The sequence below is a fragment of the Microbulbifer epialgicus genome (genome assembly GCF_041447265.1).
Classification (GTDB): Bacteria; Pseudomonadota; Gammaproteobacteria; order Pseudomonadales; family Cellvibrionaceae; genus Microbulbifer; species Microbulbifer epialgicus.
The window spans coordinates 1-55706 of sequence record NZ_JBGMEK010000030.1; the positions used below are offsets into that span (position 1 = coordinate 1).

Consider the following 55706-nt stretch of genomic DNA (forward strand, 5'->3'; position numbering starts at 1 on the left):
AGGCATCCACAAACCAACGGCATCTGTGAGCGCTTCCATAAAACCATTCTACAAGAGTTCTACCAGCCTTCATTACGCCGGAAGATCTATGGATCAATAGAAGAGTTACAAAAGGATCTGGACGAATGGCTCACATATTACAATAATGACCGTACCCATCAGGGTAAAAAGTGTTGTGGCCGCACTCCGATGGCAACACTTGAAGATGGAAAAAGCACCTGGAAGGAAAAACTCGTAAACTGAATTTGACCTGACAAAGCACCTTCTGAAAAACCGGTAACTGTCAGATCAAGTCTGAACTACTACATCTAATCTAATCCAGTGAATAGCACTTTCTAGTTTCGCCCCTTCTTACGAAAATAAATTCGGTAAAGCCTCATTATTGGGCTGCTCGTCATTTTGATTAACTTGCTTGAATAGTTTTTCTATCAAAGCTTTTACTTTCTCAATTTGCAGTGGGCTTTTAGGTCTTTGATAAAGGGCCGAGCCTAACATTTTCTGTAACTCAAAGAGCTCTTCGATATCGAGCTTTTGAGCCGTTTCGCTCAAATTGTTGCCTTCGGCTTGGGGGTAGCGAGATCGAAGCCAGCTCATCAGCGCCTGCTGAATAAGTAGCGGATCCTCACTTTCAACAGCCCTTCTTAGCTGGCTTTCCTGATTGCCTGGAGGTTCTTGGCTTTTGTTAGGGATCAGCTGTCTTTGACTGACGTCAGTGCGTCTTCTTTGAAAAAAGTACAGCAACCATAGAATGTGGGAGGCTAGGGCAGCTACCGCCAGGTTCCGCCAGAAGTGGTCCTGCTCCTGCAGGGTTGTTGTGGTGCCAGGTACCAGCGTGGGTAGGTTATGGGGTTCTTGCTCAGTAGGACTCAGCACAGCTGTGCCGCTAACTTTAAAGCGGAAAGCGGGAAGCTGCGTAGCTCGTTGTCTTTTGCTCTTGGTATCCCACCAGGTAATCGTAACGGCAGGCAGTTGGAAGTCTCCGGGCTTGGTTGCGACAATTGCTGTGGTTTCGATACGGCTGCCGGTAACGCCATTTGGGCCGGCCTGGTCTTCCTGCTGAGGTTGGTCTGGATAGGTCTTGAGCCCTTCCACATCAAGCTTGGGCAGTGGTGGCAATTGTGCTGCACGCAGGCCCTCTGCGCGAATGGTAAGAATGCGGGTAATGGGTTCGCCAACAGTGAAGGTGTCGGGGTCTTGGCTCCAGCTCTGCACAATGCCCAGGCTTGCAGCGGGGAGCCAGTGGGCGCCGCTATAGCTCTCTGGCTTGGGGAGTACTTCTACCGTTTTTGCCTGTGAGCGCAAGCGCAGGCGCTGGCTGTTCCGGTTAAATAGTGAAAAAGGGTCCCTGCGCCCGGCTATAGCGACGTAGGTTAGCGCGGGAATGGAGAGCTGGCCAGAACTGTCTGGGAAGATAGCGTAGGTAAGCTCATAAACTGAATGGCTAACGCCGTCGAGCCTACGCTCGTAGCGTTGTTCGTCTACCTTTTCAACGTGTGCGCCAGCGATTTGTAACGGCTCTGTGGCAATATCATGCAGGCCAATGGTGGTATACAAGCGCACCTTAACCAGCAACTGCTCCTGGACATAGACGCTGTCTTTATCCAGTTCTATCTCCAGGAATGCCTTGCGGCTAGCGCTATCAGGTGAGCTGCCGGCCTCACTGACGGTGATGGGAATTGCATCGGATACCTGGTCTTTATAGTGGAGGGAAGGTATAAATAGGTTCCCTTCACGCTTGGGCGCGAGCGTGAGCATCCATTCCACAAAGCTTTCCGCACGGCCGTTGATTACGCGATATTGATTCGATTGCTGTCGTGACAGGATGTCAAAGTCTTGCTCTAAAAGCTCAAAATCAGGCTGTCCGCCGTTTTGATCGCCAGAGTACCGCAGGCGCAGATTCAGGGTCTCATCGATACCGATCTTATTTCTGTCGACACTGGCATTGAGGTCACTTGCCCGGACACCACCACAGATGCCGAGCAACAATAAAATAAGGAGGAGTAAGTGAAAGCCAGGTCGGCTTATTGCTCCATTAAGCGCGTGTTGTTTATTGTAGTGTCCCATTAACTTTCCTGAAATTAGTGCACCAATAAAACCTTGCAAGTTGAGTTGCTTGCTTACCATCTCTGAGTTGCGCCATTTTCGGGAGGTTCCCATTCCCCGCTGCGATAAGCCCGGCGTCTTTGCAGGCTTTCATATTTGAATTTCTCACGCATCAGGCCAGCTGGATCATCTGGGATTTGCCGAAGCCACTGGTCGAGTGCCTGCTGAGTTTCCGGGTCCAGGGGGCTTTCTTCAGCGTTTGTTGGTTGCGCCTGCTGCTCCTGTTCCTTTTTCTGCTCGTTTTCTCCCTGTTGGGCTTGTTGAGGTTGCTCTTGCTGTTTCTCTTGTTGCTCGCCTTCGGAAGGCTGTTGCTGTGTAGACTGTTCCTGCTCCTCCCCGAGCTCTTGATCTGAGGATTGAGGCTCACTGGCAGAAGGTTGCTGCTGGTTTTCCTGTTGCTGGTCCTGCTGCTGTTGCTGCTGTTGCTGCTGTTGTGTCCCGGATTGCTGCTCCTGCTCTTGCTGTTGCTCCTGTTGCTCTCCAGATTGTTGCTGGTTTTGCTGCTGTTGCTGACGCTGCTGCAGTTCCTGGAGTTTCTTGGCGATATCCCGGTTGTGCTGGGCATCCGCAAACTGGGGGGTCTGCTTGAGGGCTTCTTCGTAGGCTTCAATTGCCTGATTGTAGTCGCCTTGCTGAACCAAGCTGTTGCCAAGATTATAAAGTCCCTGGGGGTCAGCGCTTTGGGCGAAATCCTCTTGGGCAGCAGCGTAGTCACCGGCGCGATAGTGGGCAGTGCCGCGCCATTCCGGGTTGCGGAATGTCCCCGCTGCTTCGCCGGGCTCCCCTTCCTTTAATAGCTTCTGACCCTGTTGGTCTTTGCGCTGCCATAGGTCCTTCCATTCGAGGGCATGGCTTTCGTAAGGGAAACCGATCAACAGTGTCAAGGGTAGGGCGCAGGCCAGTGCTCCGCGTCGGAATAGCAGGGCAGCAAAGGGTAGAATAAGCAGTATTATCAATGGCCCTTCATCGCGCCATTGGTCGAATTCCCTTTCGGTTAGCTCCGCCTGTTGGGGGCTTTCTGTATGAGGAAGAAGGTGTTCGATATCTGAGTCATTCACAGTGATTTTTGCATAGCGGCCGCCACTGTCCTCGGCGACTTGGCGAAGTTCGCGTGGATCAAAATTTGAAATAACAATCGCTCCGCTGCTATCAGTGACAAATCCACCGCTGTTACCCCGTGGAATTGGACTACCCTCGCCGCTACCCACCGCAAGAATACTGAGCTTGACTTTGGCATCTGCCAGGGATTTTGCCACGGCATCCGCTGCCATGGGTGCAATACCATCAGTGACTGCGAGTATTTGACCCTGCCCTGCGGCACCATCTTTCAACAGTCGAATGCCGGTTGTTATTGCCATCTCTATATTGCTGCCCGGTACCGGCATAATTGCAGGGGAAAGGGCGGGGACCAAATTGGCAATGGTGGCGGTATCCTCGGTCAGGGGTGTGACTACATGGGCCTCCCCGGCGTATGCGACCAGTGCGGTCAACCCGTCTTGGCGCTCACGCAGAATATCGAGGACTTTTAACCGTGCGCGGGTGAGGCGGTTGGGTGGCAGGTCTGTGGCCATCATGGAAGGCGACAGGTCCATCAATATGACCAGGGCATCTTGGTTGCTGTAGACCGGTGTTGGCAGCTTTCTCCAGGTTGGTCCGGCGAGGGCGAAAATCATCGCCGCCAAAAGTGCAAAGATCAGCACAAAAAGCCATGGACGCCGAGTTCCGCCGCGCATCAACAGGTGTGGTAGCAGTTCCGCATCAATCACTTTTTGCAGTTGAGCGCTATTGAGGATGGTCTTGCCCAGCCCCCAGCAAAGTAGTGCGGCGGGAATCAGTAGCCACAACCAGTGAGGGCGTAGAAAGTGGAATGACTGGAGTAGGTCAAGTGTGCTCACAGGGCCTGGCCTCCATTGGTAACGCTCTGGCGGTTTCCGTTTTGCCTATGCCGCATATTGACGGCGAGAGGTGCTGTGGCCCAGATGCCTGCAAGCAGCAGGGCAATGCCCAGGGGCCATATAAACAGGGATTTCAATGGGCGGTAACTTTCCTCTTCTTGCTCCACTGGTTCCAGCTCATCCAACTCGGCATAAATTTCTGCCAGCTCCTGAGGGCTGTGTGCGCGGAAGTAGCGCCCGCCGGTTTTATCGGCGATAGCCTGAAGCGTTTTGCTATCCAAATCCCTTGAAGGGTTGATCCGGCGGCTGCCATAGCGGCTGCCGAGCAGTCCTGGTTGGACCATCTCTTCGGCGCCGACGCCAATGGTGTAAACAGTAATTCCGGCCTGTTGCGCCAACTCTGCTGCCTTGAGTGGTGAGACTTCTCCTGCAGTGTTGGCGCCATCGGTCAGCAGAATGAGTACCCGTTGATCAGCTGGGCGTTGGGTGAGGCGTTTTACCGACAGGCCTATAGCGTCACCAATAGCCGTGCCCTGGCCGGCGAAGCCAATCTGCGCCTCGTGTAATAATGTGCCCACTGTTTCCCGATCGTAGGTAAGTGGCGCTTGCAAGTAGGCGCGGGTACCGAAGAGAACCAGGCCAAGGCGATCCCCCTTGCGGCGCTCAACAAAATCCCCGACAACCTGTTTTACCGCGTTAATGCGCATGGCAGGGCGGCCGCCCAGAAGCATATCGGGAGTTTCCATACTGCCGGAAATATCCACCGCTACCAGAAGGTCGCGGGCACTGCTTGTCTGGGTGATTGGCTCACCGTACCAGCGTGGGCGGGCGGCGGCACCGATAAGTAGCAGCCAGATCAGAATGAGCAGTAGTAGATTGAGGTAATTACTTTGTTCTCCACCACTGCGCTGGGACAGTTCTGCGTAAAAGGGCACTTTTAGTGCGCTGCTCAGCGGCTTTGCCCTCGGCAATAGCCAGCGTATCAGTAACGGCAGTGGTGCGAGAAAAAAAGCCCATGGCCAAGCGAATTCAAACATCGGCAGCCTCCTTCCCCATAGATGCAGAAGGGCTGTCGAGCTGAGGACTGTGCCCTTTTACCCAGGCAATAGCGTATTGGCACAGTGCGCTATTGTTTTCAGGGTCGGACGTTCCTCTATAGAGTTGCTCAAGTAAGGCATTGCGGGCGCCTGGGGGGCACTCCACAGGTGCACTGCTCTGCAGGAAGTTCAGCCATTGGGAGCCTGTGAGGTTTCCACAGCGGGCTCGCCCAAAGGTGGTTACGGCCACACGCTTGAGAATTTCATTCATCTCGGCAGTTGCGGTTGGCCGGTTTATATCCACCGCCTCAAGCAAGGTAATGGCCTCTACACGGTAGCGATTGCGGGCGGCTTTTTTGCGCTGGCGCCAGACTAATAAGTAGGCTCCTATTAGGCAAATCACACCCAGTAAGGCAAGAATCCACCATCCCGGTGCCGGTGGCCACCAGCTCACGGGCGGGGGTTCCTGAATGTCATGTAACTGCGCCAGTAGCTCCTGGGCCTCAGGTGAGGGGGTGGGCAATTGTTGCTGCTTTCTCAGCACGATATTTCCCCCAGTGGCCTAGCCCCCTCTATTGCGGAAAGGAGTCCGGGCGTCAAAAACAAAATTACTTCTTTAACCGTCACAACTACTGCCTTTTGTTTTTATGCCAACCATTTTGTTGGCGTGAACCGTAGAATGACATTAATTCCGAAACCAGGAGTTTGGTGTTGTCGAAATCCAGCAGGGGCAGGCGGTGTCGACGGCAAAGTTGTTCAACATCCGCTCGTGCCTGAGCTTGTTTCTCTGCGAAATGTTCACGCAGTGGTCGATTTCCCGAATTGAGAAATGTACGTTGGCGGCCATCGGAAATAGTCAGTGATTGGGTGGGTAGCTCTAGCTCCAGGGGGTCCGTGACTCTGAGTACCTGCAGGTCGGTATGTCGGGTCAGCAAGTAAAGAGATTGCGAGCAGTGCTCATTGAGGTCGTGGCAATCACTGATTAAAAACAGTGCGCTACCCGGGCGAGCGATACGTCGCGCCTCTTCCAGTAGGGTCTTCATGGGTTGGCTGCCGTTTTCCGCTACCGGGTTGCGCAGCTCTGCCGCCCTGGCCACAGTACTGTGAATCATAGACAGGACAGCATGGTGGCTGCGCCGGGGCCGGACTGTGTCGATTTCCCGGTCGGAAAAGAGTAGTGCGCCAATGCGGTCGCTGTGCTGGAGCCCGGTCCAGCCCAGCGCGGCGGCAATGCCGCTTGCGGTAACTGATTTGAATGCGCGGTGGCTGCCGAAAAACATTGGTGATCGTAGATCCAGAAGGATAACGACAGGTCTTTCCCGTTCTTCCTGATAGAGCTTGGTGTGAGTCTTGCCGGTACGAGCGGTTACACGCCAGTCAATAGAGCGAACGTCGTCGCCAGCCTGGTAATCGCGCACCTCTTCAAAATTCATTCCTCGCCCGCGGTAGCGGGTGAGAAGGTTTCCGGCTTGATCACTTTGCACCAAGCGTGGCTTGAACAGCTGCAACTGGCGCGCGATATAACGCAATTGCACAAGGGGACTTACCTCGGGGTAAGCCCCACGTAAATCCAATTCCGTTGTGGGAGTTGCCGTGTGCATCAGATGGCCGGCACTTGTTGCAGTAGTCGCTGTATTACCTGGTCGGTTGTTATACCGGCGGCTTCTGCTTCAAAGCTGAGTAGTAAACGGTGGCGTAGAATGTCAGGCGCCACATCCATGACATCGTCGGGTGTTACATAATCGCGTCCAGCGAGCCAGGCCCTCGCACGAGCGCAACGGTCGAGAGCAATGGTTGCACGCGGACTTGCACCAAAATCTAGCCATGATGCCAGCTCGCTGTCATACTTCGCCGGCTCGCGTGTAGCAATGACAAGTTGGACAGTATAGGTTTCTACAGCTTCAACCATCTGCATTTCCAGAATCTGGTTGCGGGCCTGGAAAATAGTTTCTTTATCGATGGTATCGGTGGGGCGATTTTCGCCAAGGCTAGCCTCGGATCTGGCCAGGCGCAGGATTTTTGCTTCCGCCTCTGCGTTAGGGTAGGCAAGATTCACCTGCATTAGGAACCTATCCAGTTGCGCCTCAGGCAGAGGATAAGTTCCCTCTTGCTCAATAGGGTTTTGGGTGGCCATCACCAAAAATAATTGCGGCAGCGGATAGGTCTTGCGGCCTACACTGATCTGCCGCTCAGCCATGGCCTCCAGCAGTGCCGACTGTACTTTGGCTGGCGCGCGATTTATCTCATCGGCCAGGATCAGGTTGTGGAATACCGGTCCGGGCTGAAAATGGAACTCTCCGGTTTCCGGCCGGTAAATGTCGGTGCCGGTAATATCTGCCGGTAGCAGGTCTGGCGTAAATTGAACGCGATGGAAGTCCCCCTCAATAGCTTCGCCCAGTGTTTTAATGGCCTTGGTTTTGGCCAGGCCCGGAGCGCCCTCCACCAACAGATGGCCGTCTGCAAGCAGGGCAATCAATATGCGATTGACCAACGTCTCCTGGCCGATAATTTGCTCTTCCAGCCATTGACCCAGTTTGATGATGCGATCTCTGATATTCCGGTTTGCTTCCATAGCGTCTCTTCTTATGCGATTGCTCCAGCTCTGTCGATTTGGCTGGCTATCTACCATCTTTTATATATAGTCGCCGCCAAAGAGGTGGGGCACGTTGATTTTAGCGGCGTCAGATGAAGAGGCAACCACTGAACACGCGCACTGTTAATAAGCGACATATTTTCGAGGAGGCTGTAGTGCCCCTTCGAAGGCTAACTGAAAGTGTAATTTTTTGGACTCTCTCCTGCACCTATCAGGGGATGAGATGACGATCTTATCGGATCTACAGTCTTTGGATCCGGTGTGACAAAAATGAGATTGGGAGGTTCCCCGTGAATATGGCGACGGTGATTACCGATAGCCGTGATGAGTTGGTGACACAGATTTGTGAGCTGATTCGCGATAAATTGGCATGTGAGGCTGAGCCTGTAGTAGCTTTTGCGCAGCAGTTCTTGCACCAGTATCCGCTGGAGGATCTGGAGGGCCGGCGCTTGGTGGATGTTTACGGTTGCATCTACTCCTGGTGGAACTTTATCCAGCAACGCTCTGACGATTTACCCAAGGTGCGCATTTTCAACCCGCGCCTGGAAGATGATGGCTGGGAGTGCTCACACACAGTTATCGGCATACTGGTGCGTGATATGCCTTTTCTGGTGGATTCCGTGCGGATGGAGATCAACCACAGAAATACTGTGATCCACTCCATCAAAAGCACTGTATTGCACCTGGAGCGCAATGCCAGTGGGAAGCTGAAGCGCCTGTTGCCATCAAACGAAGAATCCCTGGGACAGCCCGCCTCTACAAAGGGGTACAAACCAAGTAAAGGCTCGAAGCTATTCAACGAAGCCTTGATTTATATCGAAGTAAATCATGACACATCTGCGGAATTTGCTTCCAGCCTCACGACGGCACTGAAGGATATCCTCGGTGATGTTGAGCTGGTAGTTGATGACTATGCGCCGATGCTCGAAACCTGTAGTGCCATGGAAGGACAGTTAAAGGCCGGGCTCTCTGAGGATGATACAAACCTGCTGGAAACCTGTGCCTTCATGCAGTGGATGCGCGATGGCAACTTCACCTTTCTGGGCTACCGGGAGTATGAATTCAGCCAGGTAGGCGATAAAAAGATCCTCAGTGAGGTGGAAGGCCGGCGTTTGGGGATTTTCAAAAAGTTGGAGGAGGCGGCCGCACCTATGCCGGAAACCGCCTTTAGTGAGGGCAAGCAGCGCTTTTACCAGGGCCCTCATTACCTGACCTTTGCCAAGTCCTCGGTAAAATCCCGAGTGCACCGCAGTGCTTATTCCGATTACGTTATGGTTAAGCGCTATAACGCCGAGGGTGAGGTGATTGGCGAATCGGCCTTTATGGGGCTTTACACCTCTCCGGTGTACACAGAAAGCCCGGCCAAGATACCAATTATTCGTCGCAAGATGGCATCCATTATCGAATCCAGTGGACTGTCCGGCCAAAGCCATGACGGTAAGGCACTGCGTCGTATTCTGGATACATTTCCTCGCGATGAGCTTTTCCAAGGCAGCACCCAAGAGCTGTTTGATGTAGTTATGGGGGTGCTGAGCCTGAATGAGCGAGCGCACATCCGCTTGTTTATGCGCCGTGACCCCTTTGGCAAGTTTGTTACCGCAACGGTATATGTGCCCAGGGAACAATTCAGCAGTAGTGTGCGCGAACTGATCTGCTCTCACATTTCTAAAGCCATAAAGGCCAAGGATTCGGACTTCACGACTTTCTTCTCTGAATCTATCCTCGCGCGGGTGCATTTTGTTTTCCGCGTCTCACGTGACGAACCTGTAAAAATAGATGTGGCGCTGTTGGAGGCGCAGATTGTGGATATAACCCGCTCTTGGGAAGATGTATTTCAAAGATCATTAATTGAAAACAGTGGGGAAGAAGAGGGCAATCGCCTGTTCCGCATTTATGGCCGTGCTTTCCCGGCAGGTTACCGCGAAGATTTTGAACCGCGCATCGCCGTTCAGGATGTAGCCGCTATCCAAGGGCTCAATGAAAATAATCGCGTGGCCATGAGCTTTTACCAGCCGGTTGGCGCTGCTCAGGGCAGCCTGCGCTTTAAAGTGTTCAACTGGGGCAGTGGTCTTACCCTCTCCGATGTAATCCCGGTACTGGAGAACCTAGGCCTGAGGGTGATTGGCGAATTCCCCTACACCATTCGCCCGAGTGGTAGCACTGATGTATGGATGCACGAATTCCATTTGGAGTTTGGCCTGCCCACAAAAATTGACGCTCAGGCATCCCGTGGATTATTCCAGGATGCCTTCGCGGCCATCTGGAGCCATACCGCCGAGAGTGATGCCTTTAACCGCCTGGTGCTCGCTGCAAGACTAAACTGGCGTGAAGTTTCCATGCTGCGCGCCTATGCACGCTACCTGAAGCAAACCAAATCCAGTGCCAGCCAGAGCTATATTGCAGCGACTCTGGCCCATCACGTGGAAATCACTCGTAATCTTGTGGCACTGTTCCGAGCATTGTTTGATCCCCGCCTCAGTACTGGCAAGCAGGAACAGACCCGGGTTGAGCGCTTGATAAGCAAAATTCACGACGGGCTCGACAGTGTTGACAACCTCAATGAAGACTTGGTGCTGCGCCGTTACCTCGAACTGATCCTGGCAACACTGCGAACCAATTTTTTCCAGACCGATGCCGAAGGGCACCCTAAGGATTACATCTCAATTAAGTTCAGTCCTCGGGATATTCCTGGAATTCCTGAACCGCGTCCTGAATTTGAAATTTTTGTGTATTCACCGAGGGTGGAAGGTGTCCATCTGCGTGGCAGCAAGGTGGCACGTGGCGGCCTGCGCTGGTCGGATCGTCTAGAGGATTTTCGCACCGAGGTGCTGGGGCTGGTGAAGGCGCAGGCGGTCAAAAATGCGGTAATTGTCCCCAGTGGTGCCAAGGGTGGGTTTGTCGTGCGTCGCCCTCCGGCGGATGGCAGCCGCGAAGCCATGATGGAAGAGGGTATCGCCTGCTACAAAACCTTTATTCGAGGTTTGCTGGATATCACTGACAACCTGAAAGATGGTGAGATAGTTCCACCACAGCTGGTTGTGCGCCGGGACGATGATGACCCCTACCTGGTAGTAGCCGCCGACAAGGGCACCGCAACTTTTTCCGATATCGCCAATGGTATTGCCCAGGACTATGGTTTTTGGCTGGGAGATGCTTTCGCCTCTGGTGGCAGCCAGGGATACGATCACAAAAAAATGGGGATTACCGCGCGCGGTGCCTGGGTATCAGTGCAGAGACACTTCCGTGAAATGGGGGTGGATGTTCAGAAAGAAGAGTTTTCTGTCATTGGTATCGGCGACATGGGTGGCGATGTTTTCGGTAATGGCATGCTGCTGTCCAGGCATATTCGCTTGAAGGCGGCATTCAACCATATGCACATCTTTATCGATCCCAGCCCCGATGCCACCAGTAGTTATGAAGAGCGCAAGCGCCTGTTTGATCTGCCGCGCTCCAGTTGGCGAGATTATGATCGTCAGCTGATTTCCAAAGGGGGAGGTATCTTTGAGCGCCGCGTCAAGGCAATCAGGATTTCCCCGGAGATGAAAGAGGCTTTCGATATCAAGCAAGATCAGCTCACTCCCAATGAACTGATCAGTGCATTGTTGTGTGCGCCGGTGGATTTGATCTGGAATGGCGGTATCGGTACATACGTTAAGGCCGGCACTGAGTCTGATGGTGAAGTAGGTGACAAATCCAATGATCACTTGCGCATCAATGGTCACGAGCTGCGTGCCAAAGTTTTTGGTGAGGGTGGCAACCTGGGCATGACCCAGCGTGGGCGAATTGAATACGCTCTCAATGGTGGCCGCTGTAATACAGACTTTATCGATAATGCAGCTGGTGTGGACTGCTCTGACCACGAGGTGAATATCAAGATTCTCCTCGACAAGGTGGTGGCAAATGGAGATTTGACCGATAAGCAGCGCAATCAGTTACTGCACGGTATGACCGACTCGGTCAGCGAACTGGTACTGCACAATAACTACGACCAGACTCGCGCGCTAAGTGTTGCTGAATATCAGGTGTCCAAACGTCTGGATGAGTATCGTCGCACTATCAACACCCTGGAAGATGAGGGGCGGCTGAATAGGGCACTGGAATTCATCCCTGACAACGAGCAAATTTCTGAACGGGTACACAAGGGCCAGTCCCTAACCCGTCCGGAATTGTCGGTGCTGATTTCTTACGTGAAGGTAAAATTGAAGGAAGAGCTGCAAGTAGCGGAAATCACCAATAATCCCCGTATGCGGGAAGCTGTGGAGTCTGCCTTCCCGGCAGAGCTGGTGGAGCGCTACCAGGGACAGGTGTATGAGCATCCGTTGGTGCGCCAGATTGTCTCCACTCAGGTGGCCAATGAAATGGTCAACAGCATGGGGATTACTTTCTTTAACCGCATTAGTACTGCCACTGGTGCGGATGTCAATGATGTCACCGCAGCGTACGTTAGCGCCCGCGACGTCTACAAGATGCCGGAATTTCAGCAGCAGTTGGCCAAGCTGGACTACAAGGTTCCAGCTGAACTGCAGACTGAGCTGTTGAACGCCATGATAGGCCGTGTGCGCCGCGCTACCCGCTGGTTCCTGCGCAACCGCCGCAGTGAGTTGGAGCCGGCTAATAACTGTGAGCTGTTCCAGACATCGGTGCAAAGGGTGATCAAGGCACTGCCCAAGGTTCTGAGCGGGGCTCCGCTCGATGAGTGGGAGCAGCGTTACCAGAAGCTGTTGGAGGCGGGGGTACCCGAATCCCTGGCAATGTTGTCCGCATCGCCTACCTATCTCTATTCAGCATTGGGAATCTCTGAGTCTGCCCGTGCCAGTGGTAAGCCGGTGGAAGAAGTCGCCACTGTTTACTTCAGGCTCTCGGATGAATTGAACCTGCACTGGTTTGGCAACTTGATAGTGGACCTGCCGGTGGATAGTTTCTGGCAGGCCCAGGCGAGGGAGACCAGCATGGATGATTTGGACAGCCAACTCTCGACCCTTTCAGTGAATATTATGCGCCTGGCTAGTGGAGAAAATTTGGACGTAGATAGTGCAATGTCCCGCTGGAGCGCTATCATGGCGCCTGCCATTCAGCGTTGGCACAATATGATTGCTGAACTGAAAGCTGCTGCCGTGGGTGATTTCGCGATGTTTACTGTAGCGTTGCGTGAGTTGATGTATCTCGCCCATGCGACAGCGGATCGCGAAAACCTGACGGAGTAAAAAAGTTAGGTTTGCGACGGGGTCACCCAGGGTGTCCCCGTATTGAAATGCTGAATTACATTATCCCGTTCGTTTGCTTCTGGCGAGCGGTTCCAGTCTCCATGTAAGGAAAGGTATGTATTCGACTCTGCGTAAAGCACTGTTTGCGCTCGATCCCGAGCGGGCCCACCACCTCTCACTGGATGCAATCGGTGCCGCTGAGCGCCTCGGTCTGATGTCTGTGTTCAACAAGCCAATAGCCCATGACCCGGTAGAGCTGATGGGGCTGACCCTGCCCAATCCTGTGGGGCTGGCGGCTGGGCTGGACAAGAACGCACAGGCCTTCAATGGGCTGGGTGCTCTGGGTTTTGGTTTTGTGGAGGTGGGAACTGTAACTCCCCGACCGCAGCCGGGTAATCCGCTGCCGCGGTTGTTTCGGCTGGAAGAGGCCGGTGCGATTATAAATCGTATGGGTTTCAACAACCTTGGCGTCGATTATCTTATTCAGAGGGTGAAGCACCGTCGTTACAAAGGCGTACTCGGTATCAACGTCGGTAAGAATTTCGATACACCGGTTGAGAGGGCCGCAGACGACTACTGCCTGTGTATGGAAAAAGTTTATCGCTATGCCGACTACATTACTGCCAATGTGTCCTCACCCAATACCAAAGGCCTGCGTGACCTACAGTTTGGTGAAAGCTTGAATCGCTTGCTGGGAAGTATTAAAGACAAGCAGATGCAGCTGGCACAAAAGAGTGATCGCTATGTTCCTGTGGCGGTTAAGATTGCCCCGGATATGGAAGGGGACGCCATTGTCCAGATTGCCGAAGCCCTGTGCGAGTACAGTATTGATGGCGTGATCGCGACCAATACCACCATTGATAAGACGGCGGTATCCAACTTGCCCCATGGTAGTGAGGAGGGGGGGCTCAGTGGCAAGCCACTACAGGAGCGCTCTACCCAAGTGATTACGCAGTTGTCCAAGGCACTGGATAAGCAGATCCCGATTATTGGCGTTGGCGGTATTTTTGACGGCGACAGTGCAGCAGATAAAATCCGGGCCGGTGCAACCGCAGTGCAAGTCTATACGGGGTTTATCTACCGGGGGCCAGAGCTGATTCGCGAAGCGGCAGAAGCTATTGCCCTTGAACGCCGCCGCACTGGAAGTGCTTAGTGCCCTGTTGAACTCTGTGGAGGTATAAGCCAGTCGATAGTTGCGAGATATTGCGAGAATCAATTATTGGTTGAAAGTAGAAAAGCGCACCGAGATTTGGCGCGCTTTTCTTTTTTTAGGTTCGGCTGCGGTAAAAACCGAGTGATGCCCGTGCTTTAAAGTGTGCTCCAGCCATCCGGGTATTGAATATCTGTGGAAACTGCTCCATAGATCTCCAGTTTTTGCGCCTTGGTAATCCTGTCAAAACCATTCCAATAGTCTTCCCGGCCTTCACGCCAGCCATTGACCCACTCCTGATGAGGGTCACTTTCGATAAAAGGGCAGCTGTCAATGGATTTATTGTTCAGGGCAGCCAAATAGCCCTTGTAGAAGGCCCTGTCAGCGTGATTACGTTTTTGGCGTCTCATCAATACGGCACCTCTGCTTGTAGATGTACGGACTGCTGCGCGGCGCTTTAGATACTCATTTATTGCATCGACGATTTAAGCTTAGTGAATCTTTGCTCTGGGTAGCCGCGCCCTGTCTTTTCGCTCCTCCACACTGCAAGAGTATTGTGGGGGGCATGCAAACGGAAAGGCCTGCATTCGGCCTTTTGCGGGGGCGGCGAGGGGATAATGTAAAGTGTCATTGACTGGTTGGTCAGGCCAAGATTCAGCAGATCCGACATAGGCTGTACCCGAACAAAGTGGGATAATTGCGCCAAATACGTTTGCTGGAATATCAATACCGCCGAGGAGCTGGCCTCTGTGCATACTTGCCAGGTGGAGCAGGCGTTCTAATCTTCGCCCCAAGGTATGACAAATCCGCATATTTGACGGGTTAATTGAGTAATAGTTTTGACAGATTCCCATATTGAAGAATTTAAATTTACAGCCACTTGTCCCAAAGGGCTGGAGAATTTGCTTGCTCAGGAGTTGCTGACCCTGGGGGCCGAAGTTCAGCGGGAGCAACCTGCGGCCGTGCAGTTTTCTGGTAGCTTGGCGCTCGCTTATCGCTGCTGCCTCTGGAGTCGACTGGCAAATCGCATTATGTTGCAGGTGGATCAAGTGCGAATTGGCGGCGCGGATGAGCTTTACCGCGCCGTAGCGGCACAACCCTGGGAGCAACATATAGGGCCGTCAGGCAAACTTTGGCTGCACTTCTCCGGCACTAATCGGGAGATTCGTAATAGCCAGTTTGGAGCGCAAAAGGCCAAGGATGCAATTGTAGACCGCCTGCGCGCCAAGACAGGCGCAAGACCGAGCATTGATAAACATCACCCAGACCTGACTGTTGCCTTGCGCCTAAACCGGGATAGGCTGGATATCGCAATAGATTTGAGTGGTGAAAGCCTACATAAACGCGGCTATAGAACTCAAATTGGCGCGGCACCACTCAAAGAAAACCTGGCGGCAGCGCTGCTTTTGCGAGCGCGCTGGCCACAAATTGCAGCGGAAGGTGGGGCTTTGTTGGACCCCATGTGCGGTTCCGGAACCATCTTGATTGAGGCGGCTATGATAGCTGCGGATATTGCTCCGGGGCTATTCCGTGAAAGTTTCGGTTTTGAGCGCTGGCTAAACCACCAGAATGATATCTGGAATGAATTGCGTGAGGAGGCCCTGCAGCGTCGCACCGCTGGTTTGGGGAGGGGATTGCCGGAGATTCGCGGTTATGATGCGGATGCCCGAGTCCTCTTTGCAGCCGAAGCCAATATTGCCAGGGCGGGACTGGAGCGCTTTGTACGAGTCAGCTGTAGGCCTGTAGCGGCATTCAAAGTCCCGAGTCACCGGGAAGTCAAGCCGGGCTTGGTACTGACCAACCCCCCCTATGGTGAGCGACTGGGTGAACAGGAAGCCCTGCGGGAAACTTATGCGGAAATGGGGCGCCAGCTGAAAGCTGAGTTTTCTGGCTGGCAGGTGGGAATCTTCACGGGTAATCCCGAGCTGGGCTATTCCACCGGGCTGCGCTCCCACAAGCATTACCAGTTGTATAACGGTACTATTCCCAGCCAATTATTGTTGTTTCAGGTGCTCCAGCGGAGTGAGCGGGACCAGGCTTTGGGGAAAGAGCGCAAGCTTTCGGCTGAAGTGGAAATGGTGGCCAATCGCCTGCGCAAGAATCTGCGAACCACTGGCAAGTGGGCGAACAGAAATGGGGTCGATTGCTATCGTCTCTATGATGCCGACTTGCCAGAATACTCTGCAGCAGTGGACTTATACAGAGCGCTCGATGGCACTTTGTTTGCGCACTTGCAAGAGTATCGACCGCCTGCCAGCATTGATGAAGCGAAGGCGCGTAATCGCCTGCGTGACTTGCTCCGAGCTGTGCAATTTGTCCTGGATTTACCTCGTGCCAATATCAGTATCAAAGAGCGTCGCCGCCACAGCCATAAAGGCGGGCAGCAGGGGGGCGGCCAATATCAAAAGCAGGCTGAGGCTGGAACCACTTTGCGAGTGAAAGAGTATGGCGCTGAATTTGAAGTGGATTTGTGGAGTTATCTTGATACCGGATTGTTCCTCGATCACCGGCCTGTGCGCAAGCACTTGCGTGAGATAGCCTCTGGCAAGAAGTTTCTCAATTTATTCTGCTATACCGCCAGTGCGACAGTACAGGCTGCTCTCGGCGGTAGTGTGCAGAGCACTAGTGTTGATATGTCCAGGACTTATCAGTCTTGGGCTGCGCGCAATTTTCGCGCAAACAGTATGGACCCGTACAAGCATCAGCTGGTAGAGGCGGATTGTTTGCAGTGGCTCACCTCTGCACAGCAAAACCGCCGGGGCTATTATGACCTGATCTTCCTGGACCCACCGAGTTTTTCCAACTCCGCCAAAATGCATGGAGTGCTGGATATACAGCGTGATCACGCAAAGTTGATCCGCCAGTGCATGGTTTTGCTGGCCTCCGGCGGAACCCTGGTCTTTTCCAACAACTTACGCAGCTTCAAGATGGACGGGAATGTTCTCGAGAAATTTTCCGTTAAATCGCTACAGTTGCTGGATAAAGATTTTCAGAGAAACCCGAAGGTTCATAATGTATGGGAGATTCGGGCTATAGAGAATTAAAACAGTAACTGTGTAGAGCCAAGCATTATTGAAAAGCCCGAGCGCCAAGTGCCCGGGCTTTTTTGTTTCCTTGATTACTGTTAATTGAATTCCATCACCACTCGAATTCCCACATCCTTCGCGCGGGCACTGTCGCTAAGCCCCCTGCGATAATCCGCAGTAATCCTGTTTGCGGGGTCCCTCATTGACCCACCGCGCACACTGCGTAGCTTGCAGTTGACGATCTTCAGTGAGCTGGCATTGGTTTGGTGTTGATCATAGCCTGGCTGGTAGCAGTCTTGCACCCACTCGGCCACATTGCCCGCTGTATCAAAAAGCCCAAATGGGTTGGCTTCGTAGTGGCCAACAGGTGCCGTTTTTATCGTGAATAGGCCATTAAATTCACTGTTGCATCCGCGCCGGCAATTAGCTTTGCCTTGGGCATTAGTGTTTTGCCACCAGAAAGGTCCACTGATATTGCCTCGCGCTGCGAACTCCCACTCGGCCTCACTGGCTAAGCGGTAATTTTTACCGGTTTCTTTGGATAGCCACTCGACATATTTCTGGGCATCCCTCCAGCTCACGTTGATAACTGGCCGCTCTCCACGTCCCCAGCTCGCATCGCTGGGGCGGGCTCTGCCGGTTGCTAGGGCAAAGCGGTCATATTCCCCAAAGGTGATCTCATGGGAAGAAATGGCAAAGGGGTGTTGGATTTCTACCTTATGGGCTGGTCTGCTGGCTGAGTGTCTGTTGCTCCCCATGGTGAAACTACCTGGGCCTATTACAATCATTTCGGGTCCCTGCCCTCCCGAGGAGAGCCTTGAACGGATTTTCTTGCCTGCAACATAGGTTTGATCCAATTTTACAGACAAAGAGATGTCTTGATCTTCAATTTCGATCCAGCGGCGGACCTTGGCAAAGCCGCGTTTACTGATTTCCAAATCGTATTTTCCCGGCTTCAATTCGATCCCAGGTTGATAGCGCGGTGCAATGTTCATTATGCGTATGCGGGCGTCCTCTGGGCTTACCTTAACGGTGAGGGCATAAGTCTCGAGAGTATCCACGGGAGCCGTATCCAAGATAGGCGCGGTTGGTGGCGGGCTTTGGTTGGTCTCTGCCTGAGATGTTAATGGGGTTTTACTTGGGTCCAGGGGCACTTGGGAAGGATTATTGTTAAGGTTAGGCGTAAGCGTGTCGTCTGTACTAGCGTTAACTTGCAACAGGTCGGCTCGTGACTTTATTTCGTCACTACCCGCACTTTTTACCCCCTGGTGGTTGGAAAGCAAGAGTTCCTGGGGAAGTGTGGCGCTTGAGCGGCTGGCATCGTCGAGTGTTGGAAAACCAGTTTGCCATCCACTTTTAACGCTTACCAGGCTAAATTGCCCCCAGAAGAAAATCCCGGAAAAAACGATAATTATACTGAGAAACCACCAGCGGTTATGTTTGGGCGGTTCATTGAATAGTTGGCGCAACCGTACCAGGGTTTCTTGCTCTGTGCGCACTGGTTCAATTGGATCGGGGTTTGCCCTTCCTCTTCTCAAGATGCCCGTAATACGGTCCTTCAAACTACTAAATAGCGTGAGTATCAAGGCGCGAGCGAGGCTGGAAACCCCGATGGAGGCATTATTTAATTGGCTTATCTGGTTGTTGGGCTTGCCGGCAAGTGTCGCGACCAGTTGATCCGCAGCATCAGCGACCCCTAACCCGCGCTGGAATCGTTTATCGGGATCTTTTGCTAGGAAGCGGTCGATTAATGGCTGATAAAGAGCATGGCGCGCTGGAAGCCTGGGAATGGGGTCCGTTAAGTGTTTGATGGCGATAGCCACCGCCTCTTCAGCTTGGTAAGGCACTGCCCCGGTTAGCATTTCATAAAACACGACACCGAGGCTGTAGAGATCGGCACGGCCATCAATGGCGACTCCCCGGGCTTGCTCGGGGCTCATATAGTAGGGGGTCCCCACCACCATGCCGCTGTTTGTCATGCGGGTTGTGCGAGCGACAGCCCGGGCTACCCCAAAATCCCCCAGTACTGCAGAGCCATCTTCTCGAAAAAGGATATTTTCCGGCTTCAGGTCCCTGTGTACATAACCTTTGCTATGGGAGTGGTCGAGAGCCATGGCGATCTGTCGCACCACATTCAAGGCATCTAGCGGCTCCAGTGGGCCTTTGGCAAGCTTCTCGGACACTGAGCCGCCGGGCATATAGTCCATTGCGATATAGTTGAGGCTTTTATAGCGGCCGATATCGTGAATGCCGACAATATTGGGGTGGGATAGCTGGCCGACAATATTGGCTTCCCGCTGGAAGCGCTCACTGAAGATTGGGTCGGCATTCAGCACCGGCGACATAACTTTGAGGGCCACCTGGCGACCAACGCTACGCTGAATAGCCAGGTAAACAGTCGACATGCCACCCTGGTTAATCTTTTTGACGATGCGATAACCGGGAATTTGCAGCGACGAGCCGCCGCTGTTGACCACTTCCATAGTACGTTTTTGACCTGTCAAAGCAGCTGAGGCAGTCCGGTCGCAATGGCCGCGATGGCTCCGGCAGTAATTAGCAAGGCCGCGAGAATACGCCAGGCTTTCCTGCTGTTAGTGCCTGTTGTTGGTGTGTTATCGAAATGATCAGGGAGATTGCTGGGAGCTTCTGTGGGAGCTGGGGCTTGGGGAGGGGCGTCAATGACTTGTACGGTTATATTATCTTTACCGCCGGCATCAAGGGCGGCACTAATAAGGAGGTCTACTATGCGACGATTGTCTCTATTCTCAGCGATTATTCGCGTGATTTTTTCCTTTGCGACCTCTGAACTGAGGCCGTCACTGCAAAGCAGAAGTTTCTGTCCGGCGCCCCAGCGATAGGAAACCCGATCGATTTCTAACTTTGGGTTAGTACTGCCGCCGATACATCGGGTAATAACATGACGATTGGGGTGAGTTGCCGCTTCTTCAGAGTTAATAGCACCTGAGTCCATTAACATCTGGACATAGGAGTGGTCATTAGTTAGCTGACTGAGCTCACCATTCCTATTGCCCGGTGTCCACAAGTAGGCACGGCTATCACCCACCCAATAAATATGAAAGTAATCTCCTTCCTCCGCGAGAACAACCGCAGTCGAGCCCATATTAGCGGTGCTATGTTCATCACCTAAGAGTAAAGAGTGGGCTTTTTGTAGGGCATTTTCATAGTGGCGATCCGTTGAAGCGGATTGCTCGATTTCTTCTACGACGGTCTTGCTGGCGAGCTCTCCAGCATGGTGGCCACCCAGACCGTCTGCGACAACCCAAATCCCCTTATATTCATCGGCCCAATAAGCATCTTCGTTCTGTTCACGCCGATAACCGGGATGGGTGGCGCCAGCACTACGTGTGGTGCTTGGTGTGCGCTGAACTACTTCGCTTTGCCGCGAGACTTCGCGTACTTTGGCTTCACTCACTGGCGTGCAACTACCTGTTATATTATCTCATCATGATTGACGGGAATTGCCAGCCTGGCATTTGCCCGTATCTTCCCTGTGGCGCTGTAAGTGTACTTTATGTAGCCACATTTGTGACAGCAGCAAATAGCCGCCGTTGTATTGGCTAAATACTAGACCTTTAGACGATTGTAAGCTGCAAACCCAATCACAGGCTAATGATATTGCTCATGGTAAACTGCGCGTTACCGATAAATATGTGGGTTCCGGCAACTTTTTACTATTAGTTGAGGGCCTTGTCTGTCAGATGGCGCCTGACTTAAATCCCTTCGGGCTGAGGAGCGGCTTCGATGCTCAAACTATGTGATGTAAAAGACCCGGGTCAAAGTATTTGGCTGGTTTCACCTGGTGTAACTGTGGGGCGTGATCAGGGCTGTGATCTTTGTATTGCAGATGACTCGGTGGCGAAATTGCACTTAAAAATTGCTGTAAAAGGGGACCAGTTGGCGCTCGGCAATGTATTTGGAGGTGCCAGAGTATTAATTAATGGCAAGCCCGTCTCGACAAGTTGCCGGTTAAAGCTAAACGACCAAATTACAGTTGGTACCCGTACACTAAAAATTATCGACCCCAAGGTGACCAAGTTCAAAGCCACTCCAGCAAAAAATGTTGCCTGGGCTTTACGGGCAAATCACCGGGCTATCGCCGGTAAAGTCTTTCCCGTGAAGGACAGCGCAGTTGTCGGACGCTCGGAAGAGTGCGATATCACTTTCTCACTATCTCATCTATCGCGCCGTCACGCGCGTATGGAGGTGCGTGAGGGATTGTTATTTGTTATTGACCTGGGTTCTGCTAATGGTACTTATGTTAATAATCGCAGGGTTACCGAATCCCGAGTGCGTCGTGGCGATGACTTGCGCTTCGATACCCTCGGGTTCTCTGTGGTGGGTCCGGCAGATGATGTTGGCCGGACGGCTGTGAGACCTGCTCTTCCTGAGCTAGAGGTGATGAAATCTATGGATATTCCCCCTAACGAGCTGGCGAAAGAAGATGTCGCCCAGTCATCCTTAATGGTGTCAAACCATGAACCGCAGGGTGGTTTAGGGGAGGCTAAAGCCCAGATAGAGCGCAATGCAAATGTCCGAGTTTTAGGGCTGGCCTTTCTGTTGGCTGCCGGTGCGGCCGGTTATTACTGGGCGAATACTCAGGGAATTTTAGGATGAGCGGATCCTCTGAGCTGATTCTTTATACCACTCTGGGGTGCACCCTGTGTGAAAAGGCCAAATTAGAAATTTGGCCTTTGTTACAACAGTACGGATTGCAATTGCATGAAGTGGATATCGCCGATAGTGACGATCTACTGGAGCGATTTCACCTGACTATCCCAGTTGTGGGGCTCGGCAATCCTGACGATGTATTAGCCTGGCCTTTTAACCAGGCGCAGTTAGGAGAGTGGTTGGCGCAACGGGTGGGCTGATCATAACTTGTTACCGGCTTCATTTTCTCTCAGTAGCTGCAGTTTAGTACCGCTGCGATAAGCGTAAATAACCGTATAGGCTAGTACGTTTTGTACATACTTACGGGTTTCGCTGTAGGGGATTGTTTCAATCCAGACATCGTAGGGCAGGCGCTTGCGGGTTTCCTTCAGCCATTTGGTCACACGGGTAGGGCCCGCATTGTAAGCTGCAGCAGCGAGAAAGCGATTATTATCGAAGCGATTGAGCAGAGTGCTCAAGTAGAAACTGCCCAGTGCAATATTGGTGCTTGGACTGAGCAGGTCCCAACTTCGGCGGTAGCGTACCCCGGCACGGCGAGCCGTGGCGCGAGCGGTGGAGGGAAGTAACTGCATTAACCCCAAGGCGCCGGAATTGGATTTTGCGTCGTGGCTAAAGTGGCTCTCCTGGCGAGCGACTGCATAGATCATATAGGGCTCAAGGGGGGTGCTCTGTCGGCCTAGCTGGGCACTGACATCGTGGACTATATCCGCGAAGGCCAGTGGGAAACGTAATTCCAGGTCATCGAGGTAGTCGGCTGCGAGTACTGATTGTATCGACTTGCGGTACCAACCCCAGGCGCTAGCCACTTTACCCGCTGCCAGCAGCTCTTCGTGGCTCATGTCCTTAGTTGCATAGCGCCATTCCCTGCGCGCGTGAAAGAGTTCACCAATGGCCTGTAGCTCTCGAGCCCGCTGCAGGCTGGGGCGATTGGCCATCTGCTGAACCTGAATTGGTGTGATGGGAGCAGGTCTGTGTACAAAACTGTAATTCTGCCCTAGTGCATCGGCAGCAAGAAAACCGTAATAGCTGCGCTCTTGGGCGGCCTTTCGGTACAGGGCTGAGGATGCGTCTGAATGTGTCTTGCCGTAAAGCTCCTCCAGTGAGCGGGCTTTCCAGTAAAGCCAGCGATCATGTTTCTGTATTTCCGATGGTAACCGGTCGATCCAGAAGGCTACCTGCTCCCAGTCCAGCTCCCGTAGAGATTGGCGGGCCAGCCATTCAATTGAACGCCCATCGCTAATAGCGTGAATTTTGGTCAAGCGTAACAAACCCGGCATATCATCCTGGCGGGCAAACTCGCGAGCCAGGTGGCGCAGCATGGTTTCCTGCTCCGCATCGCTAAAGAGCAGGCTGGCACTGTAGCGCATCCAGGCCTTCTCAGCGGTTGAAGCATCCTTTCGCGCTAACCTATGTAGGCCGTGCAAAATGATTTCCCGGTTTTGCTGAGGGTTTTGCAAAAATCTGGAATGGTTGAGCAGTTGTTCAGGGTTTTTGTGTACTTTGCGTAGCTGGGTAGCTTTTTGGTGGTAGGAACCCTCCATCTTTCTGGCGATATAGCTTGCGAGCTCCAGGTTGCCCTCTTTGACGGCGAGCAAATGGCGTTTCCAGGCCATCTCTTGGGTGAGTCCCCCATCGCGCATCCAGCGAGCAAAGAGTGAATCGCATTCTTGCGCCTGGGAGTGCCCTACTAGCCAGAGTGTATTCACCTGTTGGTACGCTTCTTCTTTGTCTCCGTGTCGGGCCAAGGCATCGGCATAGTAGCAACGCAGGCTGGCGCTATTTTCTTCCTTGGGCTGGTAATAGCTCAGGAAAGTTTTGAATTGACCTTGGCGACCCAGTTCCTTGAGCAATCTCACGCGCATCCAGTCACCAATGGCGGTATTTTGATTGTCAACCAGGAATTGATCTATTTTATCCAGGGGCAGATGGCGCAATTTTTTACTGATCGCCCAATAATCCAGATAGGGTGTTAAGGGGTAGTCCTTTAGCTCGCTTTTCAGCTTGTTCAGTTTGCGCAAATCATTGTGTTTAATGGCCAGTCGAGCATTGCGTAGCTTCTCACGTTGGCTCGTCACAGCACTGGCTTTCCGCTCTTGTCCTGAGGCCATAACTGGCACAATCAGGCAGGTCCAGGTAAGCAGGAGTAGAGAAAGCAGGGCGGTTCTCTTTCCATCAGCTGGCATCACGGTTACCCCGACATTGTGTGTGCTCTCGCAAGTTTGCGAGACGACATGGTAAAAAAGCGTAAAATACCGGATTTTTCACAGGACCCGTAGCATCAGTTTCGCCTTTTGGATCTGGCGGGCTTGTATGTCGGGTTTGTTAATTGTAGTGCCTAATTATGTTGCTTTTATTGGATGGGGTCAGTCTTCGCTACGGGACCCAAGTGCTCGCAGACAATGTCAGTGCAAAGATTGAACGCGGTGATCGTATTTGCCTGGTGGGGCGCAATGGGGAGGGTAAGTCCAGTCTGTTGCGCTTGATCGCCGGGCAAGTGGATCCGGATGGCGGCGAAATAGTCCGTGCGAGTGGCATGGTTCTGGCAACCCTGGAGCAGGAGTTGCCAGCAGATTGCCTGGACTCGGTATACAGCTATGTGGCCAAGGGGCTGGGACAAATCGGAGAGGTGCTGGCCGACTATCGAATTAATCCCACGGCCGAACTTCAAGCGTGTATTGAACAAGCGCACGGCTGGGATCTTTTGCCGCGTGTAGACAGTGCTCTCGATCGGCTGGGGCTCAATGCTGAGGAGCGGGTTGCAGATTTATCCGGTGGCTGGCAGCGCCGCGCCGCGCTCGCACGCGCGTTAGTGACCGAGCCCGACCTGTTGATCCTGGATGAGCCTACCAACCACCTGGACATTGCTGCGGTGGAATGGCTTGAAAATTTCCTGGCCAGCTATCGAGGGGCCCTGCTGTTTGTGAGTCATGACCGGGCGCTGGCTCAGCGACTCTCCAGCACTGTTTGGGACCTGGATCGCGGAAATCTGCGCGTATTCCGCTGCCAATTCGAGCGCTATCAGGAGGAAAAAGAGAAGCTGTTAGAGGAGGAGGTTAAGAATGATGCACTGTTTGATAAGAAACTGGCCCAGGAGGAGGCCTGGATTCGTCAGGGGATAAAGGCGCGCCGTACCCGGAATGAGGGGAGGGTTCGCGCACTTCAATCCCTCAGGCGTCAGAGAGAGGCGCGCAGGAACCAACAGGGCGTTGCTCGGATGTCCCTCGATAGTGGTGAGATATCCGGCAGACTGGTAGCGGAGTTAACAGACGTTACATTTGCCTACCCAGGCGAGCCTCCGTTAATTCACGACCTCTCTTTTACCCTGATGCGCGGTGACAAAGTCGGCCTGATTGGTCCGAATGGTGTTGGTAAGAGCACCCTGATTCGCGTGTTGCTGGGGGACTTGCAGCCTCAGTCTGGCCATATACGCTTGGGTACCAAGCAGCAGGTAGCGTATTTTGACCAGCGCCGTGACCAGCTAAATCCTGAACTCACCGTGCTGGATAATGTTGCTGAGGGTCGGGATTCACTGACTATAGGTGGCAAAAGCCGCCATGTAATGTCCTATCTATCAGACTTTCTCTTCAGTGGAGTTAAGGCACGGACGAAAGTTGGCGCATTGAGTGGTGGGGAGCGCAATCGGGCCTTGCTGGCGAAGTTGTTCTCCCAGCCTGCCAATATTCTGGTTCTCGATGAGCCAACCAATGACCTGGATGTAGAAACCCTAGAATTACTGGAAAAGTTGTTGTTGGAGTTCAGTGGTACCGTATTGCTGGTGAGCCACGATCGAGCCTTCCTGGACAATGTGGTTAATTCCTGCCTGGCATTTGAGGGGAATGGCCATATTCGTGAGTATGTAGGTGGTTATGGTGATTTTATCCGCCAAGGGGGCAGCTTTGAGGCAGACACCAAGCCGGAAAATAGTGAAGGGAATAAGGTCTCTGAGTCTAAACTAACGCCAGAAGAGAGACGGGAAAAGCCGGCGAAGAAAAAGAAACTCAGTTATAAATTGCAAAGAGAGCTAGATAGTCTCCCGGTGTTGATAGAAGAGCTGGAGATGGAAATTAGCAGCATTGAAATCGAGGTAGCGGATCCCCAGTTTTACCAGCAGGAGCGGTCCCTGGTACAGGAGCGCCTGAATTTACTTACTGAGAAACAGTCTCAATTAGAAGCGGCATTTGAGCGCTGGTCGGAACTTGATAGCGGGGATGAGTAGCGGAGTTCTTTCGGGGGCTGTGCTAGGCATTAGCCCCCGCATCCGTGGCACCGGCTACCCCTCTTCAATATGAACGCGAACGGCCAATACATCGCATTTGGCGCCATGTAAAACCCCATTGGCGGTGGAGCCCAGCAACAGGGCAAGGCCATGACGACCATGACTGCCAATAACAATTAGATCTGCTTCAAGCTCCTTGGCCAAGCGGTGAATCTCAGAAGAGGGTTGGCCAAGGATGACATGCTGTCTTTCTGCAGGAATATTTAGTGCCAGAGCAGCTTTTTGTAGTTGTTCTTTGGCCTGATTCTGGAGTTGATCCTGAACTTCGGATAAATCCATGGGGATATCCCCGCCATAGGCAAATGTCAGGGGCTCAATGGCATGCACCAGGCTTACTTCGGCTTCGAATGCTCTCGCCAGTGAGGCGGCTTTTTCCAGTACCTGAGAAGACTCTTCTGAGAGGTCCAATCCAACCAAAATCCGTTGGTATTTCGCCATAATTCACTTACTCCTGTCCTTTTTGTGTGCCTTGAGAGTGCACCTTCCGACAGACATTTTCAGTCTACCGTAAAAAAAACTGATTGACATAGATCACGTAGGGCGCCGCACAATAGTCATTTTTTTCAACTGAGTAAGGAGCCGTTATGTCTGAGTGGCTGCCGGTGATTATCATTGGCTTTGCCATTGCACTGGTGTTGGGGCCGGTGATGTGGTTAAAACCCAACCAGCGGGACACACGCCTGGCCAATCTGCGCGGCCGTGCAGCGCGCGAGGGCATTACCGTCCAAATCCAAGCCCTGCCGCCGGCGCTGGATGAGGGAACGGCCGCTGTTTATTACTACCGTTGGAGTGATCGCAAGCGGTTGCAAATCGGTTGGGCTTTGCAGCGTCAACGAGTGGAGCACGAGCTGAATTTCGCTGGCAACTGGGACTGGAGAAATGGCCGTGCGGCGCCCAGGCCTGCCTGGAAATACCTGCATCAACTGGTGACGTCCATCCCCAATGATAGTTGCGCAATCATTGCAACCGATATCGGTTTGGGGGTGCAATGGCGTGAAAGTGGTGGCGAACAAGTATTTGCAAAGCTCTCCTCAGCCTTGGCGGAATACACGCCACTTATAGAGGAAACAATACGTAAATCCAGTCCGATAAAGCTCCCGGAAGACTAGCCTTCCCCGTTAATCAAGGGGTGGGAAGAGCGGTCTACAAAAGGGCTTTTTAGTGGCCCAGAGGGGTAAATTATTGTGACTGGCTAGGGAAAATTGTCAGCTTTGCTTGACCGCGCAGTAAGTGGGGCTTATATATTCGCGCAGCACAGGTCCGATCAAGGAGCCTAAAAGGGTTCCAGCGGCAGTAAAAATTTTATTTGAAATCAAAGGCTTATGGGTAAATCACTGGTCATCGTCGAATCACCGGCCAAAGCGAAAACCATCAATAAATATCTCGGCAAGGACTTTGTAGTGAAGTCCAGCGTCGGTCATATTCGCGATTTGCCGACTGGTGGGGGCAATAAGCAACCGGTTGACGCAAAGGAGCGCGCACGGCGCGCGGCTGAAACCCGCAAGCTGTCCCCTGAGGCAAAAGAGGCGTACAAGCGCAAGAAAAACCGGGAGCAGCTTATCAAGCGTATGGGCATTGATCCCGATCATGGTTGGCAGGCCCACTACGAAATCCTTCCCGGCAAGGAAAAGGTAGTTAGTGAACTACAAAAGCTTGCCCAGAGTGCCGACCATATTTATCTGGCGACGGACTTGGACCGTGAAGGGGAGGCCATTGCCTGGCATCTGCGTGAGGCGATTGGTGGTAACGACGACCGCTATCGCCGCGTGGTGTTCAACGAAATTACCAAGTCGGCGATCCAAGAGGCTTTTAAAGATCCGGGACGTCTGAATATCAACCGGGTTAACGCCCAGCAAGCGCGACGTTTCCTCGATCGAATCGTTGGTTATATGGTATCGCCACTATTGTGGGAGAAAGTCGCCAGGGGGCTCTCTGCGGGGCGCGTGCAATCCGTAGCCGTGCGCTTGGTAGTGGAGCGGGAGCGGGAGATCCGCGCGTTTAACCCTGAAGAGTACTGGACACTATTCGCTGACACGGCCACCAAAAAGGCGAACAAACTGCGCCTTGAAGTGAAAAAACAGGCTGGTGAGGCGTTCCGGCCAACTAACGAAGCCGATGCGAGAAGTGCAACACAAAAGCTGCAATCCAGCGAATTTGTTGTCAGTGGCCGCGATGATAAGCCCACCAGCTCCAAGCCTGGTGCGCCCTATATTACGTCGACTCTGCAACAGGCGGCCAGCAATCGCCTGGGCTTCAGTGTCAAGAAAACCATGACTCTGGCTCAGCGCCTGTATGAAGCGGGCCATATTACTTATATGCGTACCGACTCGACCAACCTTAGCAAAGAGGCAGTGGAGTCTGCGCGGCAGTACATTGGCGACAACTACGGTGATAAATACCTGCCGGAAACGCCAAACAGCTACAGCAGCAAAGAGGGCGCTCAAGAGGCGCACGAAGCGATTCGCCCCTCTGATGTGCGTGTGGCCCCCAATATGCTGTCAGGTGTGGAGCGTGATGCGGAGCGGCTTTACAACCTGATCTGGCAGCAGTTTGTTGCCTGCCAAATGACTCCCGCACAATTTACCTCCACTTCCATTGTGGTGAGCGCCGGTGAGTTTGAGCTGCGCGCCCGCGGCAGGGTTATCCGCTTCGATGGTTTCCTTAAAGTCGCGCCGCCAGCAGGTAAGAAAGATGAAGATCTGGTGCTGCCGGATGTGAAGGTTGGGGACAAACTGGCCCTGGAAAAGCTAGATCCAAAACAGCATTTTACCAAACCACCGGCTCGTTTCAGCGAGGCGGCCCTGGTAAAAGAATTGGAAAAACGCGGTATTGGTCGTCCCTCCACTTATGCCTCGATTATTTCCACCATCCAGGATCGTGGATACGTACGTCTCGAGAATCGCCGTTTCTACGCAGAGAAAATGGGCGATATCGTTACCGATCGACTGAGCGAAAGTTTCAAGAATTTGATGGACTATGGGTTTACTGCAAGCCTGGAAGAATCCCTGGATGCCGTGGCTGATGGTGATAAAGGCTGGAAGCAGTTGCTCGATGAATTTTACCAGGACTTTTCCTCTCGACTCGAAAAGGCCCAGTCCTCCGACGCAGGGATGCGTCGCAATACGCCGACAGATACGGATATTGAGTGCTCAAAGTGCGGTCGCCATATGCAGATTCGCACCGGCTCTACAGGAGTATTTCTTGGCTGTTCTGGTTACGCCCTGCCCCCCAAAGAGCGCTGCACGAATACGATGAACCTGGTTTCAGGTGATGAAGCGGTCGATGCAGACATGGATGAAGAGGCAGAGTCCCGGTTGCTGCGGGAAAAGCGCCGCTGCGCCAAATGTGGTACGGCGATGGATAGCTATCTTCTTGATGAGCACCGCAAACTGCATATCTGTGGCAATAATCCGGATTGCAGTGGCTACGAAGTGGAGCAGGGTACCTTTAAAATTAAGGGCTATGACGGTCCAATTATCGAATGCGATAAGTGTGGCAGTGATATGCAGTTAAAGTCAGGTCGCTTCGGTAAATATTTTGGTTGTACCAATGAAACCTGTAAGAACACGCGTAAGCTGTTGAAGAATGGCCAGCCTGCCCCTCCCAAAATGGACCCGGTACCTATGCCGGAGTTGGCTTGCTTAAAGGTAGAAGACCACTACATCCTGCGTGATGGAGCTTCGGGCTTATTTCTTGCAGCCAGCCAGTTCCCCAAAAATCGAGAGACTCGCGCTCCCCTGGTTAGAGAGTTGCTCCCGCATAAAAGCGAGATCGACCCCAAATACAGTTTCCTATTCTCAGCACCTGTAGAGGATGATCAGGGGCGGGACACTGTAATTCGTTTTAGCCGCAAGACACAGGAACAATATGTACAGTCTGAAGAAGAGGGCAAAGCGACTGGTTGGCGAGCCTTCTATCGAGATGGTGGTTGGCAGGTTGAAGCTGGCAAGGCTACTACGGCGAAACGTAAACCTGTACGTAAGAAAGCGGCTGCAAAGAAGTAAATGAGTAACCCCTATACTGGCCAGGTTGCTTCAGCCTTGCGCAAAGCCCAGCTGTTGTTGCAGATGACCTGTGAAACGCCACTGCAAAGGACTGCGCTGGAGGAAGGGGTAATATTGCAGCTCTGGAAAGCCTACAAGGCTTTCCTCGCTGAATTGTCCCATCAATTGCAGCTGGATATTGAGCCTGAATCCCTGCAGATCATCGCAGACAGCCTAGAGGCTCAGGGGCGGGCCAGCAATGAAGTTAAGGAGCTACAGCAGTTGGGCTCTGAGTCTGATACCTGGCTGAGCCAGCTGCTGTTGATCTGGAGCCGGTTACTAAGCCTTTCCCCGAGTCCAGAGCCCATACGCAAAGGGGCCAACCTTATCCCTCTGCACAATGTTGCCAGTCCCGTACCTTTGGTTGTTTCTGCTGAAGTGCTACAGGAATGGCATGCGGCCCTGAGTGAGTTGGTACATCGGCAGCGCGCCAATTTGGAAGAGTGTTGAACCGGATACCTGCGTAGTTTCTTCCTTGTAGTTTGCGCCCACTGATACTTTTAAAAAGCCTGTGGTACACTTGGCGCAAACTGATGTGCCGTGAAGGAAAATCGAATGTCCTCAGAAACTTTTGAAATTATCGAGCTGGCCAATGGCGACGTGGCATTGCGCCGTGCCGGCCACAAGGAGGACCCTCTGGTGAGTATTCATTTCTCAGCCGAGAGTCTCCAGTTTCTGAGAAAACATAAAGTGGCCGTGGCCCGTGCAATGCTGGAAGCTGGTATTGAGGCAGTACAGAATTTGAATGATCTGGAGCCCGGGTACTTTGAGGAAGAAGATGAGTCAATGCCGGTTAATCACACGATTCACTAATTGAAAGGTTAACGCAGATTTGAAACAACAGCGGCCAAAGGCCGCTGTTGTTGTTTTAGCCGGGGGCTATTGGTTGGGTAGTTAAGGGGTCTGGCGAATGACACCTACCGCCAGCCCCTCGATGACAAAATTCTTGTCCCGCATATCCACCTGGATGGTTTCAAAATCTTCATTTTCTGGCAGTAGTTGCACAGTTGCCTGATTGCCTTTTCGGCGAAAGCGTTTCACGGTTACCTCTTCGTCAATACGAGCTACGACAATCTGGCCATTCCTGACTTGCTCGGTTTTCTGTACTGCGAGAAGATCGCCATCCAAAATACCTGCGTCACGCATACTCATACCATGTACGCGCAACAGGTAGTCTGCTGGGGGGTGGAAGAAGCTGGCGGGGAGGTCGCAATAATCTTCGATATGCTCAGCTGCCAGAATGGGGCTGCCCGCCGCCACGCGCCCGACAATCGGCAAGCCCGATTGATGGTCGGGAATGCGAATTCCCCTGGAGGCGCCAGCGACCATCTCAATAGCCCCTTTTCGCGCTAGTGCTTTCAGGTGCTCTTCAGCGGCATTTGGCGAACGGAAACCCAGCTCTTGAGCGATCTCTGCTCGGGTCGGAGGATAGCCTGTATCGTCCAGATAGGCTTTGATCAGTTCTAAAACTTGAGTCTGACGTGCGGTGAGATTGGTCATAGAGTTACCTAGTTTTTCTGTATTTATATACAGTTGCTGGGATTATATACAGAATTAAGGTTCACGCAATCCTCACTCCCTCTCTCTTCATAAGCTGCTACATTGTTTATGAAAACAAGGCATGAAGACGATAGTTGAAAGACCTGACAGCGAGGGAAAAGAATAATGCTAGATGTAAAAATGCCAGAGGCCTGGCGAGTTCTACGCATACAGTCTGAATTGGTCGATGGAATAGAGCGTTTGGTGCCGCTCAGTGGGGCGGTAACCGTTTTTGGGGGGGCGAGATTTACCGAGGACAGTCCGGAATATCAACAGGGGGTAAAGTTGGGAGAGCTGTTGGCGGCGGAAGGTGTCCCGGTTATTACTGGTGGAGGTCCGGGACTGATGGAGGCCTGCAATCGAGGCGCTTTCGATCAACCCGGCACTTCAATTGGGCTAAATATTGAGCTGCCATTCGAGCAAACAGCGAACCCTTACCAGGATATCAGTTTAAATTTCCGATACTTTTTTGTTCGTAAATTTATGTTCGTTAAGCATGCCGTAGGCTTTGTAGGATTACCTGGAGGCTACGGAACACTGGATGAGCTGTTTGAAGCACTAACCTTGGTACAAACGCAAAAGGTGCGGCGTTTTCCAATAGTGCTGGTGGGTAAACGCTACTGGACGGGGCTTTATGACTGGTTGGTAAACACTGTGCTTGAGCGCAATTGTATTGATGCTAGTGATCTGGACTTGTTCCATATCGTCGATACTGTCGAAGAGACAGCGGACTTGATTATGAAATATATGCGTACTAGGGAATAACTAAAAGTAATTCAATTAGTGTTTTTAGGCTTCCCCCCATTTCAACCTCTCTAACTTACGAGGCAGCCCGTAGCCCATTTCAGGAAACCTAACTTTGCCTATTTTCGGTCCCCAATTATCGAGACTTGCTAGTTTAACAGACCTCTTATTATCTGCTCTGGAAAGTAGGCCAGATGAGACGGCACTTGTATCTGGAAATCAAATATGGACCTGGCGACAATTACAGCGGGATATTGATGCTTTTGCACTGGGCTTGGCCGCAATGGGGTTACAGGAAAGTGATCGAATCGCATCTTTGATGCCCAATCGAGGCGAGACTCTTATCTTTTATCTCGCATGCTTGAAAATTGGTTTGGTTGTAGTTCCATTGAACTATCGATATACATTACCTGAGATTGACTATGCCCTTGAAGTGAGTGGCGCAGTAGCGTTGAGTGTGAGTGCTGAACGTGGCGAGGATATTTGGGCAAGTAAATTTATCAGTAAATTGAAAAAAGGTGTTCTTTCTTTTGGTGGTGTAATTGAAAATGCAAGACGCGTTGAAGACTTGGTGGAAAGCAAGGGGAAAATTACTGACTTACCTGTAGCGGACATAAATGACTCCGCATTTCTATTTTTTACTTCAGGTAGTACAGGTAAGCCAAAAGGTGTCATCCATAGCTTGCTTTCTTTTGGGTCCATTGTGGCGAGTTTTGCCGCTGCGCTGGATTTATCACCGGACGACACTGTCCTGCCTGGAGGCCCAATCGCACATGTTGGATCACTTTCAACGGCCTTGGCAGCGTTTTCAGTAGGAGCGACGGTGGTCATTCCACACAGTTTTGACGGTGAAGAAATTCTTTCGATATTACGGCGTAGCCGGCCAACTATCCTGGTGATGGTACCGGCGTTATTTATCGCTATGGAGCGCAACCCAAATGCCAGGCGTGAGGACTTTACCTCACTTCGTGTGTGCTTTACGGGGGGAGACAAATTTCCAGCAAACATTGCCACTGAATTTACCAACAAAACGGGGCTGATGATCCAGGAGGGTTATGGACTGACAGAAGCTCCAGACTGTCTTTTTAATCAGTCGCGCTCACCAGATAAAGCTGGATCTGTGGGCACTGTTGCTCCAGGCTACATCGTTAGCCTGCGTGATGATCAAGGAAGAGAAGTGGCACCTGAAGTCGATGGTAATCTTTGGCTCCGTGGGATTCCGGTGATGACTGGATATTGGCGGAATCCTCAAGCGAATAGGGAAGCATTCACCGATGGCTGGTTCGATACCGGCGATGTTATGCGTGTCGACCCCGAAGGCTGCTTCTGGTTTCGCGGTCGAAAGAAGCAGATCATTGTCCACGATGGCTCAAACTTATCACCTCAGGAGGTTGAAGAAGCGGTAATGGCGCATCCGTCTGTGGATCTCGCTGGTGTGATTGGTATCCACGATGATGCTCACGGGGAGAACTTATGGGCTTATATTACCTTGAAGAAAAATGCACCTGTGCCTTGTGTTCAGGAGGTCATACGTTGCGCGAGGGAGCGCGTTGGATACAAAGCTCCAGAAGTGATCGAAATCCTGGATGCCATGCCAATAAACCCAACAGGGAAAATTGACAGAGTAGCCCTCAAGAAACTCGCGGAAGCGCAGTTGGTGCAAGACAGTAACAGCTGAATATAGTCAAAAGGATTGCGGTCAGGGGAATGGCCAAACCTATGGCTAGAATTCTCGCAAATCTTAGCTTCAATACTATTCTGGACAATTTTTTGGAGTTTATCTTGGTTGTGGGGGTTGACGCTTCGACTGGCCTGGGTCACCAGGCACAGCTTTGCCCAGCCGTCCAGAGCTGGATTATGATGAACTCAGCTATCGACTCTCAGCTGAGCGCTGATGACTATGGCACAGCCACTGGTGTGGATTTTTACCGCAAAGTAATCATCTAACCTTTCGGTCTTCCTATAACGCCTTCCTAAAATTTCTTAAGCTAATTAACGCAATCTTAAATTCAGGCGGGCACTTATTATATTGAAAGGCACAATGCGCCCTTAGTCCGACAGTGGAATATGCTACTCTGGCGGGAGTTAAACAGTTGTTTTAAATGATGGTTTGAGACTTATGAGTCAGACGGATACTGTCACCCGCATTTTGGATGCTGCAGAAGCCCTGTTCGCTGAGCGTGGTTTTACCGAGACTTCTTTACGGACAATTACAAGTACAGCGGGAGTCAACCTGGCTGCGGTCAACTATCACTTCGGTTCCAAGAAAGAGTTGATTCAAGCGGTATTCGAACGCTTCCTAACCCCTTTTACCGATGCTCTTGAGGCGGAGCTGGATCAGCGCGTCGCAACAGGTGGAACACTCCGGGTCGAAGACTTGGTGGGGAGCCTTTTCCGCGTCGGATTGGGTGGTTTGAGTGAACGGGGGCTCGACCCGCAACGTTTTATGCGTTTGCTGGGACTGGCCTACACGCAGTTCCAGGGGCACTTACGCCGCTTTATAGTGGCTCGATATGGTAATAGTTACCGTCGCTTTGCCGGTTTGTTGGCGCAAGCCTTACCGGGGGTGGACCCCGTCACCTTCTACTGGCGCCTTTATTTTATGCTGGGTGCCACCATCTTTACTTTGTCGAGTTACGATGCCATAGAAGCTATTCTGAGAGAGGATTTTGGTGCGCAGAGCAGCCTGCCGGAAACTCTGGAGCGCTTGGTGCCAGCGGCTTCAGCAATGCTGAAAGTGGAGGCCGGTTAACCCCAGGCGGTTGAGCTGGTGGATAAAAGAGGAGTCGAATATGTCTGCACCCCCAGGACCGGTTATGGTCGATATCGAGGGGCTTGAACTCACCGATGAGGATTCTGAGCTACTACGCCACCCCCTTGTGGGTGGGTTGATTTTCTTTTCCCGTAACTATCGCGATCGCGCGCAGTTACAGGAGTTGGTGACTGCTATCCGAGGGATACGCCCGGAGATTTTGTTGGCGGTGGATCAGGAAGGTGGCAGAGTACAGAGATTCCGTGAGGATTTTACACGCTTGCCATCTATGCAACTATTAGCCGCGGTAGCGAGCGAAGAGCAATTGCAGGATGTAGGCTGGCTATTAGCAGCGGAACTTCTCGCCGTTGGGGTGGATTTCAGCTTTGCCCCAGTGCTGGATGCAGATGAGCGCTACAGCAGGGTGATCGGTGACCGCAGCTTCTGTGTAGACCCCCAGCGCTTAGCAGCATATGTGCGGCCGTTTATGCGGGGAATGCGTGAAGCGGGGATGGCGACAACGGGCAAGCATTTCCCTGGACATGGCCATGTACTTGAGGATAGTCATGTGGAATTGCCGGAGGATGATCGCACCCTAGAGCAGGTGATGGGGTCAGATGCCTTGCCATTTGTCGATTGTATTGCGACGTCAGAGTTGAGCGCGGTAATGCCTGCGCATATCCGCTTTGTGAATATCGATAGCCAACCCGTGGGATTCTCCCGCTACTGGCTGCAGGATATTCTGCGGGGGCGTTTGGGTTTTGACGGCGTAATCTTTAGCGACGACCTATCGATGGAGGGGGCTGGAGCCGCCGGCGGCTATGGAGAGAGAATTCGAGCGGCCCTGGAGGCGGGCTGCGATATGGGTGTGGTGTGTAACAATCGAGCCGGCGTCCTGGAGGCGCTTGCGGCATTGCGGGGCAACCTTCCCCAGCGAGAGTCCGTTGAGCGACTTAAGGCCATGCGTGGCCGGCCGTCGATCACTTCTTGGACAGAACTGGAAAAGAGTGCGCGCTGGCACAGAACCCGCGAGTGGTTAGCTTCGATAATGTCCAGAGGAAATTGAGGGCATAGTACCGGCACGGGGCTTGATAGCCGAGAAAGCAATAGTGGTACCGGGCCTGATTTTAAAAAGCGGAGGGGGTATTCGTGGAATCCGTAGAAAGCATACTGTTGTCGTGGCTTGGTGAAAACCATGTCTGGATAGTATGGGTTTTCCTCATAGTGTTGGTTTCTGTATTGGGGGCCTGGATCTTTGGTCGTTTTGTACAGCGCTTGGCTGTACGGGCAGAGAAGACCGTCAATCCCTGGGATGACGCCTTGGTTGGCGCTCTGTCCCCGCCTGGGCAGGTGCTTGTGTGGCTATTAGGGCTGACTATTGCCGCACAGCGTGCAGGGAAGGCTACCGGGGCTGAAATTTTCTCTCTGGCTGAGCCGGCGCGGGAAATAGGGCTAATCTTCGTGCTCTCCTGGTTTGCTTGGCGCTTTTCCCATAGCGCGGAGCGTAACCTGTGTAATCCCCGCTATATTGGCAAGCCGATGGATGCCACTACGGTGAGGGCGATCGGTAAACTGGTGAGGACATCTATCGCCATCACAGCCGGTATAGTGATTATGCAGTTCCTCGGCTACAGCGTCAGTGGGGTGCTGGCCTTCGGTGGGATTGGTGGTCTGGCGGTGGGTTTTGCAGCCAAGGATCTGCTGGCCAACTTCTTTGGTGGCCTGATGATCTACCTGGATCGCCCCTTTGCGGTTGGAGATTGGATACGCTCTCCGGATAAGGAGATCGAGGGGACGGTCGAGGATATCGGCTGGCGACTGACCCGCATACGCACTTTCGATATGCGCCCGGTATATGTGCCAAACGGTGTGTTCACCCAGATTTCTGTAGAGAACCCCTCAAGGATGCTCAACCGCAGAATCTTTGAGACCATAGGCATTCGCTATGAAGACGCCCACTTGATGGCGGTGATAGTGGCTGATGTTAAGAATATGTTACAGCAGCACCCCGAAATAGATTCTAACCGGACCCTGATAGTCAACTTCAACAGTTTTGCTGCCTCTTCGCTGGATTTCTTTATATATACCTTTACCAGAACCACCGATTGGGTGCGATATCATGAGATTAAACAGGATGTACTGTTAACTATCCTTAAAATCGTGGAAAGGCATGGTGCATCCTGCGCGTTCCCGACCTCGACAGTGCATATTGCTGATATTCCTTCATTAGCGCGAGAGGCCGCGTTAGACAGTTGAGTATCGGGAGTGCAATAAGGTACATATGGTTAGTTTATATATGGGGCTGTGTGAAATTTTGACGGTTAATTACGCATATTGGTAAAAACGTAGTATTTATTTCACATAGAAACCTAGACACTGGCGCTGTTTTATCTAAGAATCAGGTTACGTCCTTTGGGGATCTGCCTAAAGGGTTAAGCAAGATAGCATTCTGCATGGAGCAGTCTGTTAACAATGGGGTGGCGTTTGCCCCTCTTGCCGAATGCAGTAATGAGGTAATAGAGGTAGGCGCAATAACAATAATGAGGTTTTCTCAATGAGTGATCGCGTTACAGGTACTGTGAAGTGGTTTAATAACGCACGGGGTTATGGCTTCATCACCTGTGGAGAAGGAACTGAAGACATTTTTGTTCACTATCGCAGCATTCGCGGTGAGGGTTATAAAACTCTTAACGAGGGACAGTCGGTAGAGTTTGAAATGCAACAAGGTGACAAAGGACTGCTGGCGGAAGATGTTGTTCCCTGTGAGTGATTCTCGGATCGCTCGTTGAAAGAACTGTTGTCGTGTAGAGTTGTGCGGATTTCCTACTGCCTGCTCTGCCAGCGCCTCTGGAAAGGCGGGCTGGTTGGCTCGCTTTTCTATTTCCCATCTCTGCTCTTATTTTTTTTCCCTGCTGGTGAGCAGATATTTTTTATTGTGACTTGATATCTCCTTTTGGTTTGGATACTCGTCTTTGCTGTATGCCGGCTTATTTTCTTACAGTTCAGTTTGTTGAATCCGATGAATATTCATTGGGTGGTTCTAAAAAATTGAAACTTATTTGATGTTTTTAGAGGCTATTTCGACTGGTGGAATTTAGAAAACTCTATTCTTTTATTGGGTAAATGCTAGGGCAATAAAAACCGGATTTTTTGACTGTTATGGAACGGGTGGTTTACATATGGCCGGATCTAACCTATTCCATGATTATGGGTGGTGGTTGTTCAACTTTATTGTTTTCTGGTATCGAATAAATTTTTGCAGGCTTGCATGTTAGTGGAGCTGTTTATACTAAAAAGAGGGAAAGAAAGAACACACTGCGTCCGGAACCGTATGAGGCATGGATGCCGATTACGAACTTACAGGGATGTATTCACAGCGCGTATCGAGTGCAGTGTATTCTTTCCTTCTGACCCAGTAGTAATTTTAGTAATGTAATATTTTTATTTTATTGGGTTTTCATATTTGTAACGTTGTTCTCATTAATCGGGGTATCTTTGTTATTTTCCTCTTTTGGTTTGGCTACTGCACGGATTTCTATCAGGATGCCAAAAGCGGGATGGTCAATGTAGTGTAATTGGCCACTGCGTAAACGACGCTCGTGCTGTAACCGGGCTGCGTGGGCAACATAGACCGCTTGCTCAGTCTCCAGCTGGGGCTCTCCCAAGGTGATGGGCTCGTAGTTCCCAAGGGAGTACTTGTCTTCTTGTAACGCCAGGCCGTCATAGGAGCCGTTATTATTTGCCGGTTGCGCTGAGCTTAATACCCTTAGGGGAGTTTCGGCAGCGGCGCGGGGGCGCCTGGGTAGTAATATACCTTCCTCTGCTGTCGCAGCCGTGGAAAAATCACTCAGCCAAAGATTGGTGCTGATGTGCAGGTAGCGAGACACGCTCAGTGTTACAGAGCCGCCCAGTTGATTATACCCCTGGAAGCTGTCCCCACCGTCAATCAGGATCGCGGGGGAGTTACGCTTTTGCTTTAGTACCTGCCGCCAGGCTTTATGAAATAGGACTTTGTCGCCACCCCTTGCCAGGGCACTTGCTTTGTTATCCAGTATTGTGGGTGCGGGGGAGAGGAGCAGGCTGGAAAGTGGTCTCTCCTTTGTTTCGTCACTGCTAAAGTCCGCTGATTCAAGGCCCCGGAGTTCCTCCTCTTTAGCCAATTCTCCACCGAGGTCAGCTTCAGGCTCAGCCAAGAAAAGCGTTTCGGTGGTGACTGGTGCATTTTTATTTTGAGTCTCGAAATCCACCCAGCGGGAGGGGTACTCCAGGCGTGGGCTTGCTGGCCAGGTTTCATTAGTCCGTGCCATACCCTGGGGACGTTCGAAGATAATCATTTCAATTTCGAAGGTGCTGCCGGCATAGTTGGCCGCCTGGGTGCCAGCGGTGGCTAGGGCCAGGGCCAGGGTGGAGCAGAGGCGAGTAATCCTTGTCATGGTCATGGGGTTACCACTTGTCATCATTCTGTTGTCGGTACCTTGTGGAGAGGCCCGCAACCAGTTGTTGGTGCCGGTGATTTTGGCAGGGGGCTGCGCCCCTGTCGATCAATCAGCTCACTGATTGCGGGGATAGTATCACTGTGCCAGCCGCTCCAACACTTCATTGATTTCCTGAAGCTTGTAGTCCGGGCCTTCTTCATCCAGGCTGAAGTTCAGCTGATTGGCGCCCGCCAACTGGTAGCGTCCGGGCTGGGTTTGTACCAATTTGACCAGAGTCAGCGGGTCCACCTGGGTGTTTTCGGCGAACTCAATTCGACCCCTCACTGCTGAGGCCTCCAGTTTGCGAATGCCCATTTTATCCGCCTTCAGCTTGATTTCTGTGGTGCGGAACAAATGCTTTACTGGCTCAGGCAACAAGCCGAAGCGGTCGATCATCTCCACCTGCAGTTCCTTGAGCTGTTGGCGATCGGCGGCATTGGCGATGCGCTTGTACATCATCAGGCGTCCGTGTACGTCGGGTAAGTAGTCCTCGGGGATTAGTGCTGGCACTCTCAGGTCCACGTCTACTGCCGGGGATTCCAGGGGGTCATCAATGTTCGGTGTGCGCCCCTCGCGAATTGCTTTCACCGCTTGGTCCAGCATTTCCATATACAGGTTGAAGCCGACACTCTGGATCTGCCCACTCTGCTCTTCACCGAGTAACTCACCGGCACCACGGATTTCCAGATCGTGCGTCGCCAGGGTAAAGCCCGCACCGAGGTCCTGGGCCTCGCTAATGGCTTCCAGCCGCTTGATGGCATCACCGGTCATCGAGCGTTTGTTGGGGGTTAGTAAGTAGGCGTAGGCTTGGTGATGGGAGCGTCCCACCCGGCCGCGCAGCTGGTGTAGCTGAGCCAGGCCGAATTTATCAGCGCGCTCGATCAGTATGGTATTGGCAGTGGGTACGTCGATACCCGTCTCAATAATGGTGGTACATACCAATACGTTGAAGCGTTTATGATAAAAGTCACTCATGACCTGCTCCAACTCGCGCTCGCGCATCTGCCCGTGACCAATACCAATGCGGGCCTCGGGAATCAGTTCCTGTAGTTCCCGGGCAATACGCTCGATGCTCTTGACTTCGTTGTGCAGGAAATACACCTGACCACCACGCAGAATTTCCCGGAGAATGGCCTCCTTTACTAGGGCGTCATCGCGCTCGCGCACAAAGGTCTTTACCGATAGGCGGCGCGCCGGTGGAGTGGCAATCACGGAGAGGTCGCGAATACCAGCCATCGCCATGTTCAAAGTACGTGGAATCGGTGTGGCAGTCAGGTTGAGGATGTCCACCTCTGCACGCAGGCTCTTGAGGCGCTCTTTCTGGCGTACACCAAAGCGGTGCTCTTCATCAATAATCAGCAGTCCCAGATTTTTAAAGTCCAGGTCACTTTGCAACAGCTTGTGGGTGCCGACCAGGATATCCACCTTGCCGCTCGCGACTTTGTCCTTCACGCTGTCCACCTCCTTGCCGGAGCGGAAGCGGGAAATCACTTCAATATTGATAGGCCAGTCGGCAAAGCGGTCCTGGAAAGATTGGAAATGCTGCTGGGCGAGTAGGGTGGTGGGTACCAGCATGGCGACTTGCTTTCCAGCATGGGCGGCGACAAAAGCTGCGCGCATAGCGACTTCAGTTTTCCCAAAGCCAACATCGCCACACACCAGTCGGTCCATGGGTTTCTTTGACAACATATCGCCAATCACGGATTCAATTGCCTGCTGCTGGTCTGGCGTTTCCTCAAAGGGGAAGCCTGCAGAGAATTCGCGATAGGCCAGTTTGGGATCCGCAAAGGCATGGCCGACTCGCGCCTCCCGGCGCGCGTAGATATCAAGGAGTTCTGCGGCGGCATCGCGCACTTTTTCAGCGGCTTTGCGCTTGGCTTTCTGCCACTGTTCACTACCCATTTTATGCAATGGTGCCAGGGCTTCATCAGCTCCGGAGTAGCGGCTGATCAGATGCAGGCTGGCCACGGGCACATAGAGCTTGGCCTCATTGGCGTATTCCAGGGTCAGGAACTCAGCTGGTTGCCCGTCGATTTCCAAGTGTTGCAGACCGCGATAGCGTCCCACGCCGTGATCAATATGTACTACAGGAGCGCCTATGCGTAGCTCCGCCAGGTTTTTAACTGCGTTGTCTGCGTCATCCTTGGCTTTCTTGCGGCGGCGCTGTTGCAGTACCCGCTCGCCAAACAGTTGCGGCTCGGCGATCAGGTTGATGGCAGGATCGGCAAGCAGCATTCCCTGATCAATGGGGGCGACAGTGATGCCAATGGATTCTTTACTTTTCAGGAACGCCTCCCAGCTGGCAAAGGCTGGGGGAGTCAGGCGAATGCCCTTCAGTAGTTCCAGCAATGCCTCACGGCGCCCGCCACTTTCCGCGCAGAAAAGCACCCGCCCGGAGTATTCCATCAGGTAGCTTTCCAGAGCTGCCATGGGTTGTTCAGCTTTACCATCTACGGGTAGGGTCGGCGGTACCAGGGTGGCAAAATTGTAGTTGCCCTGGCTTTCCGGCAGTGTTTCGGCGGAGAAGATGGCTCTCGGCATGGACTTGAGGGCACCGTTAAACTCATCGATATCGAGAAGGATCTGGCGGGGTTGCAATATGGGGCGGGTCAGGTCGCCGCGACGGCTCTCATAGCGATTGCCGACCTCGCGCCAGAAGTTTTCAATCGATGCCTGGATATCTCCCTGCACAAATGCTTGGCTATTCTCGGGCAGGTAATCAAATAAATTTGCGCAATTGTTATCGAAGAACAGGGGTAGATAGTACTCAATACCTGCTGGGGCTATGCCGGCACTGATATCCTGGTAGATAGGCACCAGGCTCGGATCGGCCTGAAACTGCTCATGCCAGTTCTGCAGGAAGCCGGAAAGGCCGGCTTTATGCATGGGAAATTCCCGTGCGGGAAGCAGGTGAATGGTTTCCACCTTATCCACGGTGCGCTGGGTTTCTGGGTCGAAGGTGCGCAGGGACTCAATCTCATCGTCAAACAAATCGATACGGTAGGGCAGGGGGCTGCCCATGGGGAATATATCCATTAAGGAGCCGCGCACGGCAAATTCACCATGCTCGTAAACGGTGTCCACGCAGTGATAGCCGGCCTGCTCCAATAAGCGCCGCTGGGTGTCGATATCAAACTGTTGCCCCTCGTTCAGGATCAAGGCATTGCCGGCAATGTAATCGCACGGGGGTAGGCGGTGCATCAGGGTGCTTACCGGCACTATCACGATACCACTGCCCATTTGTGGTAATCGGTAAAGGGTGGCAAGGCGATCGGAAATGATGTCCTGGTGGGGTGAGAAGGTATCGTAGGGAAGAATCTCCCAGTCGGGGAAATGAAAAATTTCGAGAGGCTCTTCCGAGCCGTCATCTCGCCGAGGTTTGTTAAAAAATTCCAATTGCACCTCTAACCGGTGCGCCTCCAGGCTATCTCGGGTGATCAGCAGCGTGGGGGAATTACTGTTGCGAGCTGCGTTTAATACGGCAAGTGCGGCCGCTGCGCCATGCAGTTGCCCCCAGAATTGCCGGTCATTGCCGCTGCGAAACTTAGGGGGAGTTAGGGGCTGTATATCCGTCATCTTTCCTTATATATCCGCGCTTTCATTTGCTGTGGTGCCAGGAGCGGCTATTGTAGCCGTGAAAGGGTTGGAAAGCAGTCTATGTTAACTCCACCTGTGCGTTCGATCTCGAACGGCTACGCTTTTTTTAGATTACGCGACAGCTTGCGAGTAGATAATGAAAAGGTAGTTTTACTACATTTTTCAGGTTTTTTTTTGCCCAGTTGCACAGCTATAGGCGAATAATGATAATGCGCAGCCACTCGGCCTTGATGAGGTATCAGGCCGAGATTTCCTGCCTATTAAACACATTGCAGAGGTGTCTGACAGTGACTCAGAAGCGACCGAAGCCCGCGGACTTTTTCAAGGACTGGAAGCAGCGTGAAGCGCTGGCCGAATCCATGATCCCGATGATCGGAAAGCTCAACCGCGAGCGCAACGTCGGTATTTATATGTACGGCCGCAACCTGGTTAACCGCTCAGTTTTGAGCATTATGAAAGCGCACCGCTTTGTGCGTCAGGTTGAGGAAAATGAACTCTCTGAGTTTGAAACCTTCCCGGTGCTTGAAGCTATCAGCAAAATGGATCTAGGTCCCGTACATATCGACCTGGGAACCCTGACCAACAAGTTTATGCGCGATGACCGCAGCTTGTCCGTTGATGAGTTTGTGCGTGAAGAGTTGGCGGATGCCGAGGGTGCAGGGACGCCTCTGCCTGAGCCGAAAGATGTTGTGATCTACGGCTTCGGCCGTATTGGTCGCCTGGTGGCACGCCTGCTGGTAGATAAAGCTGGTAGTGGCGACGTACTGCGCCTGCGCGCCATTGTATTGCGTAAGGGCAAGGCTCCGAACGATCTGGTGAAGCGCGCCTCTCTGTTGCGTCGCGACTCAGTGCACGGTGCTTTCCAGGGTACTATCCGTGTAGATGAGGAAACCAACTCCCTGATCTGCAATGGTAACGAGATCAAGATTATCTACGCCAGCTCACCGCAGGAAGTGGATTACACCGAGCATGGTATTAACGATGCCATCATCGTGGACAGCACCGGTGTATGGCGTGATGAAGAAGGTCTGAGTCAGCACCTGCAAAGCCCTGGCGCTTCCAAGGTGATCCTGACCGCGCCGGGCAAGGGCGATATCAAGAATATCGTTTACGGCATCAACAACGGCGATATCAAGCCGGAAGATAAAGTTCTGTCAGCTGCCTCTTGTACCACCAACGCCATTGTGCCAGTACTGAAGGCAATGATGGACGGCTACGGGGTGGAGCACGGCCACGTGGAAACCGTACACGCCTACACCAATGACCAGAACCTGATTGACAACTACCACAAAGGCGAGCGTCGCGGCCGTGCTGCTGCGCTGAACATGGTTCTGACAGAAACCGGTGCGGCCAAGGCGGTTGCCAAGGCATTGCCAGAGTTGAAGGGTAAGCTCACTGGTAATGCGATTCGTGTTCCGACTCCAAATGTTTCCATGGCGATCCTCAATCTGAACCTGGGTAAAGAGGCCACCAAGGAGGAATTGAACGATTACATGCGCGAAGTGGCTCTGCACTCTCCGCTACGCCAGCAGATCGACTACACCAACTCCCCGGAAGTAGTGTCCAGTGATTTTGTCGGCTCCCGCCGCGCCTGCGTATTCGATTCCAATGCGACTATCGTTGACGGGAAAAATGCCGTGCTCTACTGCTGGTACGACAACGAGTTTGGTTACAGCTGTCAGGTGGTTCGCTGCCTGGAAGATATGGCTGGTGTCCGCTACGAGCTGTTCCCGAAAAAAGACTAAAGCGTCAAGCTAAGATCCTGCGATCGGTCCCAGAGGATGATCGCAAGGGGCGGGCGGCTCAGGCCGTCGCCCGCCCAGATCTCCCCAAATCCCTGTTTTTTCAGTAGAAATTTCCTATCTAAGTGCCACTTTGAGCGCTTCCAGACTGGTAAAGCCTCTGCCTCATCTTTATAATGCGCGCGATTTTGCGGGGCGACCGTGCGCCGAGAAGTTAGCGCGCGCAAATCCTAGTTAGCTTCCTTCCGCCCGGTCTAAGGGTGAAAACGGTATAAGCCCCCGCAGCACGGAATTCCACAGTGTAGCTTACCAGCCCAGAATCGACTGGAGATCAGTCCGGACCTGGACCCATGAGCTGTATTGCAATTTTTTAAACTAGAAACTTAGGCATAGGCGTATGAGAAAGATCCGTCGGGGATTGGACTTACCCATATCCGGCGCGCCCGAGCAGGTCATCCACAAAGGACCTGCGATCAAGACCGTTGCTGTTCTCGGCCCCGATTACCACGGGATGAAGCCGACAATGGCAGTGGCTGTAGGGGATCGCGTCAATCTTGGTCAGCTACTGTTCAGCGATAAGAAGACCGAAGGCGTGCGCTACACAGCGCCGGCTGCGGGCCGTATCATTGCCATTAACCGCGGTGCACGCCGCGTGCTGCAATCCGTTGTGATAGGGATAGACGGCGATGCAGCAGAACAGTTCCAAAGCTATGGCGTAGATAAGCTGTCTGGCCTGACTCGCGAACAGGTCGTTGAGAACCTGGTTGAGTCCGGCATGTGGACCGCACTGCGCACTCGCCCGTTCAGCCGCGTTCCCGCTCTGGACGCTGAGCCGGCAGCTGTGTTTATCAATGCGATGGACACCAACCCGCTGGCCGCCAACCCGGAAGTGGTGATTGCCGAGAACCCCAAGGCTTTCTCTCAGGGGGTCGAGATCCTCTCCAAGCTGGCAGAAACCACCTATGTCTGTACTGCCCCCGATGCAGATATCCCTGTACCGAGCGCCGGCAATATCCGCCGCGAAGCCTTTGCCGGCCCCCACCCTGCAGGTCTTTCCGGTACCCATATCCACTACTTGAGCCCGGTCTCCGGTTCCCGCAGTGTATTTACCATTAATTACCAGGATGTGATCGCGGTAGGCAAATTGTTTACCACCGGTAAGCTGTTCACTGATCGCGTAGTCTCCCTGGCGGGCCCGCAGGTCAAACAGCCGCGCCTGTTGCGTACCCGTGTCGGCGCCAGCCTGGAGACTCTGACTGCTGGTGAGCTGAAAGGTAATGACGACCGCGTTATCTCCGGCTCTGTATTTGGCGGCCGCACGGCTGAAGGCCCCCTGGCTTATTTGGGCCGTTACCACAACCAGGTTTCTGTTCTGGAAGAGGGTGATGAGCGTCCATTCCTGCACTATATGCGTGCGGGTAACAAGCGTTTTTCTGTATTTCCGATCTACCTGTCGCGCCTGTTCAAAAACAAGCTGTTCAATTTCACCACCAGCGCCAACGGCTCTGAACGTGCCATGGTGCCGATTGGTACCTATGAAGCTGTAATGCCGCTGGACGTGTTGCCGACCCAGCTGCTGCGTTCCCTGATCGTGGGTGATACGGCTATGGCCCAGAAACTGGGTGCTCTGGAGCTGGACGAGGAAGATCTGGCGCTGTGCACTTTTGTGTGTCCGGGCAAGTACGAGTACGGCCCCATTTTGCGGGACAACCTGACCCGTATTGAGAAGGAGGGGTAAGTATGTTGCGTAAATTCCTCGATTCGATCGAACCAAAATTCCACAAAGGCGGCAAGTTCGAGAAGCTCTATGCCCTCTTTGAGGCCATTGATACTGCTCTGTTCCAGCCGGCCGATAAAACCAGGACCACCTCCCATGTGCGCGATGGTATCGACCTGAAGCGTATCATGATTACCGTGTGGGCCTGTGCCATGATTCCGGCCTTCTACGGCATGTGGAATATTGGTTTTCAGGCCAACACCATTCTCGAAGGGATGACCAACCCGGAACTATCCGGCTGGCGCCATGCGATTATTGGTGCGGTTTCTGCCTATAACCCGGCGAGCCTGTGGGACAACTTTGTCTACGGCGCCATGTACTTCCTGCCGATTTACATTGTGACCTTCGCAGTTGGTATCTTCTGGGAAGTATTGTTTGCTTCAGTGCGCGGCCACGAAGTGAACGAAGGATTCTTCGTAACCTCCATCCTGTTTGCCTTGGCCTGTCCGCCGGATCTGCCGCTGTGGATGGTGGCAATGGGTATCAGCTTCGGTGTGGTAATTGGTAAAGAAGTCTTCGGCGGTACTGGCAAAAACTTCCTTAATCCGGCACTTACCGGCCGTGCATTCGTATTCTTTGCCTACCCGGCAGCCATGTCTGGCGATGCCGTATGGACGGCCGTTGACGGTTACACCGGCGCTACCGCGCTGTCTGTAATGGCTAGCGAAGGCATCCAGAATGGTATCGTGAATGCTGCTGTTGGTCAGGTGACTTGGTTCGACGCTTTCTTTGGCAAGATACACGGTTCCATTGGTGAAACTTCTACCCTGGCTATTCTGATTGCCGGTGTAATCCTGATGGGCATGAAGATCGCCAGCTGGCGCATCGTTGCCGGCACTCTGTTGGGTATGATGGCCACTTCTTTCATGTTCAACATGATCGGCTCCGAGACCAACCCGATGTTCCAGGTACCCTGGTATTGGCACCTGGTTGTGGGCGGTTTTGCCTTCGGCCTGATCTTTATGACTACCGACCCTGTATCCGCTGCAATGACCGATACTGGCCGCTGGTGGTACGGCATCCTGATCGGTGTGATGGTTGTCCTGATTCGTGTAGTGAACCCGGCCTTCCCGGAAGGCATGATGCTGGCGATCCTGTTCGCCAACCTGTTCGCTCCGCTGTTTGACCACTTTGTGGTGCAGTCCAATATCAAACGGAGGTTGGCACGTGGCTAATAAAGATTCCGTAACAGGTACTCTGATTGTCGCGCTGGTAATGTGCCTGGTGTGCTCCGTAGTGGTTTCCACTGCTGCGGTAATGCTGAAGCCTGCCCAGCAGGCCAATGCCGAGCTGGACATGAAGCGCAATGTTCTGATGGCTGGGGGCCTGCTCAAAGATTCCCACGTGAGTAAAGCTGAAGTTGAGAAGGCCTTCGCTGATATTCAGATCAAATATGTCGACTTGAATACTGGCAAGTTTACCGACCAGGCTCCGGCTGGCGGCAGTGGTCGCGCTGCAGCCAAGATCCCATCCGACAGTGAAAAACTGCCGACTGACGAGGACATCGCCAAAATTATCCGTCGGGAAAACACTAAAGAAGTTTACCTGGTAGAGAAAGATGGCAAGCTGGACAAGATCATCCTGCCTATCCGTGGTTACGGCCTGTGGGGTACCTTGTACGGTTTCCTCGCGCTGGAGAGCAACCTCGACACCGTAGCTGGCCTCGGCTTCTACGAACACAAGGAAACTCCCGGACTTGGTGGCGAAGTGGACAATCCCAACTGGAAAGCCCAGTGGATTGGCAAGAAAGTCTTCGATACTGATGGCAATGTCGACATCAACGTAATCAAGGGGCAGGTAAACCCTGACAGCCCCGATGCGATTCACGAAGTAGACGGCCTGTCCGGTGCGACTCTGACCAGTAAGGGCGTGGATAACCTGGTGAACTTCTGGTTGGGTAACCAGGGTTATGGTCCCTTCCTGAAAAACCTGAAAGCAGGGGAGGCATAAGCATGAAAATCAAAGAGACTCTGCTAGAGCCGATTTTTAATAACAACCCGATCGCGCTGCAGATCCTGGGTATCTGCTCTGCACTGGCTGTCACCAGCTCGCTGCAGGTCACCCTGGTAATGTGTGTCGCCCTGACCTCGGTTGTGGCCTGTTCAAACGTTGCGGTATCCCTGATCCGCAGCCAGATTCCCAACAGCATCCGTATCATCGTACAGATGACCGTGATTGCCTCCCTGGTAATCTTGGTCGACCAGCTAATCAAGGCCCTGGCTTACGACATCTCCAAACAGCTGTCTGTATTCGTTGGCCTGATTATTACCAACTGTATCGTGATGGGACGTGCGGAAGCCTTCGCTATGAAGAACCCGCCGCTGCCCAGCTTCTTCGACGGTCTCGGTAACGGCCTGGGTTACAGCGTAATCCTGATTGGCCTTGCGGTAGTCCGTGAACTCTTCGGCGCCGGCAAACTGTTTGGTGTGGATATTCTGACCACCGTGAGCAATGGTGGCTGGTATATCCCCAATGGCCTGCTGCTGTTGCCGCCCAGTGCATTCTTCCTGATCGGCCTGTTTATCTGGGCGATCCGTGCCTGGAAACCGGCACAGGTTGAAGAAGATGAGTTCAAGATTGCGCCTAATACCCAAGCGCAGGAGGCCTAATCCGTGGAACATTATATTTCTTTGATTATCCGCGCTGTTTTCGTCGAAAACATGGCGCTGGCCTTCTTCCTCGGCATGTGTACCTTCCTTGCTGTATCGAAGAAGATCGAAGCTGCAATCGGCCTGGGTGTAGCGGTTATCGTGGTACTGACTCTGACAGTACCAGTGAACAACCTGATCTACACCTACTTGCTGAAAGACGGTGCGCTGGCCTGGGCCGGTTACCCCGACGTGGACCTGAGCTTCCTTGGCCTGCTGTCTTACATCGGCGTTATCGCGGCGCTGGTACAGATCCTGGAGATGTTCCTGGATAAATACGTACCGGCTCTCTATAACGCGCTGGGTGTATTCCTACCGCTGATTACCGTGAACTGCGCCATTATGGGTGCCTCCCTGTTCATGGTGGAGCGCGAGTACGCCTTTGGTGAAAGTGTTGCCTACGGCTTCGGTGCCGGCCTCGGCTGGGCCCTGGCGATTACCGCGCTGGCCGGTATTCGCGAAAAGCTGAAGTACAGCGATGTACCCGATGGCCTGAAAGGTCTGGGCATTACCTTCGTAACTGTTGGTCTGATGTCCCTGGGCTTCATGTCCTTCGGCGGCATCGATATCTAAGCGGGGGAAGGCAATCGTATGAATAATATTGAAATTATCCTCGGCGTAGCGATGTTTACCGTCATCGTACTGGCGCTGGTAGCGGTGATCCTTGTGGCCCGCTCGCGCCTGGTAAACACCGGCAACGTCAACATCCTGGTTAACGGCGAGAAAACCCTCACCGTACCGGCCGGCGGCAAGCTGCTGCAAACCCTGGCTGCCAATAACCTGTTCCTGGCCTCCGCCTGTGGTGGCGGCGGCAGCTGCGCGCAGTGTGTATGTAAAGTGACTGCCGGTGGTGGTGATATGCTGCCCACCGAAGCAGCACACTTCACCCCGCGCGACGCGAAGGAAGGTAAGCGTCTTTCCTGTCAGGTTGCTGTAAAGCAAGATATGGAAATCGAAGTACCGGAAGAAGTATTTGGTGTGAAGCAGTGGGAGTGCACTGTGGAATCCAACCCCAACGTAGCCACCTTTATTAAAGAGCTGACCCTGCGTCTGCCCGAAGGTGAAAACGTCGACTTCCGTGCGGGCGGCTACGTGCAGCTGGAAGCCCCGGCGCACCATGTAAAATTTGCCGACTTCGATGTGGAAGAGCAGTACCGCGGTGACTGGGAGCATTTCGGCTTCTTCAAGCTGGAGTCCAAAGTGACTGAGCCTGTGGTACGTGCCTACTCCATGGCTAACTATCCGGAAGAGAAGGGTGTTGTTAAGTTCAACATCCGTATCGCGACTCCGCCGCCGCGCACCGAAGGTGTACCGCCGGGCCAGATGTCTTCCTATGTGTTTAGCCTCAAGCCCGGTGACAAGATCAAGGTATACGGACCCTTCGGTGAGTTCTTCGCCAAGGAAACCGATAACGAGATGGTCTTTATCGGTGGTGGTGCCGGTATGGCGCCGATGCGTTCACATATCTTCGACCAGCTCAAGCGCCTGAACTCCAAGCGCAAGATCAGCTTCTGGTACGGCGCTCGCTCCCTGCGCGAGATGTTCTACGAAGATGACTACAACGGTCTGGCTTCCGAGTTCGATAATTTCCAGTGGCATATTGCCCTGTCCGACCCGCAGCCGGAGGACAATTGGACGGGATACACAGGTTTCATTCACAACGTGGTGTATGAAAACTACCTGAAAGACCACCCGGCTCCAGAGGACTGTGAGTACTACATGTGTGGGCCACCCATGATGAATGCCGCAGTAATCAATATGCTCAAAGACTTGGGCGTAGAGGATGAGAACATCCTCCTCGATGACTTCGGTGGTTAAACGGAGAGCTTAGCTTGCTAAACGCAATCAAAGCCCCGAAAAAAACAAAAACAGGGCCCGTTCTTCCGGCCCTGTTTTTGCTTTGTGTGGCTGTAATTTTTTCTGCCTGTACTCCAGCTCCGGAGAATTGGCAGCTCAGTGGCCGCACCATGGGGACCACTTATCACATCACGGCTGTCGACGTTCCCCGAAGTATTGAGCGCAGCCAATTGCAGACGCTGATCGATAGCGAGCTGCAGCAGGTCAACCAGGAGATGTCCACCTACATCCATGACTCCGAGCTGATGCGCTTCAACCGCAGCCCTGTGGGCGAGGCCATCCCGGTTAGCGAACCGCTCGCCGATGTTGTACAGATGTCCCTGGATATCTACCGCCGCAGCGATGGCGCCTTTGAGGTGACTGTCGGGCCCCTGGTGAACCTGTGGGGTTTTGGTCCCCAACCAGAGCCTGAGCAGATTCCCTCAGATGCTGATATTGCCCGTCTGCAACAGCTCATCGGTTCTGATGCACTTAAGGTGACTCGTGAGCCGGATACCATTACTCGTCAGCGTCCGGTGGAGATTGACCTGTCGGCCATCGCCAAAGGGCACGGTGTAGACCGGATTGCAATGCTGCTGGAGCAACAGGGAATCCGTAACTATCTGGTCGAAATCGGTGGTGAACTGCGTACCCTCGGCGTGAATCCAAAGGGTAAAACCTGGCGAATCGGCATCGAGTCGCCTGACTCAATGGGGCAGATGGTTCAGCAGCCCATAGATGTCAGTGGTGAAGCGGTGGCTACTAGCGGTGACTATCGCAATTACTATGAACGTGACGGTGTGCGCTATGCGCACAGTATCGACCCGCGCACAGGGCGACCATTAAAACACCGGTTGGCTTCCGTAACCGTAGTTGCGGATACCTGTGCCGAGGCAGATGGCTTGGCCACTGCACTGAATGTACTTGGGGCCGAAGCGGGAATGGCTTTGGCGGAGCGCGAAAAGCTGGCTGTTTTTATGCTGGTGAAAACTGACAAGGGATTTGAAGAGCGGTATAGCACCGCTTTTGCCCCTTATCTTGAGAGGTCTGAGTAGTGACAATCTATATATTTGCATTTGTTGCCATGCTACTGGTCGTTGCTGGGATGGCACTCGGAGCCATGGTTCAAAACAAACCCCTGAAGGGCTCCTGTGGTGGTCTCAATAATATTGGCATGAAGCAGGACTGTGCCATTTGTGGTGGTGACGACGACGAATGTGAAAAAGAGCAAGAGCGCCAGCGCCAGAAAAAGATGGCCACCGAAGATCTCGCTTATGACGCCACCAAGCGTAAGTAAGCAGCTTTCTTCCCAAGCCCGTGATCAACGGGCTTGTTGTTTTATGTCATTGGCACAACCTGTGTTGATAACCGTAAATTAAATATTGAGTGTGTGGCAGTATTCGGCCACTTGCTCCGTTTGGAAATAGAAATAGAGCAGTTGATGGCAGAGCAAAAGTTTGATCTGGTTGTAATTGGTTCGGGCCCGGCAGGTGAGGCTGCCGCTATGAGCGCCGCTAAAAAAGGCATGCGCGCAGCGGTTATTGAAAAGCGTCAGGTCGTTGGAGGCAACTGTACCCACAAGGGCACTATTCCTTCCAAGGCATTGCGCCATTCGGTCAAACAGCTAATGCGGTACAACACTCAAAGCGTATTTCGCGCATTGGGTGAACCTCGTCGCCTTACTTTTCCGCAGGTGATGCAGACGGTCAACAAGGTCATTTCCTACCAAGTGGAAATGCACACCGCCTTTTATGCACGCAACCGAGTTGAGCTCATCGTCGGCGAAGCCAAGTTCCGAGATACCAACAGCGTGGAAGTACAACTGCCGGATGGTGCTACGGAAATTGTCACCGCAAAGAAATTTATTATTGCTACCGGCTCCCGCCCGTATCGCCCGGCAGATGTGAATTTTGATCACGAGCGTGTCTACGATAGCGATATGATTTTGGACATGCAGCACACCCCGCACTCCATTATGATTTACGGTGCGGGCGTGATCGGCTGTGAATACGCATCAATTTTTGCCGGCTTGGGTGTGAAGGTTGACTTGATCAATACCCGCAACAGTTTGCTGGAGTTCCTTGATGATGAGATCTCCGATGCGTTGAGCTACCACCTGCGTGATATGGGCGTAACCGTTCGCCACCAGGAAGAATATGCCCAGGTACTGCCCAACGAACAGGGCGTGATTATGGAGATGCAGTCCGGCAAGCGTATTCATGCCGATGCACTGCTTTGGTGTAATGGCCGTACCGGCAATACCAGTTCCCTGGGCCTGGAAAACGTCGGCCTCGAAGCCAACCACCGCGGCCAGCTAAGCGTAGACGATCACTACTGTACCCAAGTGGAAAATATTTACGCGGTGGGGGATGTGATTGGCTGGCCCAGCCTGGCTAGCGCCTCTTATGATCAGGGGCGCGCTGTGGCGGCAGCCATTGCCGGGCGTGGCCACCGTGTCATCGAAGATGCACCTACAGGTATTTATACCCTTCCGGAAATTTCCTCAGTCGGTAAGACCGAATCCGAACTGACCGCGGCCAAAGTACCTTATGAAGTTGGCCGTGCACTCTTCAAGCACACAGCACGTGCTCAGATCTCCGGCGAGCGCGTGGGCATGTTAAAGATCCTGTTCCATATTGAAACCCATGAGATTCTGGGTATTCACTGCTTTGGTGCCGAGGCTGCAGAGATTGTGCATATTGGCCAGGCCATTATGAAACAGCCTGCACCAAACAATACGATCGATTATTTCGTTAACACCACTTTTAATTATCCAACTATGGCCGAGGCGTACCGTAGTGCCGCATTGGATGGGCTCAATCGGGTTGCGCGGCTATGACAGAACCTTCACCACATGAGTTTCAGGAACTGATAAAAGGGTTCTTTGAGCAGATCCCTTTTAACCAACAAATTGGACTTGAAATGCGCTCCCTCGACCTGGAAGCACTGACGCTTTCAGCAGGCTTTGATCTGCGCCCGGAACTGATTGGCAATGTGTGGAAAAAAATTCTGCACGGTGGCGTAATCGCCACCGCCCTGGACACCGTAGGTGGCCTCACTGCTATGGTTGCCGCCTACCAACGTATGGGCGACGTACACTGGAAGGAAAAAGCCGATCGCTTATATAAGCTTGGCACCGTGGATATGCGTGTGGATTACCTAAAGCCGGGCAGGGGGGAGCACTTTCTCTGTGAAGGTTCTATCCTGCGCACTGGCAACAAGCTGGTGGTTACGCGTATGGAATTAAGTAATGACAAGGATGAATTAATAGCGACTGGGACTGCAACCTTCCTTTATTAATAGGAGGGATGACTATTTCAGCCTAGTCCAGTGGGCTGGTAATACCGCGTTCATGTACTCCGATGACGTGGGTGTAGATCATCGTAGTACTGATATCACTGTGGCCAAGCAGCTCCTGAATATTGCGAATGTCCGAGCCAGATTTCAGTAAGTTGGTCGCGAATGAATGGCGAAAGGTATGGCAACTGGCCTTTTTCCGTATTCCTGAACTGAGAACAGCCTTGGCTACCGCCCGCCTTAGCTGCTGCTCACCGATGTGATGCCTTCGTATGACCTCGCTACGAGGGTCTCTAGAGCGCTCTTTGGCCGGGAATATATATTGCCAGGCGGGGCTAATCGCAGCTTTTGGGTATTTCCTGGTCAGTGCGAAGGGGAGATAGACCTCTCCATACCCCTCATTAAGATCCTGCTGATGAACCGAGAGTGCATAACAAATTTGAGCTTTCAAGGGATTTATGAGGGACTTGGGGAGTAGGGTTCTTCTGCATTTCTCCCCCTTGGACTCCCTCACGAAAAGGCACTGCTCTGTAAAATCAATATCTTTAACCCTAAGCCGCACAGCTTCCATTACCCTGAGGCCAGAGCCATACATTAGTGATGTGGCAAGTTTTGCTGTGCCAGTAAGCCTGTCCAAAATTTCTGTCGCTTCTTCATGGCTGAAAACTACCGGCAGCCGCCGCGGACGACGACTGCTATCAAATTTGAGTTCACCCAGCTCAACACCCATAAACTGCTTATATAAAAAGATCACCGCATTCAAAGCTGTCTTTTGGGTATTGACTGATACAGATCGATTAGCAGCTAGATGACTGAGCCAGTTATTTACCTCTGTTTTGCCTAACCTTTCCGGGTGGCGCATCCGGTTAAAGCGAATAAAGTCCTTAACCCAATAGCAGTAGGTTTGTTCTGTTTTGTAAGCCAAATACTTCGATCGCATAAAAATCCGCAAGCGGTCCATAAATCGAGAGGATTTTTGGCTGATGGGTAAAGGGATATCGTCCATTTAAGTAGTCGGCCCTGAAAAAAACCAAACACTTACCTCCAGCACGGTGTAATGAGGGTTTACGGGGCGATTCGGACTAAATCCACCTTCCAAAACGTAAGTAAAATATCCGTATTATTAGCCGGAACGGATTTAAGATCATAAAAATAGGTGAAAACGATTTTTTAGGGCACAAAAAAACGCCTCCAGCGCCCTGATCATCCATTTTCTCAAATTCCAGGCACACGCAGCCATGAGGAGATTTATCGCATCACCCACTGTGCCTTTGAGGAAGTTT

Annotated in this window: 44 protein-coding genes; 29 read left to right on the plus strand and 15 right to left on the minus strand. The window is 52.6% G+C overall.

Annotation, left to right across the window (positions count from 1 at the left end; genetic code table 11):
- Nucleotides 1–243: integrase core domain-containing protein (locus ACCI49_RS13615; RefSeq protein ID WP_371838516.1), on the plus strand; the 243-nt coding region annotated here is incomplete at its 5' end.
- Between the two features lie 108 nt (nucleotides 244–351).
- Here the strand turns inward: ACCI49_RS13615 and ACCI49_RS13620 are convergent.
- The 6 genes from ACCI49_RS13620 to ACCI49_RS13645 all read right to left on the minus strand — a co-directional run bounded on the left by ACCI49_RS13620 (nucleotide 352) and on the right by ACCI49_RS13645 (nucleotide 7607).
- The gene (locus ACCI49_RS13620) at nucleotides 352–2064 is read right to left on the minus strand and encodes a BatD family protein (protein WP_371839563.1); all 1713 of its coding nucleotides are present in this window, start codon (nucleotides 2062–2064) and stop codon (nucleotides 352–354) included.
- Nucleotides 2065–2117: 53 nt separating this feature from the next.
- A complete protein-coding gene (locus tag ACCI49_RS13625; RefSeq protein WP_371839564.1) occupies nucleotides 2118–3998 on the minus strand; it encodes a VWA domain-containing protein in 1881 nt (626 codons plus the stop codon).
- Nucleotides 3995–5035, minus strand: coding sequence for a vWA domain-containing protein (locus ACCI49_RS13630; RefSeq protein WP_371839565.1), 1041 nt, complete (start codon nucleotides 5033–5035; stop codon nucleotides 3995–3997). The genes ACCI49_RS13625 and ACCI49_RS13630 overlap by 4 nt, the downstream gene beginning before the upstream one ends.
- On the minus strand, nucleotides 5028–5579 hold the full coding sequence (locus tag ACCI49_RS13635) for a DUF4381 domain-containing protein (protein WP_371839566.1): 552 nt from the start codon (nucleotides 5577–5579) through the stop codon (nucleotides 5028–5030). Before ACCI49_RS13635 ends, ACCI49_RS13630 begins: the two co-directional genes overlap by 8 nt.
- A gap of 85 nt (nucleotides 5580–5664) precedes the next feature.
- Nucleotides 5665–6636: a DUF58 domain-containing protein gene (locus ACCI49_RS13640; RefSeq protein WP_371839567.1), complete on the minus strand. Its 972-nt coding sequence runs from the start codon at nucleotides 6634–6636 to the stop codon at nucleotides 5665–5667.
- On the minus strand, nucleotides 6636–7607 hold the full coding sequence (locus ACCI49_RS13645; protein ID WP_371839568.1) for an AAA family ATPase: 972 nt from the start codon (nucleotides 7605–7607) through the stop codon (nucleotides 6636–6638). Before ACCI49_RS13645 ends, ACCI49_RS13640 begins: the two co-directional genes overlap by 1 nt.
- 317 nt (nucleotides 7608–7924) lie before the next feature.
- On the opposite strand from ACCI49_RS13645, the gene ACCI49_RS13650 reads away from it, so the two are divergent.
- Both ACCI49_RS13650 and ACCI49_RS13655 read left to right on the plus strand, forming a co-directional pair.
- Nucleotides 7925–12832 carry an NAD-glutamate dehydrogenase gene (locus ACCI49_RS13650; RefSeq protein ID WP_371839607.1) on the plus strand — a complete coding sequence of 1636 codons (4908 nt, stop codon included), beginning with the start codon at nucleotides 7925–7927 and terminating at the stop codon, nucleotides 12830–12832.
- A gap of 115 nt (nucleotides 12833–12947) precedes the next feature.
- Entirely contained in the window at nucleotides 12948–13985 is a 1038-nt protein-coding gene (locus tag ACCI49_RS13655) for a quinone-dependent dihydroorotate dehydrogenase (RefSeq protein ID WP_371839569.1), read from the plus strand.
- A gap of 155 nt (nucleotides 13986–14140) precedes the next feature.
- On the opposite strand, the gene rmf is transcribed toward ACCI49_RS13655, so the two are convergent.
- The gene (gene rmf / locus ACCI49_RS13660; RefSeq protein ID WP_371839570.1) at nucleotides 14141–14392 is read right to left on the minus strand and encodes a ribosome modulation factor; all 252 of its coding nucleotides are present in this window, start codon (nucleotides 14390–14392) and stop codon (nucleotides 14141–14143) included.
- A gap of 429 nt (nucleotides 14393–14821) precedes the next feature.
- Between rmf and rlmKL the strand changes: the two genes are divergently transcribed.
- On the plus strand, nucleotides 14822–17026 hold the full coding sequence (rlmKL, locus tag ACCI49_RS13665; protein ID WP_371839571.1) for a bifunctional 23S rRNA (guanine(2069)-N(7))-methyltransferase RlmK/23S rRNA (guanine(2445)-N(2))-methyltransferase RlmL: 2205 nt from the start codon (nucleotides 14822–14824) through the stop codon (nucleotides 17024–17026).
- 80 nt (nucleotides 17027–17106) lie between these two features.
- Here rlmKL and ACCI49_RS13670 read toward each other — a convergent pair whose 3' ends face one another.
- Both ACCI49_RS13670 and ACCI49_RS13675 read right to left on the minus strand, forming a co-directional pair.
- A complete protein-coding gene (locus tag ACCI49_RS13670) occupies nucleotides 17107–19491 on the minus strand; it encodes a bifunctional serine/threonine-protein kinase/formylglycine-generating enzyme family protein (RefSeq protein WP_371839572.1) in 2385 nt (794 codons plus the stop codon).
- Nucleotides 19492–19508: 17 nt separating this feature from the next.
- Nucleotides 19509–20441, minus strand: coding sequence for a PP2C family protein-serine/threonine phosphatase (locus ACCI49_RS13675; RefSeq protein ID WP_371839573.1), 933 nt, complete (start codon nucleotides 20439–20441; stop codon nucleotides 19509–19511).
- A gap of 329 nt (nucleotides 20442–20770) precedes the next feature.
- Here ACCI49_RS13675 and ACCI49_RS13680 point away from each other — a divergent pair, with 329 nt between their 5' ends.
- Entirely contained in the window at nucleotides 20771–21643 is an 873-nt protein-coding gene (locus tag ACCI49_RS13680) for an FHA domain-containing protein (protein WP_371839574.1), read from the plus strand.
- Nucleotides 21640–21897, plus strand: a complete 258-nt coding sequence (locus ACCI49_RS13685) for a glutaredoxin family protein (protein ID WP_371839575.1) — start codon at nucleotides 21640–21642, stop codon at nucleotides 21895–21897. Before ACCI49_RS13680 ends, ACCI49_RS13685 begins: the two co-directional genes overlap by 4 nt.
- Here ACCI49_RS13685 and ACCI49_RS13690 read toward each other — a convergent pair whose 3' ends face one another.
- Nucleotides 21898–23880 (minus strand): transglycosylase SLT domain-containing protein, encoded by a 1983-nt coding sequence (locus ACCI49_RS13690; RefSeq protein ID WP_371839576.1) that lies wholly within the window; start codon nucleotides 23878–23880, stop codon nucleotides 21898–21900.
- 158 nt (nucleotides 23881–24038) lie between these two features.
- On the opposite strand from ACCI49_RS13690, the gene ACCI49_RS13695 reads away from it, so the two are divergent.
- The gene (locus tag ACCI49_RS13695; protein ID WP_371839577.1) at nucleotides 24039–25913 is read left to right on the plus strand and encodes an ATP-binding cassette domain-containing protein; all 1875 of its coding nucleotides are present in this window, start codon (nucleotides 24039–24041) and stop codon (nucleotides 25911–25913) included.
- A 54-nt stretch (nucleotides 25914–25967) separates the two neighbouring features.
- On the opposite strand, the gene ACCI49_RS13700 is transcribed toward ACCI49_RS13695, so the two are convergent.
- Nucleotides 25968–26411: a universal stress protein gene (locus tag ACCI49_RS13700; RefSeq protein ID WP_371839579.1), complete on the minus strand. Its 444-nt coding sequence runs from the start codon at nucleotides 26409–26411 to the stop codon at nucleotides 25968–25970.
- Between the two features lie 146 nt (nucleotides 26412–26557).
- Between ACCI49_RS13700 and ACCI49_RS13705 the strand changes: the two genes are divergently transcribed.
- The 4 genes from ACCI49_RS13705 to ACCI49_RS13720 all read left to right on the plus strand — a co-directional run bounded on the left by ACCI49_RS13705 (nucleotide 26558) and on the right by ACCI49_RS13720 (nucleotide 30829).
- Entirely contained in the window at nucleotides 26558–27082 is a 525-nt protein-coding gene (locus ACCI49_RS13705) for a hypothetical protein (RefSeq protein WP_371839580.1), read from the plus strand.
- A gap of 213 nt (nucleotides 27083–27295) precedes the next feature.
- Nucleotides 27296–29977: a type I DNA topoisomerase gene (gene topA / locus ACCI49_RS13710; protein WP_371839581.1), complete on the plus strand. Its 2682-nt coding sequence runs from the start codon at nucleotides 27296–27298 to the stop codon at nucleotides 29975–29977.
- Entirely contained in the window at nucleotides 29978–30466 is a 489-nt protein-coding gene (locus tag ACCI49_RS13715) for a DUF6586 family protein (protein ID WP_371839583.1), read from the plus strand. It begins immediately after the preceding gene.
- A gap of 105 nt (nucleotides 30467–30571) precedes the next feature.
- A complete protein-coding gene (locus ACCI49_RS13720) occupies nucleotides 30572–30829 on the plus strand; it encodes a hypothetical protein (protein WP_371839584.1) in 258 nt (85 codons plus the stop codon).
- An 81-nt stretch (nucleotides 30830–30910) separates the two neighbouring features.
- Here the strand turns inward: ACCI49_RS13720 and lexA are convergent, their stop codons facing one another.
- Complete coding sequence (gene lexA, locus ACCI49_RS13725; RefSeq protein ID WP_371839585.1) at nucleotides 30911–31516, minus strand: transcriptional repressor LexA; 606 nt, start codon at nucleotides 31514–31516, stop codon at nucleotides 30911–30913.
- Between the two features lie 165 nt (nucleotides 31517–31681).
- On the opposite strand from lexA, the gene ACCI49_RS13730 reads away from it, so the two are divergent.
- From ACCI49_RS13730 to ACCI49_RS13760, 7 genes are all read left to right on the plus strand, one after another.
- The gene (locus tag ACCI49_RS13730) at nucleotides 31682–32320 is read left to right on the plus strand and encodes an LOG family protein (RefSeq protein ID WP_371839586.1); all 639 of its coding nucleotides are present in this window, start codon (nucleotides 31682–31684) and stop codon (nucleotides 32318–32320) included.
- Nucleotides 32321–32414: 94 nt separating this feature from the next.
- Nucleotides 32415–33977 (plus strand): class I adenylate-forming enzyme family protein, encoded by a 1563-nt coding sequence (locus ACCI49_RS13735; protein WP_371839587.1) that lies wholly within the window; start codon nucleotides 32415–32417, stop codon nucleotides 33975–33977.
- Between the two features lie 41 nt (nucleotides 33978–34018).
- Nucleotides 34019–34246: a hypothetical protein gene (locus tag ACCI49_RS13740; protein WP_371839589.1), complete on the plus strand. Its 228-nt coding sequence runs from the start codon at nucleotides 34019–34021 to the stop codon at nucleotides 34244–34246.
- Between the two features lie 172 nt (nucleotides 34247–34418).
- A complete protein-coding gene (locus ACCI49_RS13745; protein WP_371839590.1) occupies nucleotides 34419–35051 on the plus strand; it encodes a TetR/AcrR family transcriptional regulator in 633 nt (210 codons plus the stop codon).
- A 40-nt stretch (nucleotides 35052–35091) separates the two neighbouring features.
- The gene (gene nagZ, locus ACCI49_RS13750; RefSeq protein WP_371839591.1) at nucleotides 35092–36117 is read left to right on the plus strand and encodes a beta-N-acetylhexosaminidase; all 1026 of its coding nucleotides are present in this window, start codon (nucleotides 35092–35094) and stop codon (nucleotides 36115–36117) included.
- Between the two features lie 83 nt (nucleotides 36118–36200).
- The gene (locus ACCI49_RS13755; RefSeq protein WP_371839593.1) at nucleotides 36201–37307 is read left to right on the plus strand and encodes a mechanosensitive ion channel family protein; all 1107 of its coding nucleotides are present in this window, start codon (nucleotides 36201–36203) and stop codon (nucleotides 37305–37307) included.
- 298 nt (nucleotides 37308–37605) lie between these two features.
- Complete coding sequence (locus ACCI49_RS13760; RefSeq protein WP_346839895.1) at nucleotides 37606–37821, plus strand: cold-shock protein; 216 nt, start codon at nucleotides 37606–37608, stop codon at nucleotides 37819–37821.
- Between the two features lie 676 nt (nucleotides 37822–38497).
- On the opposite strand, the gene ACCI49_RS13765 is transcribed toward ACCI49_RS13760, so the two are convergent.
- Nucleotides 38498–39484 carry a CsiV family protein gene (locus ACCI49_RS13765; RefSeq protein WP_371839595.1) on the minus strand — a complete coding sequence of 329 codons (987 nt, stop codon included), beginning with the start codon at nucleotides 39482–39484 and terminating at the stop codon, nucleotides 38498–38500.
- A gap of 138 nt (nucleotides 39485–39622) precedes the next feature.
- Nucleotides 39623–43102, minus strand: a complete 3480-nt coding sequence (mfd, locus tag ACCI49_RS13770) for a transcription-repair coupling factor (RefSeq protein WP_371839596.1) — start codon at nucleotides 43100–43102, stop codon at nucleotides 39623–39625.
- A gap of 302 nt (nucleotides 43103–43404) precedes the next feature.
- Here mfd and ACCI49_RS13775 point away from each other — a divergent pair, with 302 nt between their 5' ends.
- From ACCI49_RS13775 to ACCI49_RS13825, 11 genes are all read left to right on the plus strand, one after another.
- Nucleotides 43405–44868, plus strand: coding sequence for a glyceraldehyde-3-phosphate dehydrogenase (locus tag ACCI49_RS13775; RefSeq protein WP_371839608.1), 1464 nt, complete (start codon nucleotides 43405–43407; stop codon nucleotides 44866–44868).
- A 394-nt stretch (nucleotides 44869–45262) separates the two neighbouring features.
- On the plus strand, nucleotides 45263–46603 hold the full coding sequence (locus tag ACCI49_RS13780) for a Na(+)-translocating NADH-quinone reductase subunit A (protein ID WP_371839597.1): 1341 nt from the start codon (nucleotides 45263–45265) through the stop codon (nucleotides 46601–46603).
- 2 nt (nucleotides 46604–46605) lie between these two features.
- Entirely contained in the window at nucleotides 46606–47817 is a 1212-nt protein-coding gene (locus ACCI49_RS13785; RefSeq protein ID WP_371839598.1) for an NADH:ubiquinone reductase (Na(+)-transporting) subunit B, read from the plus strand.
- Nucleotides 47810–48592 carry a Na(+)-translocating NADH-quinone reductase subunit C gene (locus ACCI49_RS13790; RefSeq protein ID WP_371839599.1) on the plus strand — a complete coding sequence of 261 codons (783 nt, stop codon included), beginning with the start codon at nucleotides 47810–47812 and terminating at the stop codon, nucleotides 48590–48592. Before ACCI49_RS13785 ends, ACCI49_RS13790 begins: the two co-directional genes overlap by 8 nt.
- A 2-nt stretch (nucleotides 48593–48594) precedes the next feature.
- Nucleotides 48595–49251 carry an NADH:ubiquinone reductase (Na(+)-transporting) subunit D gene (locus tag ACCI49_RS13795; RefSeq protein ID WP_371839600.1) on the plus strand — a complete coding sequence of 219 codons (657 nt, stop codon included), beginning with the start codon at nucleotides 48595–48597 and terminating at the stop codon, nucleotides 49249–49251.
- A gap of 3 nt (nucleotides 49252–49254) precedes the next feature.
- Entirely contained in the window at nucleotides 49255–49863 is a 609-nt protein-coding gene (gene nqrE / locus ACCI49_RS13800; RefSeq protein WP_020413086.1) for an NADH:ubiquinone reductase (Na(+)-transporting) subunit E, read from the plus strand.
- 18 nt (nucleotides 49864–49881) lie between these two features.
- On the plus strand, nucleotides 49882–51108 hold the full coding sequence (gene nqrF, locus ACCI49_RS13805; RefSeq protein ID WP_371839601.1) for an NADH:ubiquinone reductase (Na(+)-transporting) subunit F: 1227 nt from the start codon (nucleotides 49882–49884) through the stop codon (nucleotides 51106–51108).
- Nucleotides 51109–51122: 14 nt separating this feature from the next.
- Nucleotides 51123–52181 (plus strand): FAD:protein FMN transferase, encoded by a 1059-nt coding sequence (locus ACCI49_RS13810; RefSeq protein ID WP_371839602.1) that lies wholly within the window; start codon nucleotides 51123–51125, stop codon nucleotides 52179–52181.
- The gene (gene nqrM / locus ACCI49_RS13815; protein WP_371839603.1) at nucleotides 52181–52423 is read left to right on the plus strand and encodes a (Na+)-NQR maturation NqrM; all 243 of its coding nucleotides are present in this window, start codon (nucleotides 52181–52183) and stop codon (nucleotides 52421–52423) included. Before ACCI49_RS13810 ends, nqrM begins: the two co-directional genes overlap by 1 nt.
- A gap of 144 nt (nucleotides 52424–52567) precedes the next feature.
- Nucleotides 52568–53965, plus strand: coding sequence for a Si-specific NAD(P)(+) transhydrogenase (gene sthA / locus ACCI49_RS13820; protein ID WP_371839609.1), 1398 nt, complete (start codon nucleotides 52568–52570; stop codon nucleotides 53963–53965).
- Nucleotides 53962–54426 (plus strand): thioesterase family protein, encoded by a 465-nt coding sequence (locus ACCI49_RS13825; RefSeq protein WP_371839605.1) that lies wholly within the window; start codon nucleotides 53962–53964, stop codon nucleotides 54424–54426. Before sthA ends, ACCI49_RS13825 begins: the two co-directional genes overlap by 4 nt.
- Before the next feature lie 22 nt (nucleotides 54427–54448).
- On the opposite strand, the gene ACCI49_RS13830 is transcribed toward ACCI49_RS13825, so the two are convergent.
- A complete protein-coding gene (locus ACCI49_RS13830) occupies nucleotides 54449–55429 on the minus strand; it encodes an integron integrase (protein WP_371839606.1) in 981 nt (326 codons plus the stop codon).
- Nucleotides 55430–55706 lie beyond the last annotated feature (277 nt).

Excerpts from the sequence above, each read along its gene's own strand:
- lexA (WP_371839585.1), bottom strand. The coding sequence starts at position 31,516 with ATGACCAATCTCACCGCACGTCAGACTCAAGTTTTAGAACTGATCAAA.
- ACCI49_RS13785 (WP_371839598.1), top strand. The coding sequence starts at position 46,606 with ATGTTGCGTAAATTCCTCGATTCGATCGAACCAAAATTCCACAAAGGC.
- ACCI49_RS13640 (WP_371839567.1), bottom strand. The coding sequence starts at position 6,636 with ATGCACACGGCAACTCCCACAACGGAATTGGATTTACGTGGGGCTTAC.
- nqrF (WP_371839601.1), top strand. The coding sequence starts at position 49,882 with ATGAATAATATTGAAATTATCCTCGGCGTAGCGATGTTTACCGTCATC.
- ACCI49_RS13715 (WP_371839583.1), top strand. The coding sequence starts at position 29,978 with ATGAGTAACCCCTATACTGGCCAGGTTGCTTCAGCCTTGCGCAAAGCC.
- ACCI49_RS13730 (WP_371839586.1), top strand. The coding sequence starts at position 31,682 with ATGCTAGATGTAAAAATGCCAGAGGCCTGGCGAGTTCTACGCATACAG.
- ACCI49_RS13740 (WP_371839589.1), top strand. The coding sequence starts at position 34,019 with ATGGCTAGAATTCTCGCAAATCTTAGCTTCAATACTATTCTGGACAAT.
- ACCI49_RS13650 (WP_371839607.1), top strand. The coding sequence starts at position 7,925 with ATGGCGACGGTGATTACCGATAGCCGTGATGAGTTGGTGACACAGATT.
- ACCI49_RS13620 (WP_371839563.1), bottom strand. The coding sequence starts at position 2,064 with ATGGGACACTACAATAAACAACACGCGCTTAATGGAGCAATAAGCCGA.
- ACCI49_RS13745 (WP_371839590.1), top strand. The coding sequence starts at position 34,419 with ATGAGTCAGACGGATACTGTCACCCGCATTTTGGATGCTGCAGAAGCC.
- rmf (WP_371839570.1), bottom strand. The coding sequence starts at position 14,392 with ATGAGACGCCAAAAACGTAATCACGCTGACAGGGCCTTCTACAAGGGC.
- mfd (WP_371839596.1), bottom strand. The coding sequence starts at position 43,102 with ATGACGGATATACAGCCCCTAACTCCCCCTAAGTTTCGCAGCGGCAAT.
- ACCI49_RS13670 (WP_371839572.1), bottom strand. The coding sequence starts at position 19,491 with ATGGAAGTGGTCAACAGCGGCGGCTCGTCGCTGCAAATTCCCGGTTAT.
- ACCI49_RS13705 (WP_371839580.1), top strand. The coding sequence starts at position 26,558 with ATGTCTGAGTGGCTGCCGGTGATTATCATTGGCTTTGCCATTGCACTG.
- ACCI49_RS13720 (WP_371839584.1), top strand. The coding sequence starts at position 30,572 with ATGTCCTCAGAAACTTTTGAAATTATCGAGCTGGCCAATGGCGACGTG.
- ACCI49_RS13760 (WP_346839895.1), top strand. The coding sequence starts at position 37,606 with ATGAGTGATCGCGTTACAGGTACTGTGAAGTGGTTTAATAACGCACGG.
- ACCI49_RS13765 (WP_371839595.1), bottom strand. The coding sequence starts at position 39,484 with ATGACAAGGATTACTCGCCTCTGCTCCACCCTGGCCCTGGCCCTAGCC.
- ACCI49_RS13695 (WP_371839577.1), top strand. The coding sequence starts at position 24,039 with ATGTTGCTTTTATTGGATGGGGTCAGTCTTCGCTACGGGACCCAAGTG.
- ACCI49_RS13825 (WP_371839605.1), top strand. The coding sequence starts at position 53,962 with ATGACAGAACCTTCACCACATGAGTTTCAGGAACTGATAAAAGGGTTC.
- ACCI49_RS13630 (WP_371839565.1), bottom strand. The coding sequence starts at position 5,035 with ATGTTTGAATTCGCTTGGCCATGGGCTTTTTTTCTCGCACCACTGCCG.
- ACCI49_RS13655 (WP_371839569.1), top strand. The coding sequence starts at position 12,948 with ATGTATTCGACTCTGCGTAAAGCACTGTTTGCGCTCGATCCCGAGCGG.
- ACCI49_RS13780 (WP_371839597.1), top strand. The coding sequence starts at position 45,263 with ATGAGAAAGATCCGTCGGGGATTGGACTTACCCATATCCGGCGCGCCC.
- topA (WP_371839581.1), top strand. The coding sequence starts at position 27,296 with ATGGGTAAATCACTGGTCATCGTCGAATCACCGGCCAAAGCGAAAACC.
- nagZ (WP_371839591.1), top strand. The coding sequence starts at position 35,092 with ATGTCTGCACCCCCAGGACCGGTTATGGTCGATATCGAGGGGCTTGAA.
- ACCI49_RS13685 (WP_371839575.1), top strand. The coding sequence starts at position 21,640 with ATGAGCGGATCCTCTGAGCTGATTCTTTATACCACTCTGGGGTGCACC.
- ACCI49_RS13700 (WP_371839579.1), bottom strand. The coding sequence starts at position 26,411 with ATGGCGAAATACCAACGGATTTTGGTTGGATTGGACCTCTCAGAAGAG.
- ACCI49_RS13690 (WP_371839576.1), bottom strand. The coding sequence starts at position 23,880 with ATGCCAGCTGATGGAAAGAGAACCGCCCTGCTTTCTCTACTCCTGCTT.
- sthA (WP_371839609.1), top strand. The coding sequence starts at position 52,568 with ATGGCAGAGCAAAAGTTTGATCTGGTTGTAATTGGTTCGGGCCCGGCA.
- ACCI49_RS13645 (WP_371839568.1), bottom strand. The coding sequence starts at position 7,607 with ATGGAAGCAAACCGGAATATCAGAGATCGCATCATCAAACTGGGTCAA.
- ACCI49_RS13830 (WP_371839606.1), bottom strand. The coding sequence starts at position 55,429 with ATGGACGATATCCCTTTACCCATCAGCCAAAAATCCTCTCGATTTATG.
- ACCI49_RS13680 (WP_371839574.1), top strand. The coding sequence starts at position 20,771 with ATGCTCAAACTATGTGATGTAAAAGACCCGGGTCAAAGTATTTGGCTG.
- ACCI49_RS13795 (WP_371839600.1), top strand. The coding sequence starts at position 48,595 with ATGAAAATCAAAGAGACTCTGCTAGAGCCGATTTTTAATAACAACCCG.